This is a genomic window from Stenotrophomonas sp. PvP093 (assembly GCF_017876915.1).
Lineage (GTDB): Bacteria > Pseudomonadota > Gammaproteobacteria > Xanthomonadales > Xanthomonadaceae > Stenotrophomonas > Stenotrophomonas muris.
The window spans coordinates 1985438-2041094 of sequence record NZ_JAGIOX010000004.1; the positions used below are offsets into that span (position 1 = coordinate 1985438).

Sequence of the window (55657 nt, forward strand, 5' to 3'; positions counted from 1 at the left end):
GATCCGCCACTGGCCGATCGCGATGCGGTCGTCGATGTAGAACGCATGGGCATCGGTCGCGTTGTCGAAACGGGTGGTGGCACTGGCCACGCCGGTGCGGCGGCTGACGGTGTAGCTGCGGTCGTTGCCCCGTTCGCGCAGGAAGCGGTAGCCGGCGGTGATGTCGTGCACCGTGCTGCCCCAATGCAGGCGCTGGGTATAGCGCGGCTCGATGCCAAGCACGCGGTAATCGCGCGGCTGCACGGTCAACTGGGTATTGGCCGCGTTGATCAGCGAGCTGGCGCGGCTGCTTTCGTTGTAATAGGCCAGCACCTCGAATTCGCTGTTGGCCGACAGCGTGTTGGTGTAGCCCAGGTCGATGCCGGTGCGGTGGCCCTTCCAGAAATCGGTGGAGCGGGTGTTCTGGAACGGGTCGGCCTCGTACTGGGCGCGGGTCAGGCCGCCCGGCGTCAGCGAGCGCACATCGTAGTACGACAGCTTGGCACGCAGTTCCTGCTGCGCGTCGATGGCATAGGCGAACTTCAGCGCCAGGTCGTTGAAGCGGTCATCGCTGCCCTGGCGCCAGCCACGCCCGTCCTGGCCGGAGTACAGCAGGGCCGCGCCCAGGCCGTTGTCGCCGGTGCCGCCGAGGAAAGCGTTGTACTGGGCACTGTCGCCGCCGCCATGGTCATGGGCGGTGTAGCGCACGCCGGCCTCACCGTGCAGGCCTGCCTCGGTGGGAATGGCGCGGGTGCTGAAGTTGATGATGCCGCCCACGTTCTGCGGGCCGTAGCGCACCGCGCCGCCGCCGCGCACCACGTCGATCGATTCGATGTTGGACAGGCTGGTCGGTGCGAACGACAGCTGCGGCTGGCCATACGGCGCTACCGCCAGCGGCACGCCGTCCAGCAGTACGGTCGAGCGTGGCGAGTAGCGCCCGGTCAGGCCGCGCACGCCGATGTTCAGCGAGACCGAGCTGCCGGCCGTACCGGAGTTGTCGGTGACCTGCACGCCGGGGATGCGGCGCATGGCATCGCCGATGCTGGCCGCGCCGCTGGCCTCGATGCGCTGGCGGTCGACCACCGTGCGCGCGCCGGCGAAGCGCTTCACGCTGTCATGCAGGCCGGTACCCAGCCAGCTGCCAGAGACCTGGATGCTGTCGAGCGTGGTAGCGCCGTCCTGGGCGAAGACGCTGGCGGCCGGAAGCAGGCACAGGGTGAGGGCGGCGGCCAGGGGCAGGCGGGCCGGTTGCAGGGCGTGGATGGGCATCGGTGCAGGCTGTGGAAGGTCGTAAATGAGAATTATTGCTGATTCCATTCGCCAATGGAATGCGCGTCGGGTTCATGCCGTTGCCCCGGTGGTAGAGTGGGCGATTGCTTCCTGACTCGCCGAGATCCGCCATGTCCCAAGCCGCCTTCTACCCCGTCGGAACCCCTGGCCAGCCGTGGGGAGCGGCGGAACGGGAGCTGTGGCGTGGTCGCCAGCAGCGCCTGCGTCGCTATGACCAGGAGGTGCTGCCGCGCATCGAAGCGCTGGCCTCGCGTTTCGACAAGGTGGCCTATGGCCAGCTCGACTACGCTGGCGAGACCTATACGTTGTTCGCCCTGCGCAGCCGCGACTGGAACCCGGCGCTGCCCGCCGCGCTGGTTACCGGTGGCGTGCACGGCTATGAGACCAGTGGCGTGATGGGCGCGCTGGAGTTCCTCGAAAAGCACGCCGCCGACTATGCCGGCAAGGCCAACCTGCTGGTGGCGCCGTGCGTGAATCCGTGGGGCTTCGAGCGCATCAACCGCTGGAACTTCGATGCGATCGACCCGAACCGCAACTTCCGCGCCGATGGCCCGGCCCGCGAGTCGACCGCGCTGATCGAGCTGGTTGCACCGATCAAGGGCCAGTTCGTGCTGCACATCGACCTGCACGAGACCACCGACAGTGATGAAAGCGAGTTCCGCCCGGCGCTGGCCGCGCGTGACGGCAAGCCGTTCGAGCCGGGCCTGATTCCGGATGGCTTCTACCTGGTGGATGACAGCGAGGCCCCGCAGCCGGCCTTCCAGCAGGCGGTCATTGCCGCCGTGGAGAAGGTCACCCATATCGCCCCCGCCGACGACAAAGGCGAGATCATCGGTTCGCCGGTGATCGCCCACGGCGTGATCGAGTATCCGCTGGTGAAGCTGGGCCTGTGCGCCGGCATTACCGGCGCGAAGTACACCACCACCACCGAGGTCTACCCGGACAGCCCGCGGGCCACCCCGCAGCAGTGCAACGACGCACAGGTGGCAGCGGTGTGCGCGGCACTGGATTACGCGCTCGCCCATCGCTGACAGATAAAAAGGGGACGGAGGGGATTAAGTCGTTTGTGCCCCGGCGGTACTGGGGCACAAACGACTTAATCCCCTCCGTCCCCTTTTTCACCCCAACGCGTCGGCCCACCAGAGTGCGGCTGGGCCTGGCGGCGTGTCGCGTCGCCACAGCAGGTCGCTGTGGATGCGCCGCGGCCAGCCCGGCAGCACCAGTTCCACCAGCCGCCCACGGTCATAGCGCTGCACCAGCGCCCGCGGCAGTTCGGCCCAGCCGATGCCGTCCTCGGCCATCTCCATCACCATCAGGTAATCGGTGGCGGTCCACGCGAGGCCGGTGACCAAGCGGGTCTGATCGACTTCCGCGCTCAGGCGCACCTGCCGATGCCGTGCCAGTTGTGCGGCGGCGCGACGCCCGGCGCTGGCCAGCGGGTGTCCGCGCGCCACGTACACCGACAGTTCGCTGTGGTGCGCCAGCGGCCGCGCCACCAGCCCATCGGGATAACGCTCCTGCCTGGGCAGCAGGCCCAGCCCGGCGCGACCACTGCCGACCAGCTCCAGCACGTCCTCGCCTTCGGCATCCAGCCACTCCAGCTCGATCTCCGGGAACGCTTCGGCGAAGCGCTGCAGGATCCGCTGCTCCGGATCCAGCTGGTAGACATCGGAAAACACCACGGTCAGGCGCGGCTCGACCGGCGCGGACAGGCGCACGCTCAACTGCTGCAGGCGCGCATCGGCGGCCAGGATCTCCTCTGCGTGGCCCAGCACCTGGCGCCCGGCCTCGGTCAGCCGCGGGTAGCGCCCGCTGCGGTCGAACAGGCTCACGCCGAGGTCGGCTTCCAGGTGGGCAATGGCGGTGCTGACCGTCGACTGGGTCTTGCCCAGCCGCCGTGCCGCGGCCGAGAACGAGCCCAGCGCGGCGGCTTCCACGAAGGCCTGTAGGGATTCAGGGGAATAGGGCATTGATCCATCGCTCCTGTCGATGGAATCCATTTTGATACCGCCGTAAAAGGCGATGATACTAACCCCCGTCGCCCCTGTCTGCGAGGGGCGTTCCGGACCCTCCACGCGCGGCGTGGATCCATTGATGAGGCGGCGCGGTCCCCGTCCTGCAAGGAGTTTCACATGTCCCGTACTGTTCCCGCCCGTGGCGCGCTGGTCGCCTGGGCCTGCCTGACCGTGGCGATCGTCGCCGAAGTGGTCGGCACCTCGTTCATGGCCCACGCCGCCCGCGATGGCGGCTGGACCGGTTATCTGATCATGGCCGGTGCGCTGGCGCTGTCCTACTTCTTCCTGGCGCAGTCGGTGCGTCGCATCGCGGTGGGCGTGGCCTACGCGGTGTGGGAAGGCCTGGGCCTGACCCTGCTGACCGTGGTCGGCCTCACCGTGTTCGGCGAGAGCCTGTCACTGCAGCAGCTGGCCGGCCTGGTGCTGGCGGTGGTGGGCATCGTCTGCGTCACCCTCGGGGAGGCACACTGATGAATACCCTGGCTCTGTTTTTCGTGATCTGTTCGGCGCTGATCGATGTCGCCGCGAACATGATGGTGGCCAAGTCGGAAGGCTTCCGCCGCTGGCGCTGGGGTGTCGCCGCGATCGTCATGGTCTGGATCGCCTTCGCCCTGCTGGGCCAGGCGGTGCGTTACATGGACCTGGCCACCGCCTATGCGATGTGGGGTGCGATCGGCGTGATCGGAACTGCCACCTGCGGACGCCTGTTGTTCGGCAACCGCCTGCGTCCGATCGGTTGGATCGGCATCGGTCTGGTCACTGCGGCGGTGCTGCTGCTCAGCACCGCCAAGTAGCAACGGGTCTTTTCGCGGGCGTGGCGGCACCGGTGCGGGCGATTTGCGAAGTCGCCCGCGCTCGCCGACACTGCGGCTTTCCACAAGGAGTGCCCGCATGTTCAGCCACATCACCGTTGGAACGAACGACATGGACGTCGCGCATCGCTTCTACGATGCCCTGTTCGCCGCGATGGGGGCACGTCCGGGTGTGTTCGACGAAAAGGGTCGGCTGCTGTACTTCAAGGATGGGCGGATGTTCGGCGTGACCGCGCCGATCGATGGGCAGCCAGCGTGCCATGCCAACGGCGGCACCATCGGTTTCAGTCTGGGCAGTGCAGAGGCCGTGCGTGCCTGGCAGGAAGCTGGCGTGGCTCACGGTGGTACCGCAATCGAAGATCCGCCCGGCGTCCGCAACATGTCCGGTCGGCAGGTGTTTCTGGCCTATCTGCGTGACCCGGATGGCAACAAGCTGTGTGCGGTGCATGTAATGTCGTGATCGGACAGGATGCGCGTGGCCGCGCCGCGGCCCGCGCGGGCAAGGTTGCGCTCCGGCGCGCGCGTGATAACACGGAATGGTGGGCGGGGCCTGTGACCACAGGCCGCAACTTCATGCTCTGTCCACTGCGGTTCAGCCAGAATCGGTCGGCTAACCCTTTGATCTACCGGAGAACGCCGCCCCATGGATGTACTGGAGCCGCAACAATCCCCGGTGCGCACCCTTCGGCCTGTGTTCGCCTTCGCGGCGATCGTTGTCGTGGCGTTCGCGCTGTTCGTCAGCCTGTTTCCGCTCGGTGCGGGCCGCCTGCTGGTCAAGGCGCAGGACTGGGCCGCACTCAATGTCGGCTGGTACTACCTGCTGGCGATGACCCTGTACCTGGTGTTCGTGGTCGGTGTGGCGCTGTCCAAGTATGGTGGCATCAAGCTCGGCGCCGACCATGATGAGCCGGAGTTCAGCTATCTTTCCTGGGCCGGCATGCTGTTCGCCGCCGGCATCAGCATCACCCTGTTCTTCTTCTGCGTCTCCGAACCGCTGACCCACTACCTGCAGCCGCCGCAGGGCGATCCGGCCGCAGGCGAGGCCGGGGCGCGCCAGGCCATGCAGCTGCTCTTCCTGCACTGGGGCCTGCATGGCTGGGGCGTGTTCGCACTCGCAGCGATGGCGATGGCCTACTTCGCCTATCGCCACAATCTGCCGCTGGCGCTGCGCTCGGCGCTGTATCCGCTGATCGGCAAGCGCATCAACGGGCCGATCGGCTACACCGTGGACGCGCTGGGCATTGTCGCCACCGTATTCGGCATCGGCGCCGACATGGGCTTCGGCGTGCTGCACCTCAACGCGGGCCTGTCGCACCTGTTCAACATCCCGCACTCCAACCTGGTGCAGATCATCCTGGTGGTCAGCATGATGGGCGCGGCGGTGGCCGTCGCGGTTTCAGGCGTGGAGAAGGGCGTGCGCTGGATGGCCAACATCAACATGCTGCTGGCGATCGCGCTGGTGCTGTTCATGCTGTGCGCCGGCCCCACCCAGTACCTGCTGAGTACGCTGATGCAGAACCTGGGCGACTACCTGGGCAGCGTGGTCGGCAAGAGTTTCGATGTGTACGCCTATGGCGGCCGGCCGGAATGGCTGGGCGGTTGGACGGTGTTCTACTGGGCCTGGTGGATCGGCTGGGCGCCGTTCGTCGGCCTGTTCATCGCGCGCATCTCGCGTGGCCGCACCATCCGCGAATTCGTGTTCGGCGTGCTGCTGATCCCGCTGGGCTTCACCCTGGCCTGGCTGTCGATCTTCGGCAACAGCGCGCTGGACCAGGTGCTGCACCACGGCCAGCAGCAGCTGGCGCAGCTGGCGGTGGATGACCCACCGACCGTGCTGTATGCACTGCTGGATGGCTACCCGTGGAGCCGCACGGTGATCGCGGTGACCGTGCTGGTCAGCTTCATCTTCTTCGTGACGTCGGCTGATTCGGGGGCGGTGGTGTTGTCCACGCTGTCCTCGCACGGCGGCGCGCCGGAGGATGATGGTCCGCGCTGGCTGCGCGTGTTCTGGGGCACGGTGATCGCGGTGCTGACCGCCGGGCTGCTGCTGGCCGGCAGCATCGATGCACTGAAATCGGCGGTGGTATTGGCCTCGCTGCCGTTCTCGGCGGTGCTGCTGCTGATGATGTGGGGCCTGACCCGCGCCTTCAGTGACGAATCGCACCGCAAGCGCGCGCTGCAGTACCGGCCCTCGCCGCTGATCGGTGACGATCGCCACCATCAGGGCTGGCGCCAGCGCCTGAGCCAGGCCATGCACTTCCCGGTGCGCGACCAGGTCTACCGCTTCATGGATGACACGGTGAAGCCGGCGATGGAAGCGGTGGCCGAACAGCTGCGCGGGCAGGGCTGGGACGTGGCCACGCGCTTCGAGGCCGGCGACATGGAGCTGACGGTGAACCATGGCGAGCAGCAGGATTTCCTGTACCGGGTGATCCTGAGTGGCTACCTGACCCCGTCGTTCGCCGCGCAGCAGCTGCGCAACCAGCGCTACTACCGCGCGGAAGTGCATCTGTTCGAAGGCAGCCAGGACTACGACCTGGTCGGCTACAGCCGCAAGCAGATCATCAACGACATCATCAGCCAGTACGAACGGCACCTGCAGTTCCTGCACCTGAGCCGGTGATGCGGTGGGTGCGGACCGTTGGTCCGCACACCCCTGCAGAGCCGAGCCCATGCTCGGCTTCCTGTTGCCGAAGAGCAGCCGAGCACGGGCTCGGCTCTACAGGTGGCGCATCAGAACCGGTAGCGCGCGCCCAGCGAAACGAACTGCCCGCGCAGGTTGTACTGGCTGATGTCGAAACCGTTGGAGCCGCCGGCCGGGTCGAACGGCGGGTCCTTGTCGGTCAGGTTCAGCACCGACAGCGACAGCGTGGTGTTGGGAATGCCTTCGTACGCCACGTACAGGTCCAGCTGGTGATACGGCTTGACGCGGTCGCGCAGGCCCGGATTGCTGGTGGCCGTCGCCACGCGCTGGTCGTAGCCGCTCACGTACTGCAGGCTCAGCGTGCTGCTCCAGTCGCCCACCGCCCAGTTCAGCGAGGTGGTGCCGCGCGTACGCGGCAACGCGCCGTGGCGATTGTTGCCAGCCCCCTCATACGGCGCCTGACCGGCTACCAGCGGTTGCTTGAAGCTCAGCAGGTGGGTCCAGCTGCCGGCCACGGTGAAGTTGCCCCAGCCCTCGGTGCGGAAGGTGTGGTTGGCGTCCAGGTCCAGCCCGGAGGTGGTCAGTTCGCCCTGGTTGGCGTACTGGTTGGTGATGAACTGGATGCGCCCCTGCGCATCACGCTGTACACGCCCGGGGAACAGCGTCGGGTTGTCGACGATGAACTGCGCGCTGTCCGGCTTGACCAGGTTGTCCTGCTGGATGCGGTACCAGTCCAGGCCGATGCTGGTATCGCCATCCGGCGACCACACCGCGCCCACGTTGAAGTTGCGCGAGCGTTCGGCCTTCAGGTCCGGGTTGCCGGTGCGGATGTTGGTCACGCCACGGCTGCCACCGGGCTGCAGCGGATCCAGCGGATCGATCACCGAGCCGTAGCTGACGGTCTGGCCTGGCGCGATTTCCGGCAGCGAGGGGGCGCGGAAGCCGCGCGAGAACGAACCGCGCAGCAGCAGGCTGTCCAACGGCTGCCAGCGCAGCGCCAGCTTCGGCGAGAACGCCTTGCCGAAATCATCGTAGTGGTCGCCGCGACCAGCCACCTGCAGCTCAAGCGTGCGGTGCAGCGGCACGCTCAATTCGGCGTAGGCGGCGCTGACCTGGCGCTCGCCGTTGACCACGTTGATGGCCGGGCGCAGTTCGGTGCCCGACAGCACCTGTGCACTGGTGCGCGCATCCAGTGACTCCTTGCGGAACTCGGCACCCCAGGCGAAGCCGACCGCACCGGCCGGGAGGTCCCACAGCGAGGTCGAGGCCTTGACGTTCAACGCGTGCAGCTTGTACCAGCCTGGCCGCTTGGTCTGCAGGCGCAGTGCATCCAACGCGCCCGGCGTGGCGGACGGATTGAGGAAGTTGTAGCTGCCATCGCGCAGGATCTGTTCGAACGCGTAGCGGTTGACGAAATTGTCGACGTACTCGCGCTGCGCGCTCTGCGAGGTCAGCGCCGCCGCTTCCCAGTCCCAGCGCTCGCCACTGCCACGCACGCCGGCCAGGGCACGGTAGAACACCTGGGTGTTGTCCTTCAGGCGCGGGCCGAGGTCGAAGAAGGTGTACTCGAACGGAAGCGGCGTGCTGCCCGGGTTGTTCGGGTGGCCCACCGGCAGCACCGCCGGCACGTCGATAAGCGTGCCGGTGGCCGGGTTGTAGGCACGAAGGCCAGGGCCAACGGTGAGCGGCGCGCTGAAGATCTGGTCGGCCTTGTTGTGGCTGTACAGCACATCGGCGAAGGCTTCGACGCTGTCGTTGAAGCGGTAGGTCGCGCTCAACGACGCCTGCAGGCGCTCGGCGCCGGGCTGCAGGGTCTTGAACGGCTGCGCGTTGAAGGCGCAGGCCTGGCCGGGCAGGGTGCTGCCGAAATCGCTGTAGGGGCGCAGCTGGCTGCCCTCGGGGCAACTGGCGAACGGTTGCGGCGCGCGCGGGTTGGACAGCCAGTTGCCACCGGCAGTGGACCAGCCGGCCAGGCGACCGCCGGGCTTGTCGCGGAAATCGCCGCTGCGGGTGTAGGCACGCTGGTCGGCGTCGAGGCGATCACGCTTGAGCAGGTCCAGCCCGAACAGCACGTTCCAGCCCTGCTGTTCGAGGTCACCGAAGCCGGCCAGCAGGATGGCCTTGCGTTCGTCCAGGCCGCCCTGGGTGGCGGTACCGAAGCCGCCGCCGACTTCCACGCCCTGGAAGTTCTTTCGCAGGATGATGTTGATGACGCCGGCGATGGCATCGGAACCGTACACCGCCGAGGCACCGTCCTTCAGCACTTCGATGCGTTCCACTGCGCTGATCGGCAGCGCGTTGAGGTCAACGAAGGTGTCCTGCGTGTTGAGCGCGAAGCCGAAGTTGGACACGCGATAGCCGTTGACCAGCACCAGCGTGTTCTTCGGCGACAGGCCGCGCAGGCCGATCGATGCAGAACCGGCGGCGAAGCTGCCGGTGTACTGCTCGTCGAAACTGTTGCCGGCATTGGCCGACAGGTTGCGCAGCACGTCGGTGAGGGTGGAGCGACCGGTCTGCTCGATCTGTTCGCGGCTGACGATCTGCACCGGGTTCGGCCCGGCGGTGTCGCTGCGCTTGATGTTGGAGCCGGTCACCAGCACGGTGCCCAGGGTGGTGCTGTCCTTGCCGGCATCGGCGGTTTCAGCGGCGCCGGCAGCGCCGGCGGTGAGGCCCAGCGCGATCGCGCCGGCAAGCAGGTTCAGGGTGGTGCGGTACATGGAAGCGACAACGCCGAACGGGGGAGGAGCCGTCAGTACCGCATGCAGGCAAGTACGCCTTCCAATGACGAAAGCGCATTCAGTTATACATCACAGGTTCTTAACGAACTGACTCGGTGGGTGCGGACCGTTGGTCCGCACTCCTCCTGGGGGTCAGATCCCTTTCCAGCGGAAAGGGATCTGACCCCGGTTGTCCTACCCTCAAGGCCGCAGCAGCACCTTGCCATTGCGGCCAGAACCGGCGCCCGCCTTCGCCGCCTGGGCGATGTCGTCCAGTGCGAAGATCTTCTCCACCGGCAGGGTCAGTTCGCCGCTGGCCGCACGCTTCAGCAGCTCGCCGACCAGCCGGCGCTTGTCCTCCACCGCCATCGCCTGGCTGACTTTGCTGCCCCAGAAGCCCTTCACCGTGGCCTCCTTGTAGATCAGGCCACCGGCGGGAATGCGCATCGGCTCGCCGCTCATCACCCCGAACGACACCAGGGTGCCGTGGTGGCCAAGCAGGTCGACCAGGTCACCGCTGGCGTCGCCGCCGATGGAATCCACCGCGGCCGCGGCCTGTGCTTCGCCGGTCGCTTCACGTACGCGATCCTTCCAACCCTCCACCGAGGTGTCGAACACATGATCGATGCCCAGCGCCTGCAACTGCGCGACCGCATCGGCATTGCGCACCAGGTTGGCCACATGCACGCCACGCGCCCGCGCCAGCATCGCCAGCGACTTGCCCACCGCGCCGTTGGCGGTGTTCTGCACGATCCACTGGCCTGCTTCGACGTGCAGGAATTCCAGCAGCATCAGCGCGCTCAGCGGCATGGCGATCAGCTGCGCGGCCATTTCGTCGGGGATCGCCTCGGGCATCGGAATCACCATGCGTGCCGGTGCAATGAACGCTTCGGCCCAGGTGCCATGCACCGAGGCGGCGGCCACCCGCTGGCCGATCTGCAGGCCGTCGACGCCTTCGCCGAGTGCATCGACCACGCCCAATGCTTCACTGCCACCGATCGCCGGCAGTGTCGGCTTGTAGCCGTAGAGGCCGCGCACGGTCAGCAGGTCGTGATTGTGGATCGAGGCCAGCACGGTGCGGATGCGCACCTCGCCGGGGCCGGGCTCGGGGAGGGTGGCATCGGCAATGGCGAGGACGTCGGCCGGGTTGCCGAAGGAAGGGTACTGGGCAGCGCGCATGGGCGGTGTTCCGCGGAAAGTTGATGTTGTACCGAACTGGGGACGCAGGCGCTGTCGACAAGGCGCCGCAGGTGCAACACGGCATCCTGCGACTGATCGTCGCGGCATGTCGTGATTGCCGCATCTTGTGTTGACGGTTCCGATTATCCCCACTATGTTGTGGTCGTCACTCCCGGTCAGCCGCCGCCGCCGGACACGCAGCAAACGTCCCGCGGCCCGCCCCTGAAGGCTTGCCGTGTCGACGCGGCCGCCATCGTGCGGACCCAGATCGCCCCCACGGCCCGGATACCGGCCGCAGGCGCAGGCTGTTGCCGACGATCTGGTGTTCCCGCGCTTTGGCATCCCACCCCGACCGCCCCGTGCGCCGGTATCGCGTGCAGGGCCGCCATGGCATCGACCGCCAACGCGCGTGCGAGCCTGGAGCTTCACCACCATGACCGACAGTACCTTCCGCGTGGCCGATCTGGCCGGCGCTGGCGACGCCTTACGCGCCGGTGGCGAGCGCGTGCCGACCTGGATCACCAAGGAGGCCGGCAACCGCCGCCTGCCATTCGACGCCGAGCGCCTGCAGCGCAGCATCGATGCGGTGCACGCCGAGTTCCCGCAGCTGGATGTGAGCGACTACCGCCGCGTGGTGCAGGCAATGGTCGAGCGCAAGCCCAGCATCAGCGCCGATGACCTTGTCGATCTGCTGATCCGCGAGGCCGAATCGCGCGTGGACCTGGTCGCGCCGGAGTGGGAGCAGTTTGCCGCGCGCATCTACCTGCGCCGCCTGTACAAGCGTGCCAGCCGCAACCGCTTCTACGATGTCGGCCTGAAGTACGGATCCTACGTGGGCCTGCAGGAAAGCCTGGCTGACCGCGGCATCTACAGCAACGACATCCTGCGCTGCTACTCGAAGGAAGAACTGCAGCAGGCCGGCGGTATGATCGACCCGGAACGCGACCGCCTGTTCGCCTACAACGGCCTGTACCTGCTGGCCACGCGCTATCTGGCCAGCGACCGCAGCCGCGAGGTCTATGAGCTGCCGCAGGAGCGTTGGCTGACCATCGCGCTGTACCTCATGCAGGAAGAAAAGCCGCGCGAGCGGCGCATGCAGCTGGTCGGCGAGGCGTACTGGGCGCTGTCCAACCTGTACATGACGGTGGCCACGCCGACCCTGGCCAACGCCGGCAAGGTCGGGGGGCAACTGTCCAGCTGCTTCATCGACACGGTGGACGACAGCCTGCAGGGCATCTATGACTCCAATACCGACATCGCCCGCGTGTCCAAGCACGGCGGCGGCGTGGGTGCCTATCTGGGCTATGTGCGCAGCAGCGGCGCGCCGATACGGGGCGTGCCCAATTCCTCCGGCGGCGTGGTGCCGTGGATCAAGCAGCTCAACAACACCGCAGTTTCGGTCGACCAGCTTGGCCAGCGCAAGGGCGCGGTGGCGGTGTACCTGGACATCTGGCACCGCGACATCGAAGCCTTCATGGACCTGCGCCTCAACAACGGCGACCAGCGCCTGCGCGCGCATGATGTGTTCACCTCGGTGTGCGTGCCGGACCTGTTCATGGAAGCAGTCGAACGCCGTGCCGACTGGTACCTGTTCGACCCGCACGAGGTGAAGCAGGCCAAGGGCTGGTACCTGCAGGACTTCTACGACGAGAAGCGCGGCGCGGGCAGCTTCCGCGACCGCTACGCCGAACTGGTGGCCGACGAGCGCATCAGCCGGCGCACGGTGAAGGCGATCGATCTGTTCAAGCGGATCATGCTCAGCCAGCTGGAGACCGGCAACCCGTTCCTGTTCTACCGCGACGAGGTCAACCGCCGTAACCCGAACAAGCACGCCGGCATGATCTATTCCAGCAACCTGTGCACCGAGATCCTGCAGAACATGAGCCCGACGCGGATGATCCAGGAGATCGTCAGCGGCGACCAGATCGTCACCACACGCCGCGCCGGCGACTTCGTGGTCTGCAACCTGTCTTCGATCAACCTCGGCCGCGCGATCCATGCGCCGGATGACCTGCTGGCCACCGATGTGCTGGAGCGCCTGATCCCGATCCAGGTGCGCATGCTGGACAACGTGATCGACCTCAACGCACTGCCGGTGCCGCAGGCCACGATCACCAACCGCAAGTACCGCGCCATCGGACTGGGCACGTTCGGTTGGCACCACCTGCTGGCGCAGCAGGCGATCCAGTGGGATTCACCGGATGCCGAACAGCTGGCCGACCGCCTGTATGAGCGCATCAATTTCCTGACCATCCAGGCCAGCGCGCAACTGGCGAAGGAAAAGGGCAGCTATCCGATGTTCACCGGCAGCGATTGGCACAACGGGCGTTACTTCCGTGATCGCGACTACACTGGCGCCGCATGGGACAGCCTGGCGCGCGAGGTCGCCACGCACGGCCTGCGCAACGGCTGGCTGCTGGCGGTGGCGCCGAACATGAGCACCGCGCAGATTGCCGGCTCCACCGCGTCGATCGACCCGATCTACAGCGCGTTCTACTACGAGGAAAAAAAGGACTTCCGGCGGCCGGTGGCAGCGCCGGGCCTGTCGCTGGAAACCTGGCCGTACTACGAGAAGGGGGCCTACAAGGTCGACCAGTTCGCCAGCGTGCGCCAGAACGCGCGTCGCCAGCGCCATGTTGATCAGTCGATCAGCTTCAACCTGTACGTGCCCAGCACGATCCGCGCCAGCACCCTGCTGGAGCTGCACCTGAGCGCCTGGCGCGAGGGCCTGAAGACCACCTACTACGTGCGCTCCAACGACATCGACATCAGCGAATGCGAGTGGTGCGCCAGCTGACCGCTGCGGCCCCTGTAGCGCCGAGCCCACGCTCGGCTCCGACGCGAAGAGCAGCCGAGCATGGGCTCGGCTCTACATCTGCAACGCACGTAATACGAAGGTAGACGACCATGGCAACCCCCCTCGACCGCATCAAGATCCTCGAACCGCGCCATTCCAACCGCAGCACCGGCATCATCAACGGCCGCACCAGCGGGATACTGAACTGGAATGACATCCCGTACCCGTCGTTCTATCGGGCCTACAAGGAGCTGTCGACCAACTTCTGGATCCCCGACGAGGTCGACATGAAGGCCGATGCGCGCCAGTACGGCGAGCTGTCCGGGCGCGAAAAGAACGCCTACGACTCGATCATCGGCCTGCTGGCCACGCTCGACTCACCGCAGACGCGCTTCATCTACAACGTGGCCGAGTACATCACCGACCCGGCCGCGCATGCCAATGCCGCGATCATCGGCCAGCAGGAAGTGATCCACAACGAGAGTTACAGCTATGTGCTGGCCTCGATCACCGACCTGCCGAACCAGAACCGCGTATTTGAACTGGCGCGCACCCATCCGACCATCATCAAGCGCAACGCGCCGATCATGGGCGCGTATGACGACTTCATGCGCGAGAAGACCGCCGAGACCCTGTTGAAGTCGTTGATCCAGTCCTCGATCCTGGAGGGCATCAACTTCTATTCCGGATTTGCGTACTTCTACAACATGGTGCGGCAGAACCGCATGACCGGCACCGGCAAGATCATCAGTTTCATCAACCGCGACGAACTGGCCCATACCAAGTTCATCAGCGAGCTGATCCGCGCCATCATCGGCGAGAACCCGGAGCTGCAGACCAACGAGCTGACCGCCTATGTGCACCAGGCGTTCGAGCACGCCATCGAACTGGAAACCCAGTGGTCATCGGAAGTACTGGACGGCATCGATGGCATCGATGTGGAGGAAATGACGCGCTACGTGAAGTACCGCGCCAACAAGATGGCCGGCATGCTCGGCATCGAGCGCCTGTACAGCGACACCACCGACAACGTGATGCCGTGGATCAAGGCCTACGCTGACAACTTCACCGAGACCAAGACCGACTTCTTCGAGATGCGCAATGCAAGTTACAAGAAGACCAACGTCGACAACGGCTTCGACGACCTCTGAGTCCGGCACGGCGCTGAGCATCCTGCTGGTGGTGGCCTCACTGAGCGGCAACACCCGCGAGCTTGGCCGGCAGATTGCCGAGCGTTGCCGCGCTGCAGGCCATGCCGTGCACTGGCAGGAGGCCGACGACCTGCAGCAGGCGCCGTCCCTGGCGGCCGACGAGGCCGACCTGGTGCTGCTGGGCTGCTGGACCGACAACGCCGGCCGCACGCCTTCGGAGATGAAGGCATGGGTGGCTGGCATCGCCGAGCGCGGCGAGCGGCCGCGGCAGCTGGCGGTGTTCGGTACCGGCGAGACACAGTGGGGGCAGGAGTACTACTGCGGTGCTGTGCACCGGCTGATCCGCTACTTCCACAGCGACTATCCGCCGCTGGAGATCGAACAGATGCCGCATGGCGAGCGCCATGCCGCGGCCATCGAGGCTTGGACCGATGCGGTCCTGGCCCATTACTGGAGCAACAGCGATGCAGATCATCGACGCCACCACGCCTGAGCAGTTCCAGCAGCTGCTGGCCGAACACCCGCGCGTACTGGTGGACTTCCACAAGGACCAGTGCCCGGGGTGCCGGATGCTGGAGATGTCGCTGCACCGGGTGGCCAACAGCGTCGCGGGGCAGGGCACCACGCTGCTGCGCGTGCAGCTGGAGGTGCTGGGCGAGGCGTTCTTCAGGGAACTGGGGCTGCGGCAGACGCCGACGCTCTCGCTGTTCCGTGACGGGGACGAACGTACCCGCCTGGCAGGGTTCCAGTCGCCGCAGCAGATCGAGACCGCGATTGCGTTGCATCTGTAGCATGGAGATGGCGGGGTCGGAGCCCTTGCCTGCGGCAAGGGGTCCGACCCCAGGGATGCGGTTTACGCCCCGGCGAAGGTGTCCACCAGCAGCTTCACGTTCAACACCACGATCACCAGCGCGATCACCCAGGCGATCGCGCCCAGCCAGCGCGGTGCGACCAGCGCGCCCATCGTCACCTTGTCGGTCACGATCCGTACCAGCGGGATGATCGCGAACGGCAACTGCATCGACAGCACCACCTGGCTCAGCACCAGCAGCTTCACCGCGCCCTGGTCGCCGAACAGCAGGATCACCACCACCACCGGGATGATGGCCAGCGCACGCGTGATCAGCCGACGCAGCCACGGCGGCATTCGCAGGTGCAGGAAGCCTTCCATCACGATCTGGCCGGCCAGCGTGGCGGTCACCGTCGAATTCAGGCCCGAGGCCAGCAGGGCCACCGCGAACAACGTCGCCGCCGCGCCCACACCCAGCATCGGTGCCAGCAGCTGGTGCGCCTGCTCGATGTCTTCCACATCAAATCGGCCATTGGCATGGAACACCGCCGCCGCCAGGATCAGGATGCTGGCGTTGATGAACAGCGCCAGGGTCAGCGCAAGGGTGCTGTCGGTCACCGCCCAGCGCAGCGCACTGCGGCGGCCTTCATCGGTACGTGGGTAGGCGCGGGTCTGCACGATGGACGAATGCAGGTACAGGTTGTGCGGCATCACGGTGGCACCAATGATGCCGATCGCGATGTACAGCGCGTGCGGATCGGTCACCACCTGCGCGCGCGGAATGAAGCCGCCCAGCACCGCCATCACCGGCGGCGCCGCCATCGCGATCTGCACCACGAAGCAGCCGAAGATCACCATCAGCAGCGCGATCACGAACGCTTCCAGCGCACGGAAGCCGCGGTTCATCAGCAGCAGCACCAGCAGCGTGTCCAGCGCGGTGATCACCGCACCCCACAGCAGTGGCAGATCGAACAGCAGTTTCAGTGCGATGGCGGTGCCGATCACCTCGGCCAGGTCGCAGGCGATGATCGCCGCCTCGCACAGCGCCCACAACGCCAGGTTCACCGGCTTGGGGTAACGCGCGCGGCAGGCCTGCGCCAGGTCCATGCCGGTGGCGATGCCGAGCCGCGCCGACAGCGCCTGCAGGATCACCGCCATCAGGTTGGAGATGAGGATGACCGACAGCAGCAGGTAGCCGAAGCGCGAACCGCCGGCGAGGTCAGTGGCCCAGTTGCCAGGGTCCATGTAGCCGACCGAGATCATGTAGCCCGGGCCGAGGAAGGCCAGCAGGCGGAACCACCAATGGCCCTTGTCGGGCACCGCGACCGAGGCGTTGAGCGCACCCAGGCTGGCCGGAGTGGAGGCCGAAGGGTCGCGGGGCGCCAGGGTGTTCATGGGTCCGAATATAGCTCCTGCTATAGTCATTAGCAATGTGAAACAATCGTCTTTATCGTGTGACTGGTCCAGAATTCAGGTTCAAGACCGGATTGCACCGGAAGGACAGGCGCAGGCGTGGGCAAGACCGACGATTCGACATCGCTGAAAAGCACCCCCTTGATCGAGGCCGAGCGCCAGGTCGAGAGTTTCCGGCAAGTGCGCGAGGCGCACCGGATGGAGCTGGTGGAGGACTATGTCGAGCTGATTTCGGACCTGCTGGCCGACGGCGGCGAGGCCCGCCAGGTCGACATCGCCACCCGACTGGGCGTGGCCCAGCCCACCGTGGCGAAGATGCTGCGGCGCCTGGCCCGTGATGGCTGGGTGGTACAGCGGCCGTACCGTGGCGTGTTCCTGACCCCGGAAGGCGAGGCGCTGGCCCACGCCAGCCGCCAGCGCCACCAGACCGTGGAGCGTTTCCTGCTGGCGCTGGGCGTGGACGCAGATACCGCGCGGCGCGATGCCGAGGGCATCGAGCACCATGTGAGCGAGCAGACGCTGGCATTGTTCGAAGCCTTCGTGCGCAAGGCCGAGGGCGAGGCGCCGTAACGGTAGCGCCGGGCCATGGCCTCCGGCCGTTCGTGCGATCCCGGTTTTTGTAGAGCCGAGCCATGCTCGGCTGCCGTTCGCACGGTGATCGAATGCGTCGAGCGTGGCTCGACTCTACAGATCGGGCGGGCAGCGCGCCTGCTGCTGCGCACACGCCCGTTTCATCCATTCCTTCAACACCGGCTGCAGGCCTTCATAGCGCCGGCCTTGCCAGCCGTTGGCCAGCACCGTGCCGTCGGCATCGATCAGTACCAGGTTCGGCGGTGCCAGCCCGGCCAATGCCTGCAGCGCCGGCATGCGCGCGGCGCGGCGCGGGTCCAGCACCGGCCACGGCATGTCCTGCGCGTGCGTGTAGCGGCGCAGCGCGCTCTCGCTCTCATCCAGGCTGACGTACACCACTTCGGTATCGGCGCCGGCCTCGCGCAATGCGTCGCGCACGCTGCGCAGCGTGGGGACGAACGCATGGCACGGTGCGCACCAGTCGGCACCGAAGTACAGCGCGACCAGCTTCGGCGGCGGCGACCACTGCATCGGCCGCAGCGAGCGCTGCTCCGGCCGCATCAACGAGGCCGAGACCTGCGCGTGCAGGTCCGCAGCCACCGTCGGTGCGGCCGGCAGCACGGCACAGGCCAGCACCAACGCTCGCAGCGCTTCAGAACGCATAGCGCAGGTTGACGTACCACGAGCGCGCGAAGCGCGGCCCGTAGACATAGTCGCTGTCACGCAGCGCGCCCACTTCCAGATCCTTCTGGCGCTGATCGAACACGTTCTTGACGCCCGCGGCTACCGACACTTCCTGCTGCGCCTGTGCGCCCAGATGGCGGTGCCAGCGCGCCCCGAGATCGGTGACCAGGAACGAACGCGTGCGGTGCAGTTCGCCCAACCGGTTGTTCAGCACCGACATCGGCCCGGTATGGCGCAGCGCGACGAAGGTCTCCCACGGTTCGGCCGGCATCCAGCTGAGCTGGGCCAGGCCGGTCCAGCGCGGAGTCTTCAGGTAGTCGCGGCTTTCGATCACGGTGTCGCCACCGTCGCCGCTGTCGTCGAAGATGCGCTGCGGCTCGCGGAAGCGCGAGCGGTACCACGAGGCACCGGCGGTCAGGCGCCACTGCGGCGACGGCTGCCAGCCGAGGTTGGTTTCCGCACCCAGCACGTTCGAGCCGGAGGCGTTGTAACGCAGCTGGCTCAGCTGGCCGTCATCGCCGCGCTGGATCTCGCCCAGCGCGAAGGTATCGCGGATGCGTGCATAGGAGGCGGTAGCATCCCAGCTCCACACCGGATTGGCCGGGTCCGAGCGCCAGTCGAAGCCGAACAGGGTGGTCAACGCGCGCTCCTCCTTCAGGCCATCGGTATTGCGCACGCGCACCTGCTCGCCGCCGAGCGTATCGACATGCACATCCTCAACGAAGATCTCCGGAGCACGGAAGCCGGTGGCAATGCCCGCCCGCCATTTCAGGTTTGGCGTGGCCTGCCAGGCCAGCGCGATGCGCGGCGAGAACACCGCGCTGTCCAGTTCCGAGCTCTTGTCCACGCGTGCACCCAGCACCAGGTCGACGTTGTCGTGCAGGCTCCATTCGTCCTGGATGAATGCGCCCAGGTTGTGGAAGGTCGCATCCTCCAGCACCGCAAGACGCTGCCCGTCACCGGTGCGGTTGTCGTCGCGCAGCGCCTCGTGCTTGTACTGCACGCCAAAGGCCAGCGCATGCGCGCCCAGCCGCCAGTTCAACTGGCTGTCGATGTAGTGCAGCGGGTTGTGGGTGCGGCCGTACTGGCGCCACGAACTCGAGGCCGCGCTGCCGGCCACGTTGCGGTCCAGCTGCGACGGGTCATAGCCGGGTGCGGACGGATCGGTGACTACGTCGCCGAGACCGCCGTAGAAGCTGTCGCGGTCGATGTCGGCGAAGGCGTAGGCCAGGCGGAAATCGACGTCGGCAGTGATCTCCTGGTCCCACGACACACTGCCGCGCCGGTATTTCGTATCCAGCGATTCGGCGATGTTGGCCAGGTATTCGGGCTGGTCCAGGCGGTTGCCGCCGCGGCGGGTTTCATCGGTTACCTGCAGGTCCAGGCGCAGCCGCGTGCCCGGCGTGGGCGCGTACCAGGCCTGCAGCCCGCCGACGTTGAGGTTCTTGCGGGTGATCTCGGTGTAGCCGTCACCGTTGTAGTCGATGCCGTTGTTCCAGTTGCGCTGGGCAATCACGGACAGGCCGGCGTCTCCTTCCTTGGCCACCAGGTCCAGCCGCACGTCGGCGTTCTTCTGCGGCGTACCTTTCAGGACATCCACGCCGGCCTGCACATGGCCACCACTGCGCGCCGGCAGCGGCGGAATCAGGTTGATCACACCGGCAACCGCACCCGGGCCGTACAGCGCCGAGCCACCGCCCTTGACCACTTCGATGCGGTCGACGAACCCGGCCGGGATCTGTTCCAGGCCGTACACGCTGCCCAGCGTGGACAGCAGCGGGATGCCATCGAACAGCAGCTGGTTGTAGGCACCGGGCAGGCCCAGCAGCTGCACTTCGCTGGTGTTGCAGTTCTGGCAGTTGCTCTCCACGCGCAGGCCGTTGATCAGCTCGGCGGCGCGCGAGAAGTCGGTGGCCGCGCGCAGCGCGATGTCTTCCTTGCGCAGCACCTCGGTGCGGATCGGCACGTCCGACAGCAGGCGTTCGCTGCGCGTGGCGGTGCTCACCTTGACCTGCACACGGTCCAGTTCGGTCGGTTTCGGAGTGGCGGCCAGTGCAGGCAGCGGCAGGGTCAGGGCAATGGCGGCGGCCAGGGGCAGCCGATCGAAGAGGGGCGTGGCAACGGGCATGAGGGCGTCGTCCTTGGGGAAAGAAAGGCGGCGAGGGCGACCTGGCTGACGCATATGAAAGCAGTGGCTTATCAATATAGCAAGTGCTATATAAGGAAGCCGCAGTCATTCCGAGCGGAACGCCGACCGAGCCAGATCATGGCCGTGTTATAACATTACATTTGGCAGCCGCAACCCTGCCTGTGGTCATGCACGGAGGTTGGTGTTGCTGTGTGGTTGGGGTCAGAGCCCTTTCCCTTGGAAAGGGATCCGACCCCGGGGGCGATCGTCAGCCGCGGCGGAACGCGGCGGGCGTGCGGGCGCCGACGATGATCATGCGGATCATCGTGGAGATCTCTTCGATCAGCTCCGGGTCCTTCTCCGGCGGCAGGTCCATGGCGGTGGCACCCATCGCGAACACCAGCCGGGTGATGGCCTTGGCCACCAGTTCCGGGGCATGCAGCACGGCGCCGTCCAGCGCGGCCAGGCGCACCAGGTCGTGCTGCAGCTCTTCCTCGAAATAGTGCAGCTCACGTTCGACCGCGTGCTTGAAGTCGTCCGAACCCACCGCGCCTTCGCGCAGCAGTACGTGCAGCAGCTTGTCGTCGGCGCGCAGCTGTTCCATGAAGGTCTCCACCGAAACCCGCACCACGCTGGTGGCGGTGGAGGTGGCACGCTGGCGGGCCTCGCCGATGATGGTCCGCAGCGAACGGCCGGCGGCGTCGATCAGCGCCACGGCCAGTTCGTCCATGTCGCGGAACTGCCGGTAGAAGCTGTTCGGCGCGATGCCGGCCTCACGTGCCACTTCGCGCAGGCTGAGCGTGGACAGGCTGCGGTGCGGCCCGATCAGTTTCAGGGCGGCGGCCAGCAGGTCCTCGCGGCTCACCGTACGGCGGGCCGGGCTGTTGGCATCTTCAGGCGTCGACAAGGCGGTGGCGGCGGCCATGGGGGTTCCGGTGGGGCGAGGCTGAATCATACCCAATCCGGTTCAATATACACATGTATACACAGGTGTATGTGCGCCCGTATAGTTCGCCCATGAGCGCTGTCGTCCGTCCGTCCCTGTTCTCTCCGTACCGCTGGGTCTCGCCGTCGCTGTTCGATTTCTGGGCGGGCCAGCTCAATCCCCTGTGGACCCTGCGCGAGCCGGTGGCCCGCCTGGTCCGGCGAGAGCCGGCCGGCGAGGGCGCGGCGACCCTGGTCCTGCGCACCAACCGGCACTGGGCCGGCATGCGCGCCGGCCAGCACGTCACCCTGGGCGTGGAGATTGAAGGGCGCCTGTGGCAGCGCAGCTACAGCCCCACCGCACTGGGACGGCGCGAGCTGGCGATCACCGTCAAGGCGATCGACGGCGGCCTCGTCAGCCAGCACCTGGTCAACCACGCGCAGCCGGGCGAACTGTTCCGCCTCGATGCCGCCTTCGGCGAGTTCCACATGCCGGCTGCGGCGCCGGTGTTGCTGCTGGCTGCCGGCAGTGGCATCACGCCGATGCGCAGCCTGTTGCGCGACGCCTGCCAGCGCCCGCTGGCAGCGCCGGTGGACCTGTTCTACTGGGAACGCAGCGCCGCCCACCTGCAGTTCCGTGATGAGCTGCAGGCGTTGGCCGCCAGCCAGCCGAACCTGCGTGTGCACCTGCTGACCACCCGCGAAGGGGATGTGCCCGCCGCACGTATCGATGCCCACGACCTGCAGGTGGTGGGCGATGACACCCCGTTGGCGCAGCGCCATGTGCTGGCCTGCGGCCCGGACGGCTTCGTTGCCGCCGCCCGCGAACGCCTGGCGCACCAGGTCACCGGTTTCCAGGCGGAAGCGTTCACTCCTCCCGCACCGCTGCGTGACGCCAGCAGTGAAGGGGAGGTCGTGCTGACGCTGGCGCGCAGTGGCCGCCAGCTGAGCGTGCCGCGTGGCAGCTCGTTGCTGGAAAGCCTGGAAGCCCATGGCATCAAGCCCAGGCATGGCTGCCGCATGGGCATCTGCAACACCTGCAGCTGTGACCGCGTCAGTGGCGCCACCCGCCACCTGCGCACCGGCGACCTGCAGTCCGAATCGGCGCAGCCGGTACGGATCTGCGTGAGCGCACCGACCACCGACCTGACCCTGGATCTCTGAGGACGCCTGCCATGACCCGCGCTACCGACCGTGCCCTGAGTACTGCCGAGATGCATGCCTTCGGTGAGGAACTCGACGCGATCCGCGACCGTGTGATCGGCAGCCTCGGCGCCTCCGATACCCGCTACATCCGCCGCGTGGCCGCCGCCGTGCGCTGGTTTGGCGTGGGGGGCCGTGGCCTGCTGTTCCTGGCGGCGTTCTCGCCACTGCTCTGGATGCCACTGCTGTGGCCGGCCGCGATCACCGGCACGCTGCTGCTGGCGCTGTCGAAGATCCTGGAGAACATGGAGCTGGGCCACAACGTCATGCACGGCCAGTTCGACTGGACCGGCGACCCCAAGCTCAACGGCAATACCTATGAGTGGGACATCGTTGCCACTGCCGACAACTGGCGCAAGACCCACAATTTCCGCCACCACACCTATACCAACGTGCGTGGCATGGACGATGACATCGGTTATGGCCTGCTGCGCATCTTCCCGGAGCAGCGCTGGAAGCCGTTCTACCTGCTGCAGCCGATCATCGCGCCGATCTTCGCGCTGCTGTTCCAGTGGGGCGTGGCCGCGCAGGACCTGCGCCTGGGCCGCTGGCTGAAGGGTCGCATCAGCGGCCGTGCGATGTGGCTGCAGACCCGCCCGGTGGCGCGGAAAATGGCCCGCCAGGTGCTGAAGGACTACGTGTTCTTCCCGCTGCTGGCCGGCCCGTTCTTCCTCACCGTGATGCTGGGCAACATGGTGGCCAACGGACTGCGCAACATTTGGACCTACGTGATCATCTTCTGCGGCCACTTCACCGCCGAATCGGAAACCTTCCCGAAGGAATGCCTGCGCAATGAATCGCGCGGCCACTGGTACCTGCGCCAGCTGCGCGGTTCATCCAACATCAGCGGCGGCTTCCTGATCAACGTGCTGTCGGGCAACCTCAGCCACCAGATCGAGCATCACTTCTATCCGGACCTGCCGGCCAACCGCTATGCGGCCATTGCCAAGGAAGTGAAGGACATCTGCCGTCGCTACGGCCAGCACTACAACAACGGCTCGCTGCCGCGCCAGTTCGGCCAGGTGGTCTGGCGCATCCTGCGCCACGCGTTCCCGAGCAAGCCGCGTCGCCTGCCGATGTCGGACATCATGTCCGCACCGGCATCGGCCAACGCGGGCTGATCAACTCAGCCCGCCTTCGCCGGCTCCGCCTGCTCGCGGTCCAGGCGGCGCAGGAACACCTGCATTTCCCTGCGTGCCTGCTGGTCGCCCTTGCTGCCGGCCACGCTCAATCCGCGCTGCCAGGCTTCGCGCGCCGCCTGCGGCTGGCCACTGGCCAGCCAGGCCTTGCCCAGCAGCTTCCACGCCGCCGAGTACTGCGGATCAAGCACCACGCAACGGCCCAGATGGGTGGCCGCGCGCACCGGGTTGCCGGCATCCAGCCAGCCCTTGCCCAGGCCGAAGCGCAGCAGCGCGCCATCCTTGCCGGCGGCGAGCATGCATTCCAGAGCTTCGATGTTCATCCGCGCACCTCCACCAGCAGTTCGGCCGGGCCGGGCTGGAAGCGGCCGCGATGGAACAGCAGCGGCGCGCCGCCGTTTTCGTGCACGTCGATGATGCGGCCGGCCAGCAGCAGGTGATCGCCCACCGGCCACTGTGCGTGGCGAGTACAGGTGAGATGGGCGACCGCACCGGCGATGCGGGGTGGGGCGTCCTCGTCGTCATCCAGCAATGCCAGGCCGTCGAAGCGATTGCGGACCTGCGGATCGGCGAAGCGCCGGGCCAGCGCTTCCTGGTCGGCCGCCAGCACGCTGATTGCAAAGCGGGTGGCGCGCTGGAAGGTGGACAGGCTCTGCGCGTGCAACGCCAGGTTCCACAGCACCAGCGGTGGCTGCAGCGAGACCGGTACGAACGAGTTGATGGTCAGGCCGACCGGCTTGCCCTGTGCATCGCGCGCGCAGACGATGGCCACGCCGGTCGGGAAATGGCCGAGCAGCCGCCGCAGGGCACGCGGCGGCATCTCGACCGACGGCACCGGCGCCGGTGCGGGGAAGACCCCCGCCCACGGCCCGGCGTACGGCACTGTCTCGCCGCTCATGAGGCCCGGGCCTGGCGGTAGCGCCGGCCGACCTCGGCCCAGTTGATGATGTTGAAGAACGCACCGATGTAGTCCGGGCGACGGTTCTGGTAGTGCAGGTAGTAGGCGTGTTCCCAGACGTCCAGCGCGAGGATCGGGGTATTGCCTGACAGGCCCACGGTTGCACCCATCAGCGGGCTGTCCTGGTTGGCGCTGCTTTCGACCTGCAGGCGGCCATCGCGGTCACTGGTCAGCCAGGCCCAGCCGCTGCCGAAACGGGTCTGCGCGGCCTTGCTGAAGGCGTCCTTGAAGGCATCGAAGCTGCCCAGGTCACGGTCGATGGCGGTGGCCAGTTCCTCATCGGGTGCACCACCGTCGGCGCTGAGCACGGTCCAGAACAGGCTGTGATTGGCGTGGCCACCGCCGTTGTTGCGGACCGCGCCACGCTGCGCCTCGGGCACTGCACCGAGGTTGGCGATCAGCGCCTCGACCGGCTGTTCGGCGATGCCGGCCTGTTCGATGGCGGCATTGAGGTTGTTGACGTAGGCCTGGTGGTGCTTGCTGTGATGGATCTCCATCGTGCGCGCATCGAAGTGCGGCTCAAGGGCGTCGTAGGCGTAGGGGAGCGGGGGAAGCGAGTACGACATCGAAGCAATCTCCGTGGGGAAGGCCAGGGGCTGGCCGTGGGGAGATTGTTATCGCACCTCAACATTGGTTGAGGTCAAGGGGCGGGATTGAAATGCGTGCGCGTTCGTCGCCTTGATTCTTCCTGGCAGGCAGGGGCTGATGGGTCAGCGCAGGACACGCCGTGAACCCATCCATGGGGGCTCGATGGCGCCATCCGTGGCGCCAACGGTCCTGCGCTGACCCATCGCCCCTGCAGGACAGCTCCCTGCGCTGGCGCGGAGACGGAGTCAAAGGCAGGAGCAGGAGCGGCATGGTAGTGCCGGCCGCTGGCCGGCAATCAGCGAAGGTCGGGTTGCCGGCCAGCGGCCGGCACTACCAGAACCCGCTTTTCGAACCTCACCGGCGCGCTGTTGCGCTGCCCGCGCTCGCAGGAAACTGTCGGGTGGCGGGGGAAGGGGCTGGCCGGGACCGTTGGCGCCATGGATGGCGCCATCGAGCCCCCAAGGATGGGTTTACGGCGTGTTCCGGCCAGCCCCTTCCCCCGTCACAGCCGATATCAACAAAAGCGCCGGCAGGCGAACCAGCCGCCAGCGCCTTCATCAACTCAACTCAACCAATCCTTGCACGCACCATCGCCCTGATCGCCGCAGGCCTGCTGCATCCGCTGCTGCAGCCGCGCCAGTGTTTCGGCGCCCTGGTGCTTGCCGCTCCACGTCTTCAACTGCCCGGCCAGGCGCTCGAAACGCTGGCGGGTACGCTGGTGGTAGCCCGACGGCTGCGCTTCCAGTTCGGCGATCAGCGAGGCGGTGGCCTGCTCGATGCGTGGTGCATCGTCCGGCGCCAGCTTCAACAGGCCCTCCACGTACAGCACGCCCCACTGCACGCGGGTGGCCGGGCCCTGCGCACCATCGTAGGCGCGCTTCAGCCACTCCAGCGCACCGGCGGTGTCGCCGCGCTGCTCGGCCAGTTCGGCCAGCTCGGGCATGTAGTAGTACGGCTGTTCGCTGCGTTTCAGCTCGGCTAGCAACAGCGCCTCGGCGCCCGCGTCGTCGCCGACCTGGCGCAGTGCGTAGACCGCGCTGCTGATCGTGGCCTGGCGTGCATGCGCATCGGTGGCGGCGGCATCGGCAGCGGCCACGCGCTGCTTGACCCGCTCAACCAGGGCCGCGGGCAGTGCGCCGTTTGGCTGCTGCTGACGGGCCAGCGACACTTCGGTCAGCGCACGCGACAGCGCGTCGTCGGCACGGTTGCCGCGCTCGGCATCTGCGCGCTCCAGTGCGACCAGCAGCTGCTGCCCCAGCGTGTTGCTGGTGGCCGGCCCCGCACTGGCCTGCTTGACCAGCGTCGCGCCCGCGTAGCCCAGCAGTTCGCGGTTACGACGGACTTCGGCAGGTTGCGCCAGCACTGCCTGCAGCAGCTCACGCACCTCGGTGGGCGAGCTGGCGGGCGTGTCGGCGGTGGCCAGGGCCAGCAGGGCGAAGCGGCGTTGCAGCGCCGCGTCGGGTGCGGCCTTGGACAGCTGGCGCAGCACATCCTGGCTCCTGCGCTCGCCGGCCAGGCGGTTGGCGTCGACTTCCCAGCCGTAGTCGCCCAGCACCTGCCAGTCTTCGGCGGCCAGCCTGTCCGGCGTGGCCAGTGCCGTCGCCAGGGTGGCGGCGATGGCGCTGCGGCGCCCGGCCGCGACGGTCAGCGCACGGGTCAGTTCGGCCGCGTCGTTGCCGCCGGCCACGCGGGTGAGCTCATTGCGTTGTGGGTCCAGCACGATCAGGGTCGGATAGCCGCGCACCCCGAAGCGTTCGCCCCAGGCCTGTGCCCCTTCCTCGTCGCCATCCAGGTAGACCGGCACGAACTTGCCGGTCAACGCGATGAACGCCGGGTCCTTGAACAGGCCGGCCTTGAGCTGGTTGCACGGCGGGCACCAGACCGCGCCCCAGTACAGCAGCACCGGCTTTCCGCTGTCGGCGGCCTCGGCGAAGGCATCGTCCACATCGCCCTGGCGCCAGGCGATGGCGGACGCCGGCGCGGGCGCCTCGGCGGAGCTGGCGGTGGACACCGGGGCCGGGGTGCAGGCGCTCAGCGCCGAAGCCAGCAGCAACACGGAAAGCGCGACGCGCATCGGCGGCATCTCGAAGGGGGGACAGTCCATTGTAGGAATGGCCGGGGAGTGTGCTGATTCAGTTTGCTTATATCGGCCGTGCAGCGGGGCATGACACCCGCTGTCCTCAGGCGGCTGCCCGCACCATCTGCTGGTACACCAGCCCGTTGAACTCGCCGACATCACCGTCCAGCACGAAGCCATAGCGCAGGTAGGTAGGCACTGCGTTGAGCGAGGCGCGCACGGTCAGCACCGGTGTGCGCAGGTGCGGCAGCACGGCTTCGAACAGGGCATGGCCGATGCCCTGGCCCTGGCAGGCGGGATCGACGAACAGCATCGCCAGGTGGCGGCCTTCCTTCAGCTCTACCACGCCGAGGATGCGGCCGTCCTGCTCGGCCACCAGGATGTGGTTGTCACCCTGCAGGCGTGCAGCGAACGCATCGGCGGCGGCGACACTGCCGAACGTAGCGATGCCGGCCGCGCTGAGCGAGGGCGCGACGGCCGCAGTGAATGCGGCCAGGCATACCGCGCTCATCGCGGGCAGGTCATCGATGTGGGCGGGGCGGATCCTCGGCATGCAGCGTTCTTCCTGTGGCGTGTGGCGTGTCATCGTCGCCGGTTGCCTGCACGCTAAGCTGGTCCCATGAGTGAATTCAATCCCGCCTACGCTTCGTTGTTTCCGCAACAGGGACTGAGCCTGGGCCTGATGACGCCCGTTGCGGCGCATGGGCTGGCCGATCCGGGCGCGGCGCGGCGCATTGCGCGGCTGGCCGACGATCTTGGTTTCGCCGCGTTGTGGGCGCGCGATGTACCGTTGATGGTGCCGCAGGGTCCGGACGCGACGGTGAGCGCGCTGGACGACCCCTTCCTGTGGCTGGGCATGCTGGCCGCCGCGACCACGCGCATCGCGGTCGGTACCGCCGCCATCGTGTTGCCGTTGCGCCAGCCGTTGCAGGTGGCGAAGTCGGCCTTGAGCCTGGACCGGATCAGTGCAGGGCGGTTCGTGCTGGGCCTGGGTTCGGGTGACCGCCCGGAAGAATTCGCCGCCTTCGGCGAGGATCTGGAGGGCAGGGCGACGACCTTCCGTGAGCGCTGGACGTTGCTGCGCGCGGCGTTGTCACCGGAGGCCGATGCGCGGACCGCCGTACTGCAGGCCACGGGTGGCTTCGACGTGCTGCCGGCGCCGGCAACCCGCATCCCGATGCTGGTGGTGGGTACCGCGCGGCAGAGCCTGCAGTGGATCGCGCGCGAGGCCGAAGGCTGGGCCACCTATCATCGTGAGGAGGCCGCGCAGGAGGGGCGCATCGGCCTGTGGCAGCAGGCGCTGGTGCAGCGCGGTGGGCCGGGCAAGCCATTCGTGCAGTCGATGCTTCTGGATCTGCAGGCAGATCCGCAGGCGCCAGCCGAGCCGCTGCCGCTGGGCCTGAAGGTCGGCCGCGATGGCCTGCGTGACTATCTGCTGCGCGTGCATGGGCAGGGCGTGGCGCACGTGATGTTCAATCTGGTCGACAACGGGCGGCCGATGGACGCGGTGTTGCGTGAGATCGGGGAGCAGGTTCTGCCGAATATGCCCCGGTAGGTGTCCACCTTGGTGGACACGCTCCAGCAGTCGAGCACGGCTCGGCTCTACATGCAGTGTGCATCTGCGTATCATTCGCATTTGATACCCCGCTGCCGGAGCCCCGTGTGACCCAACGTTCCCCCATGCACCCGAGCGGACGCCTGTTCGCCGCGGTCGCTTTCATCGAGGCCGTGACCTGGGCCGGCCTGCTCATCGGCATGTGGATGAAGTACGGCCCCATGGCCAACGTGGCGCTGGTGAAGCTGTTCGGACCCCTGCACGGCGTGGCGTTCCTGCTCTATGTGGCGGTGACGCTGTTCGCGGCGCTGCGCCTGCGCTGGCCGTGGTGGGCCAGTGCGCTGGCGCTACTGGCAGCCATCCCGCCGCTGGTGACGCTGCCATTGGAATGGTGGTTCAAGCGCCGTGGCCTGTTGGGCCTGCGCGCGGTGCGCTGAAGTCGCTGTTGCGTGCCCGTTTAAGAGAATGGGTATCAAATGCAAATACGAGCCGTTATCATTTGAGGACGGCGTCCGGTCCTGAGCAGGGCCGGCGCCGGGCGGGGCGCAGGTGCGCCCGGCGATCCCTTCCTGTTACGGCTGGTGTTCCATGCACGCACGTCCCGTCGTTCCCGGCTTGCCGGCGCTGGTAGTGGCCGCCCTGATCGGCACCATGGCGATGATGTCCTTCGTCGCCGTGATCGGTCCGGTGGTCCGCATGCTCGGGCTGTCCGAGTGGCATGCCGGACTGTCGGTCACCGCCGCGGGCATGTTGTGGATGCTGGCCGCGCGCCCCTGGGGCCAGCTCAGCGACCGCATCGGCCGCAAGCGCGTGCTGATGCTGGCGATGAGCGCCTACATCGTGGTCTACATCGCGCTGGCGGTGTTCATCGACGTTGCCCTGCAGGCGGTGCCGCCGGTACTGGTATCGGTGCTGGTGCTGGTCGGTGCGCGAGGCCTGATCGGCCTGTTCTACGCGGCGGTGCCGCCCACCGCAGCCGCGCTCATCGCCGACAAGGCACCGACCGGCCAACGTGCGAAATTCCTCGCCCGACTGGGCAGCGCCAATGCGCTGGGCATGGTGCTCGGGCCGGCCGCTGCCGGCTGGCTTGCCTATACCAACCTTTCGCTGGCGCTGTACGTGGCCGCGTTGCTGCCGCTGCTGGCACTGGCATTGCTGGCCTGGCGGCTGCCGGCTACACCGCCGGTGGTTGGCGCGTCCGCACAGCGCCGCGCGCCGATGAGCCGCCTCGACCCGCGCCTGCGCCTGCCGCAGCTGGCGGCGCTCATCGCCATGGTCTCGGTGACCATCGCGCAGGTGACGGTGGGCTTTTTCGCGATTGATCGCCTGGGCCTGGATGCTGCCGCTGGTGCACGCATGGCCGGCATCGCGCTGACCGCGGTCGGCATCGGCCTGATCCTGGCGCAGGCGCTGGTGATGAAGCTGGAGGTGCATCCGCGCCGCTGGATCATCCTCGGCGCGCTGATTTCCGGCATTGGCTTTGCTTCGGTGGCGGGCGTGCAGCAGGGCTGGCAGTTGCCGGCGGCATACGCGCTGGCCGCGTTCGGCATGGGCTTCGTATTCCCCTCGTTCCAGGCGCTGGCCGCCGACGCGGTGGAAGCGCACGAGCAGGGTGCCGCAGCGGGCACGGTCGCTGCCGCGCAGGGGCTGGGCATGGTGGCCGGGCCGATGCTCGGCACGCTGTTGTATCGCGGCGGGCCCAGCCTGCCATATCTGCTGGTCGGCGCGCTGCTGCTGTTGCTGTGCGCGCTGGCTGCAGCGCATCGGATGAAGGAGACCCCATGAACGATTCCCTGATGCAGGGCGCGTGGCCGGAGGCTGCGCCCGCGCCGCTGGAGAGCACTGACGACGCGTCGCTGTTCCTGCTGCAGCATGCCGGCCAGCATGTGCACGCACGCGGTTGCCGCCTCGCGCTGCCGGGTGGCGCGCTGGCAACCCTGGCGGAGCGCGTTGCGGCCTTCTTCGCCCAGCAGCGTGGCGGTCCGGGCCTGCTGGTCGGTGCGGTGCCATTCGAACCGCGTGCCGACGACGCGTTGTACCAGCCTGAGCGCCTGCTGCCGGCCCTGCCATTGCAACCACGGGCGGCGCCGGCGCTGCAGGGCCCGCTGCAGGCGGAGCCCGCAGCGCAGGACTATGCAGCCGCGGTTGCCGAGGCAGTGAAGGCGCTGCGCGCGCCCGACCAGGACCTGCACAAGGTGGTGCTGGCGCGCAGCCTGCTGGCGCACAGCCGCCATGCGCTGTCTCCAGAGGTGCTGCTGGCGCGGTTGGGCGCGGATCCCTCGGTGGCGACCTATGCGGTGCCGCTTCCGGTTGAACCGGGGCACGCACCGGCCTGGCTGGTCGGCGCAACACCGGAGCTGCTGCTGCGCAAGCGTGGCGCCGAGCTGTTGTCGCACCCGCTGGCCGGGTCCGCGCGCCGCAGTGCCGATGCCGCCGAGGACGAGCGCGCCGCGCAGGCGCTGCTGGCTTCGAACAAGGACCATGACGAGCACCGCCACGTGGTCGAGGCCATCATCGAGGGCCTGGCGCCGTACTGCAGCCACATCGATGCGCAGCCGCGCCCGGTGCTGCATGCCACCGCCAGCATGTGGCATCTCGGCACCCGCATCCACGCCACCCTGAAGGATCCGCAGACATCGGCGGCCGAGCTGCTGGCGCAGTTGCATCCAACGCCGGCGGTCTGCGGTACACCCCGGCTGGCGGCACTGCAGCGTATCCGCGAGCTTGAGCCGGTGCCGCGTGGCTTCTATGCCGGTGCGGTCGGCTGGCTGGATGCGCAAGGGGATGGTGACTGGTATGTGGCGATCCGCTGCGCACGCCTGCAGGGCACGCAGCTGCGCCTGTACGCCGGCGCCGGCATCGTTGCCCAGTCGCAGCCCGAGGCCGAGGTCGCCGAAACCGCGGCGAAGTTTGCCGCCCTGTTGAACGCGTTGGGCGTCCACGACGCCGCGCCCGTCATCGAGCCTGCTGCATGAACACGCCCACTGTTTCTTCCCGCCTGCCACTGCAGCAGGCTTGGCCCGATGCGCTGGTGGCGCGCTATCGCGAGGCGGGCTACTGGCGCGGCGAGACCTTCCCGGCGTTCCTGCGTGAGCGTGCGGAACGCTACGCTGATGACATCGCCGTGGTCGCTGGCGATGTGCGCCTGAGCTACGCGCAGCTGTGGCACGAGGCCGGTCGCATCGGTGCCGGACTGCTGGCACTCGGCCTGCAACCCGGTGAGCGGGTGCTGGTACAGCTGGGCAACACCGCCGGGTTCATCGCCACCGTATGCGGGCTGTTCCGCGCCGGCCTGGTGCCGGTGTACGCGCTGCCGGCGCACCGCATCACCGAGCTGGTGCACTTCGCCAACAAGGCCGAAGCCAGTGCCTACATCACTGCCGACCTGCACGATGGCTTTGATCATCGCGGGCTGGCGCGGGCGCTGCAGGCCGAGGTGCCGGCGCTGCGCCACGTGGTCATCGATGGCGATGCAGCAGAGTTCACCGCGCTCGAGGCGCTGCAGGGAGACCGCAACCAGCTGCCGGCCGACCCGGACCCGCAGTCGGTGGCGTTCCTGCAGATCTCCGGCGGCAGCACCGGGCTGTCCAAGCTGATTCCACGCACCCACGACGACTACATCTACTCGTTCCGTGCCAGCAATGACCTCTGCGGCATCGACCGCGACAGCGTGTACCTGGTCGCGCTGCCGGCCGCGCACAACTTCCCCATGAGCTCGCCCGGTTTCTTCGGCGCGCTGTATGCCGGTGCCCGCGTGGTGCTCAGCCCCGGTCCGGGGCCGGACGCGGCCTTCCCGCTGATCGCGCGCGAGCAAGTGACCTGCTGTGGGCTGGTGCCGCCGCTGGCGCTGTTGTGGGCACAGGCCGCCGCCACCAGCAAGCACGACCTGTCCAGCCTGCAGGTACTGCAGGTAGGCGGGGCCAAACTGGTGCCGGAAGCCGCACGGCGGGTGATTGACGGTCTTGGCTGCACGCTGCAGCAGGTGTTCGGCATGGCCGAAGGCCTGGTGAACTACACACGGCTGGATGATCCGGAAGAACTGATCGTAGCCTGCCAGGGCCGGCCGATCAGCCCGGACGACGAGGTGCGCGTGGTCGATGACCATGACCAGCCGGTGCCGGAAGGCGAGGTAGGGCATCTGCTGACCCGCGGCCCGTACACCATCCGTGGCTACCACAACGATGCGGTGGCCAATGCGCGTTCGTTCACCGACGACGGCTTCTACCGCACCGGCGACCGCGTGCAGCAGCTGCCCGGAGGCTACCTGGTGGTGCAGGGCCGTGCCGGTGACCACATCAACCGGGCGGGCGAGAAAATCTCCGCCGAGGAGATCGAAGATCACCTTCTGGCCCACCCCGGCGTGTTCGACGCCGCCGTGGTCTCCATTCCTGACGAGTATCTCGGGGAGCGCAGCTGCGCGTTCGTGATCCAGCAGGGTGAGCCGATCAAGGCCCCGGCACTGAAGGCCTGGATGCGCGGGCGCGGCCTGGCGGCGTTCAAGGTGCCCGACCAGGTCGTGTTCGTCGACAGTTTCGATACCACCGCGGTCGGCAAGATCAGCCGCCGCGAACTGCGCGCGCAGCTGCGTGCGCGTCATCTGCAACAGACAGGAGGAACGCGCTGATGGCGCTGCCCCGTATCACCGATTACCCCTTGCCGACTGCCGCCGAACTGCCGCAGGCGCGCGGCCCGTGGCGCCCCCAGCGCGATCGTGTCGCGCTGCTGGTGCACGACATGCAGCGCTATTTCCTGGCCGCATTCGACGCCGGCAACGCACCGCTGCGGCCGGCAGTGGACAACATCGCACGGCTGCTGGCGCATTGCCGCGCGCACGGCATTCCGGTGTTCTACACCGCCCAGCATGGCGACCAGGACCGCCGTGACCGTGGCCTGCAGGCCGACCTGTGGGGGCCGGGCATGCGCCGCAGCGCCGATCACGAACCGATCATCGAAGCACTGGCACCGCAGCCGGGCGAGCACGTGCTGGTGAAGCACCGCTACAGCGCGTTCCAGCGCAGCAACCTGGAGACGCTGATGCGGGTGCGTGGACGCGACCAGCTGCTGGTCACTGGCGTGTATGCGCATATAGGCTGCACGGCCACCGTGGTCGAAGCCTTCCAGCGCGACATCGAGGCGTTCATCGCGGCCGATGCGGTAGCGGATTTCTCGCGTGCCGACCACGATCAGGCCCTGCACTGGATTGCCCGCACCTGTGGCGTACCGATGACCACCGACCAGTTGCTGGAGGTGCTGTGATGGCCGCCACGGGTGAGGTGCTGGATCTGGAGCGGATGCGTGCCGACGTGGCGCGCGTGCTGGAATGTGCCCCGGCCGAGATCGGTGACGACGACAACCTGATCGACCTGGACCTGGACTCGATGCGCATGCTCGGCCTGGTCCTGGCCTGGGGCAACACCGGCCTGCCGCTGGAGTTCTCGCAGTTGGCCGAGCACACCACGCTGCGCCAGTGGTGGGCTGTGGTGCAGCAACTGCAGGCCGCGCAGAACGCATGAACGCCGCTGCGCTGGCCACACCGGTGGCATTGACCGAGGCCCAGGCCGGACTGTGGTTTGCACAGCGGCTGGCACCGGACAACCCGTCGTTCAACACCGCACATGCGGTGTGGATCGACGGCCCGTTGGACGTGGCCGCGTTCATTGCAGCGGCAGACCAGGCTGCAGGCGAGGCCCAGGCCTTCGCGTTGCGCTTTGCCGAAGGGGCCGATGGCCAGCCGCTGCAGTGGCATGACCCGGCACACGTGCCGCTGCTTTCGGTGCGCGATGTTTCCACCGCGGCGGATCCCGCCGCTGCGGCACGCAACCTGATGCACACCGACCGTCTGAGCCCGGTCGATCCCACCCGTGACCGGATCAGTCAGCAGGTGTTGTTTGACCTGGGCGGGCAGCGCTGGGTCTGGTACCTGCGCGTGCATCATCTGGCCGCCGATGGCTACGGCATGGCGCTGTTCACCGATCGCGTGTGCGCGTTGCATGCCGGTCGCATGGCTGAACCGCTGCCAGGGCTGGCGGGCGTGCTGGCGGATGACGCCGCCTATCGTGCCGACCCGCGTCGTGCGCAGGCCGGGCGCTGGTGGCGCGAGCAGTTGCAGGGGGCGCCGGCGGGCGTGGGCCTGGCGGGTACCGTGGCGGCCAGCGACGATGCGCTGCGCTGGGTGCAGCCGCTCGATGCGGCCTTCCGTGAGCAGCTGCTGCAGGCCTCGGCACGTTGGCTGCAGCCCTGGCCGGATGTGCTGGCCGCGCTGGCGGCCGAGTACCTGCGGCGGATGAGCGCCGCCGATGAAGTGGTGCTGGGCGTGCCCTACATGGGCCGGCTCGGCAACGCGTCGGCGCGGGTGCCGGCGATGGCGATGAACGTGTTGCCGCTGCGCGTAGCGGCCGGCGAGGGCAGCGTCGAGGCCTTCACCCGCGGCCTGGGCCGGCAGCTCAGCCAGGGTCGCAAGCACGGCCGTTACCGCAGTGAGCAGCTGCGCCGCGACCTGGGGCTGGTCGGCGCGCAGCAGCGCCTGCACGGTCCGCTGGTGAATGTGCAGCCGTTCTACAAGCCGCTGGCGCTGGCCGGCGTGCAGGCGACGCTGGAGGTGCTGTGCACCGGGCCGGTGGATGATCTGACACTGGGCTTCCGTGGCGATGGCCAGCACCTTCTCGATCTGGAGATCGAGGCCAATCCCGCGCTGTACAGTCGCGAGGATGTCGATGCGCATGCAGCGCGGTTGCTGCATTTCGTGTCGGCAGCATTGCAGGCTGACGATATTGCAGCCGTGCCTTTGGCGACGCTTGAGGAGGCGCAGCAGGTGCTGCACGGTTTCAATGCCACCGCGCACGCGCTTCCCGAGACTACCCTGGTTGAACTGCTGCAGCAGGGCATGGATCGGGATCCGCACGCGCCGGCGCTGGTGTTCGGCGACACTACGCTCGACTATGCAACGCTGGAAGTGCGCAGTTTCGCGCTTGCCGCACAACTGCGCGGGATGGGCGTCGGCCCGGGCAGCGTAGTCGCGGTGGCATTGCCGCGCTCGCTGGAACTGGTGCTCGCACTGGTCGCGGTGCTGCGCGCAGGCGCGGCCTATCTTCCGCTGGACCTTGCCCATCCTGACGAGCGGTTGGCACGTATTCTTGCGTCGGCGCAGCCGGTGTGCGTACTGGCTGCGCCAGACGTATCGGTGCGCATGGCCGGTGTGCCGGTGCTCGCGCCGGAGCAGTGGACCGCGCTGAGTTTTGCGGCGCCATGGGCGGATCCTGCGCCCAGCGATGCCGCCTATGTGATCTATACCTCCGGTTCGACCGGCGAGCCCAAGGGCGTGGTCGTCGAACACCGCGCGATCGTCAATCGCCTGCTGTGGATGCGCGAGCACTACGGCATCGGCGCCGATGACCGCGTGCTGCAGAAGACCCCGGCCACCTTCGATGTCTCGGTCTGGGAATTCTTCCTGCCGCTGCTGTGCGGGGCAACGCTGGTGGTTGCCAGGCCCGATGCGCATCGCGATCCCACTGAACTGGCGCGCTTGATCCGGGGCGATGGCATCACCACGGCGCATTTCGTGCCGTCGATGCTCGACGCCTTCCTCGCTGCGCCGGCCTCCGAAGGTTTGCAGCTGCGCCGCGTATTCACCAGCGGCGAGGCGCTGGACGCTGCGTTGCGCGACCGCTTCCATGCGCGCGTGCACGCAGAACTGCACAACCTGTATGGCCCGACCGAGGCCGCAGTGGACGTCAGCTATTGGCCGGCGTCAGCGCAGGATCGCTCGCGGCCGGTGCCGATCGGCTTCCCGGTCTGGAACACCCGCCTGTACGTGCTGGACGCCCGGATGCAACCGGTGCCGGTCGGCGTGACCGGTGACCTGTACCTGGGCGGCGTGCAGCTGGCACGCGGCTATCTCGGTCGCGACGATCTGACCGCCGAACGCTTCCTTGCCGATCCTTTCCTGGCGGGCGAGCGCATCTACCGCACCGGCGACGTGGCGCGCTGGCGCCGCGATGGTGCGGTGGAGTACCTGGGCCGCAGCGACCATCAGGTGAAACTGCGCGGCCTGCGCATCGAACTGGGCGAGATCGAGGCGGCTTTGCGCGAACTGCCGGGCATGGAACGGGTGGAAGTGCTGCTACGCCAGGATGCTCCCGGCGAAGCGCGTCTGGTGGCCTATGTGCCGACCGCGCTTGCCGATGCCGTAATGCTGCGCAGCCACCTCGCCACGCGTGTGCCTGACTACATGGTGCCCTCGGCCATCGTTGGTGTGGACCGCTGGCCGGTGACCGCCAACGGCAAGCTCGACCGCAATGCGTTGCCGAAGCCACCGCAACGTGAAGTTGCCGGCTTGGCGCCGCGCACGCCGTTGGAACAGGAGCTGGCGTTGCTGTTCGCACAGGCGCTTGGGCGTGAGGCGCCGGTGGCGGTGGATGCGGACTTCTTCAGTCTCGGCGGTGACTCGCTGTCGGCGGTGCACCTGCTGCTGGCGATCGAGCAGCGCTGGCGCTGCGATCTGGGTTTGGGCGCCTTGTTTGCCCAGCCCACCGTGGCCGCGCTGGCGGTTCGTATTGCCGCGCCACCCGCGCTGGCCGATCACGCGCTGGGGCCGGTGATCGCGCTGGCCGCAACCGACGCTGCCGGGCCCACGCCGCTGTTCGTGCTGCACCCGGCCGGTGGCATCGCCTGGAACTACCGCACCCTGGCCCGGGCACTGCAACCAGCCCGCCCGGTGTATGGCCTGCAGTCGCCGGCACTGGACGCGCGGCTGCCACTGCCGAGCAGCATCGAGGCGATGGCCAACGACTACGTACAGCGCGTGGTCGCACTGCAGCCGAAGGGGCCGGTGCATCTGCTGGGCTGGTCGGTGGGCGGCATCCTGGCCCAGGCGATGGCGGTGCGGCTGCATGAGATCGGCCGCGACGTTGGAGAGCTGGTGCTGCTGGACGCCTATCCCAGCGAGTGCTGGCGGGCCGAGCCTGAACCGGACGCCGTCGCCGCACTGCGGGCACTACTGGCGATTGCCGGCCATGATCCGGATGCGCATCCGGAACTGGACAGCCGGGAACGCATACTCGCGTTCCTGCGTCGCGGCGGGAGTGCACTGGGCAGCCTGCCGGATGTGGTGCTTGACGGCGTGGTGCGCGCGGTGACCGGTACCAATCGGCTGATCCGTGAACATATCCACCGGCCGTTCGAGGGCACGCTGGTGCACGTCCGCGCTGGCCGGGATCACCAGGCGCGGCCACAGCTGCAGTCGGCGTTGTGGCGGAGCCACGCGAGCAAGGTGCAGGCACTGGAACTGCCGTTCCTGCACGCCGAACTGACCGGCCGCGATGCGGTGGCGCAGCTGGCACCGTGGTTGTCGGCGCGGTTGCGTCACTGGGACGAGCAACAGGAGATCGCAACATGCAGTTGACCGGCATTGAAGGCCGCGTGGCGCTGGTGACCGGCGCTGCCGGCGGCATCGGCGAGGCACTGGTACGGTTGCTGGCCGCGGCCGGTTGCACCGTGGTGGCGACCGATCGTGAGGCACCCATGTTCGCGGATGCACGTGTGCAGGCGTTTGCTCTTGACGTGACCGACAGTGAGGCCGTCGACGCCTTGGTGGATCGGGTCGAGTCCAGCATCGGACCGATCATGCTGGCCGCCAGCGTGGCCGGTGTGCTGCATGTGGGCGGCGTGACCGAGACCGGCGATGACGACTGGCGCCGGGTGTTCGCGGTGAACACCGACGGCGTGTTCCATGTCGGGCGTGCTCTGGCGCGGGTGATGTCGCCGCGCGGGCAGGGCGCGATGGTTACCGTCAGCTCGAATGCGGCCGGTGTGCCGCGACACGGGATGGCCGCCTATGCGGCATCCAAGGCCGCCGCCACCATGTTCACCCGCTGCCTCGGGCTAGAGCTGGCGCCGTTGGGCATCCGCTGCAACATCGTCGCCCCGGGATCGACGTTGACCCCGATGCAGACCGGCATGTGGCAGGACGAGCACGGTGCCGAGCGGGTGATCGCCGGCAACCTGGAGACCTACAAGGCCGGCATTCCATTGCGCAAACTCGCCACCCCGGAGGACATCGCGCACTCGGTGATGTTCCTGCTCTCCGATCAGGCCGGGCACGTGGCCATGAGCGACCTGTACGTCGACGGCGGCGCCACCCTGCGCGGCTGAGCCCCGACGGCCGCCTGCCGGCTGTGGTCGTGCCGGCCGCTGGCCGGCAACCTACGGCCCCCGGTAGTGCCGGCCGCTGGCCGGCAACCTCATTCACCTTCAGACATCTCCCAACCCCCGTCGAGCCATGGCCCGACAGCCAACGCGCAATGATCGACCCACCATGGCGCATGAGCAGCCATCGCCTCCGCCTGGGCCGTCACTCGATCATCGGCCAGGTCTACGTTCTGACAACTACCACGCATCAGCGCCGCCGGCTCCTTGAAAGCAAAGCTGCAGCAGCATGTGTGATCGACCAGTTCGATTACATCGAGCAGCGCGGGCTCGTACGGTCACACGCATGGGTCGTCATGCCGGATCACGTCCACTGGATGTTCGAGCTGCGCGCAGCTGACCTTCCAGACATCGCACGCCGGATGAAATCGTCGAGCGCGCTTGCCCTGAATCGCCTGGCGGGCCGTCGAAGTACGGTGTGGCAGCCCGGCTACTTCGATCATGCCGTGAGGGCCGAGGAGTCGATGGCGCGGCAAGCGCTGTACATCCTGGGGAATCCGGTACGCGCCGGTCTTGCTGGGCAGATTGGCGAGTATCCGCATGCGTGGTCGGACTGGGTGTGATGCCGGCCAGCGGCCGGCACTACCAGTCAATGTTCAGCGCGGCCATTCGCTGTTCAGAGCCGCTTGAGTGCGCTTCGGCCGTGTTCGGTCCGGTCTGATGCCGGCCAGCGGCCGGCAGTACCACGGCAGAACCGAAGCGCAGCGCAAATCGTGTTCCGCGCACAGAGCACCCACGATGGTAGTGCCGACCGCTGGCCGGCAACCCCATGGACCTGCGGCCATCAATCAATTGCCGCCCAGCGGCCGGCGCTACTCCTTCGGCGTTTGGCGCGGCTTGCGCGTGCGCTTCGGCTTTGCGCTATCCGCACCGCTGGCGGCGCCATCCTGCAGTGCCTGCAGCCAGGACAAGGTGTCCACGTAGTCGATGAAGTGGCGCAGGTAGCCGGGGCTGGTGGCCTGCATCGTGTCCAGCATGCGCTGCACCAGCACCGCCGAGTTCAGCGGGCCGCCGTCAGCCGGGGCCTCTGTGCGCAGGGAGCGACGCACCTGCAGTTCGCTGCGCAGCTCCGACCACTCGCGCTGCACCTGCTGCAGCATCGGCACCTGCGGGTAATGCGGCAGCGAGCGCGACCCTGCATCAAGGTCGCGCACCAGTGCGCGCAGGCCTTCGAGCGCTGGCGGCTTACTTGGCATCCGGGGCCTTGGGCTTGGGAATCGGCGCGATCTCTACGCGACGGTTGCGTGCGCGGCCTTCCTCATCGGCATTGGAACTGACCGGCTGCTCGCTGCCGAACGCGGCGGCGAACACGGCGTCCGCCGGTACGCCATCGGCGATCAGGGTGCGGGTCACGGTCAGCGAGCGCTGCGCCGACAGCTCCCAGTTGTCGGCGAAACGCCGGTTGCCTTCGCGCACCGGCGCGTCATCGGTGAAGCCGCTGACCATCAGGATCTCTTCGCGGCTGCCCAGGTAGGCGGCCAGCGGTGCGGCCAGGCTGCGCAGCAGCTCCTGGCCTTCCGGCTGCAGCTGGTCGGAGTTCAGCGCGAACAGCACGCTGCCGCTGATGCCGATGCGGCCATCCACCAGCGTCACGCGGCCGGCCGCCAGCGGTCCGGCCAACGCTTGCTCCAGCGTCTGCAGGCGCTTGGCTTCGGCCTGGCGCTGTTTCACTTCCTGGTCCAGTCGCTGTGACAGCTCCAGCTGCACGGCGACCACACCGACCAGTATCAGCACGAACGCGCCCAGCAGCACCGACATCAGGTCGCCGAAGGCGGCCCAGATCGGGGCATGCGAACCGCCGTCGACCTCCAGCTCGTCGCTCATGCGCTGCCGGCCTTGCCGCGGCGCGCGGCCAGCTGCTGCAGTTCTTCCATCACCTGCTTCTGCGACAGCAGGCTGAGGTCGACCACCTCGCGCGCCTGGGCTACGTAGTAGGCCAGCTGCTCGTCGCTGCGGGCCAGCGAGGCATCCAGTGCGCCGCCGATCTGTTCCAGGCGGCCGGACAACTCGGTGGCGGCACTGCCGAACTGCGCGACCGCTTCGCCGAACGTGCCGGCCAGCTGGCCCACTTCGGCAGCGCTGCCGTTGAGCGCTGCGGCAATGCCATCCAGCTTGCCGGTCTCTGCGGCGATATGGTCGGTGAAGCGATTGCCAACGCGCTCCAGCAGCTCGGCCGAGCCACCGACCAGTGCGTCCACAGCGGTGCGCTGCTCGTGCGAAGCGTGATTGATCGCATCCAGCAGGGTCTGCACGGTGGCCAGCAGGCGGCCGCGCTCTTCCAGCATCGCGTTGTCACGCACCAGGCTCTCGGACAGCGTGCTGCGCAGCTCGTTGATGACGTCGGCAGCAGCCTTCGGCGCGGCCGCGGCGGTCTGCAGCAGGGTAGACACTTCAGCCAGCGTGGCGCTGGCCTGCGCGCGACCGTTCTCGCCGATCTGCTGTGCGGTGGCCGCCAGGGTGTCGCAGACCTGCTGCTGCTGCGCGGCCAGGTGTTCGCCGTTGGCCTGCAGGCGCTCGGTCAGGTCGCTGGAAACGTGCTGCAAGGCTTCGCTCCAGCGCTGCAGGCGCTGTTCGTCGCCGGCCTGCAGCTGCGCCTGCAGCGCGGCGTGGGCCTGCTGCAGCTCGGCGCTGATCGCGTCCCAGCGCGCTTGGCGCTGCTGCTCGCGGCTGTCCAGGCCAGCCTGCAGTTCGGCGTGCGCGGCCGCGGCAGCGGCCTGCGCGGCCTGCCACTGCTGGGAACGCTGCAGTTCGTGGTCCTGCAGCAGCGCCTGGCTGGTGCTGTGGTGCTGCTCCAGCGCCTGTAGCAGCGCTTGCGCGCGCGCGTCCAGATGCTCGCTGGAGGCCAGCAACGCCTGCTGCTGGCGTTCGACCAGCGCGCTGTTCAGTGCCTGCTGCTGTTCGGCGGCAGCACGCAAGGCCTCCGCATTGTCCTGTGCATCGGCCTGCAGGCGCTCGCCGATACGTGTGACCAGCGCTTCGGCATGCGTGGCCTGGCCATCGCTGAAGGCCTGCAGGTGCTGGCGCAGATCACTGACCAGCGCCTGTTGTGCCTGGGTCTGCTCGCTCACCACCCTGGCCCAGCTGGCCTCGGTGGCGACGCGGCTGCGCTCGAAACCCTCGCTCAGGCCGGCCAGCTGCTGCTGCACGGCCTGCTCGACGCGGGCATGCAGTGCTTCGCCGTGATGGGCCAGGCCAGCCAGGGTGGTTTCGGCCATCGGCTGCAGCGCACCACCGATGGCGGCGGCGCTGGCTTCGGCCCCTTCGCGCAGCGACTGCTGCAGCGAGACGGCCAGGCGTTCCTGCAGGGCCTGGCTCTGGGTCAGGAACTCGGCCTGGCCGGCCAGCAGGCGCTCATTGGCGGCCGCACTGTGCTGTTCAAAAGTGCTGGTCATCGCCTGCAGGCGGTCGACCAGCGCCGGCAGCGCCGCAGACTGTGCCTGCAGCAGGCGCAGCGATTCGGCGCGCTGCCAGGCCTGCGAGTACGGATGCAGGTCGCCGGCAATGGCGCGGTCCAGCTGCTGCACGGCCTGCAGGCGGTCACGACGCAGCAGTGCCGCCAGCAGGCCGAGCATGGCCGAGCTGGCCACACCGGCGATCGAGGTACCGAATGCCACCGCCAGGCCCTGCACCGGCGAGGCCAGCGAGCCGCGGATCGCGGCCATGTCGGTCGCACTCTGCAGCGCCAGGCCGGTGCCACGCAGCGTGTCCATCATTCCCAGCAGGGTGCCGAGCATGCCCAGCAGCACCAGCAGGCCAACCAGGTATGGGGTCAGTACCGGTGCGGGCAGGGCGGTGCGCTCGCCTTCCACGCGCAGGCGCACGGCGTTGCGCAGGCCCAGCGGCACGCGTTCCAGCCAGGCGGCGAGGCTTTCCTTCGCGCTGGACAGGTCGTTCAGCGCGCTGCGCAGGCCGTTGCTGGCCTGGCGGTAGCGATACAGCTCCACGCCACCGGCGATGTAGCAGGCCGCGATGATCGCCGCCACCGCTGCACCCAGCGGATGCACCGAAACGTAGCCAATGCCGATCCAGCACACGGCCAGCAGGCCGACAAGGAAAACAACGACATGGAAAGCAGTTCTGGACATGGTGTTCCGGTCAGTGGGAGCGCAGGGCGTCTTGCAGCCCTTCGATCGGGTGGAAGCGCAGCTGCAGCTCGGCGAGCAGCAGGGTGCGCATGTCATGGCGGAAGGCCGCGCGCCAGCCGGGCTGGCCGTGCACGCGTTCAAAACGGGCGCCGAGCACCGCCGGCGCCGTGGCCAGCAGGCTGTGCTCGCGCGGGGTAAGGGTCTGTTCCATCACCGCATCGACCTCGGCCAGCCGCGCCAGCTCGGGCGAAACCTGCACCAGCTGGTCGCGCAGTCGGCCGCGCAGGCGCCCGGTGGCGGTCTGGATGGCCTGCTGCAGCACCCGATAGCGCTGGCGCAGCGAGGCGAAGTTGGGTACAGCGGCGGCTTCGGCCAGGTCCAGCAGGCGCTCGGCTTCGGCATCCTCACTGATCGAGGCCAGCAGGCTGGCGTGCGCCTGCGCGCAGTCGGCCAGCACATCCTCGAGCGCTTCGGCGGCTTCACCGGGCTCGGGCAGACGTCCGCCGAGCGCCCCGGACAGGGCCACGGCGCGGCTCCAGTCCACCCACTGGCCGAGGCGATCGGTCAGGGCGGGACTGGTGGCCGGCATCGCGCCGTCGCTGAGACGGGCGAGCAGGCGGAGGAACTCCGGTCCACCCAGGACCGGCTGCGCTGCGTTCGCCATCAAGGGGTGAGGGGCCAAAAACCGTTGATTTTACAACCAGATGACCCGGCCTGGATGAAGGCGGGGCCGGGGGGAGGGGCCCGCGGGCGCGACAAGGCTTAGAATGTCCGGCTGCACCCATCCGTTCGACCCCTGGAGTTCCCCAATGACTGTTGCGCAGTTCTACCCGATCGGCACCCCCGGACAGCCCTGGGGCGACGCGGAACGCGCACAGTGGCGGGCCCGCCAGCAGCGCCAGCGCAGCTACCACGACGATGTGGTGGCCGCGCTTGAACGCCTGGACGACAGCTTCGATGTGATCCAGTACGGTCAGCTGGACTACGCGCCGGACCATTACCCGCTGTTCGCCGTGGTCAACCACGACTGGAACCCGGCGCTGCCGACCGCGCTGATCACCGGCGGCGTGCACGGCTATGAGACCAGTGGCGTGCATGGCGCCCTGCAGTTCCTGGAACAGCAGGCCGAGCGGTACCTGGGCCGGCTGAACCTGATCGTGGCGCCGTGCGTCAGCCCATGGGGCTACGAGCGCATCCAGCGCTGGAACCCGGATGCCATCGACCCGAACCGCAGCTTCCGTGACGGCGGCCAGATCGAGGAAGCCGCCGCGCTGATGCGCTGGGTGGCCGAGCGCAAGCCGAACCTGCTGGTGCACCTGGACCTGCACGAGACCACCGACAGCGACCTGCACGAGTTCGATCCGGCCCGCTGCGCCCGCGACGGCAAGCCGTTCGAGCGCGACACGATTCCGGACGGCTTCTACGTGATCGGCAACAGCGAGGATCCGCAGGCCGAGTTCCAGAAGGCCCTGATCGCCGCCGTCGCCCCGGTCACCCATATCGCCCCGGCCGACGCCGAGGGCAACCTGGTCGGCCTGCCGTTGCAGTCGCCGGGCGTGGTCTGGGGCGAATCGCGTTCGATTGGTGCCTGCGCCGGCTTCACCGATGCACGCTTTGCCACCACCACCGAGGTCTACCCGGACAGCCCGCGCACCAACCCGCAGGAATGCAACGACGCCCAGGTGGCGGCGGTATGCGCCGGCCTGGATTTCGCCCTGGCCGCACAGTAGCGTGCCACGTTCCGGGCGGTGACCGGCATCAGCCGGTGCCGCTTGGCCGGCGCGGTGGCGAGCGGCGCGCCGGTCGTCGCCCGGCAGCCGGCGAAGACATCCAGATCGCGCTGGTACACGCTGCTGCTGACACCGAACAGGCCCAGCAGGGAATGGAAGACATTGTCGTGGCTGTAGGCGCGGCGCAGCGCATTCCCACGCAGGCAGGCCATGTCCAGGCCCGCGTTGCGGCTGAACTCCGTTGAGAACCACATCACCATCGGCACCTGGGTCTGTTCGCGCGGGGCGATGAAGTAGGGCGTGCCGTGAAGGTACATGCCGCGTTCGCCGAGCGACTCACCATGGTCGGAGATATAGATCAGCGCAACGTCGCGGTGGTCCGAATAGCCCTGCAGCAGGTCGATGGTCTCCGCCAGCACCTGGTCGGTATGCACCAGGGTGTTGTCATAGGTGTTGACCAGTGCCTCGTTGCTGCAGTGCTGGATCTGGTTGCTGTCGCAGGTCGGGCTGAAGGCCCGCGACGCTGCGGGATACCGTTCAAAGTAGGTCGGCCCATGGCTGCCGAGTTGATGCAGCACGACCAGGGCATCGCCGTGGATGGCGTCGATGCGTGCGCCGAGCTGATGCAGCAGCACGTCGTCGTAGCAGGTGCCGTCGGCGTTGACGCACCGGCCGGCCACCTTGAGTGCGGGCATGTCCTCGGTCGGCACGCGCTCGCACACGCCCTTGCAGCCGCCATTGTTGTTGTTGCGCCAGAGCACGCCGACGCCGGTACGCTGCAGGATGTCGAGCACGTTCTCCTCGGTCGCCGCGCGGACGTCGTCGTATTGCTGGCGGGTCATCTGCGAGAACATGCACGGTACCGAAATCGCCGTTGCGGTTCCGCATGAGGAAACATCACTGAAGCGGATGACGCCATCCTTGCGCGAGAGCCGGGGATTGGTCGCGCGTGGGTAGCCGTTGAGCTGGACGTTCTGTGAACGCGCGGTCTCGCCGACGACCATGACCACCAGCTTCGGGCGCGGGCCCGGAACGCGCCGCGCGTCCGTGCCGATTGGGCGCAACGGTTGCTGGCGGGTGCTGTAGAGGCTCTTCAGGTAGCCGTGGGTATGGAGCACCACGTTCAACGGCAGTACCTGGTCGCGGATGTAGCGGTTGTTGCGCAGCAGCGAGGAGTAGTCCTTGTAGAACGCAAAGCCGATCACCAGCAGCACCACAAGCGACGCCAGGACGTTGGCCGGCCACACCAGCAGGGAACATATCGAACCGGCCCCGCTGGTGGTGCGCACCAGGGCGAGCCCGGCAGCGGGCAGCACGCCCAGCGCCAGCAGCGTGAGCAGCAGCGGCAGCGACAGATAGGCGTTCAGTTCGGCCTGATTGGTCTCGAACACGTTCTGCACCATGCTGCGATCGATCAGCACGTTGTAGTGCAGCATGAAGTAGCTGCACGCGGCGCTGACGACAACGAGCAGCACCAGCAGCGGCCTGCGCAGGAATGGCAGTGCCAGCAGTGGCGTCAGCAGCAGGTTGAACAGGCAGAACAGCAGCGGCGGCAGGCTGGCCAGGAACAGCATGCTGCGCAGGCTGTTGAGATCGATCAGCCCCCACAGCGTCTTCCAGAGGGCGAGGTTTCCAATCGTGGCGAAGAACAGTGCGGCGGCCCAGACCAGAACGATTGGATGGGACCGCGGGAAACGGAGGCATTGACGCACGAGCAGGTTCCGCGGAACAGGAGTGCGCGCAGTATCGAAACGGCCTTATCAGGAAGTTGTCAGGATTGCCGGGCTAGCCCAGCAGGATCACGCCCCACACCGCACCCACCATCAACAACGCGGTGGTCTGCGCGGCGCTGCCCATGTCCTTGGCGTTCTTGGACAGCGGATGCTTCTCCAGCGAGATGCGATCAACCACGGCTTCAATCGCCGAGTTGAGCAGTTCCACCAGCAGGCTGATGAAGCAGACCGCCAGCACCAGTGCCCGCTCGACCGTGCTGATGTCCAGCACGAACGCAGCCGCCATCAGCAGCGCGTGCAGCAGCAACAACTGGCGGAACGCCGCCTCGCCGCGAAAGGTGGCGATGAAGCCATCGCGCGAATGGATGAGGGTGTGGAAGATGCGGCTCAATCCGGTCTTGCCGTGCGGGTACTTGCCGCTGTCCTTGGGGTGCTGCATGCCGTCTCCAGAGCGGGGGAGCAGCCCGGAGCATGTGCAGCCCGATGTCAGGAATCCGTCAGATGCGGGGGGCGGGGCCAGCGCAGGGTGAACCGGCACCCCTGCCCGGAGGATTGCACGGTCATCGTCCAGCCCAGGTGCTCGACGATGCGCTGCACGATCGACAACCCCAGCCCCTCGCCGCTGTGCGCGCCACCGGCCACGAAGCGCTGGAACTGCCGTGGGTCGATGCTGGACGGCAGGCCGGGTCCGGTGTCAGCGACGATGAGTGCGGTGTCGTGGAGGGTGATCCGCACTTCGCCGCTTTCGGTGTACTGGCAGGCATTGCGCAGCAGATTCCAGATGATGCTGTGCGCCAGATCCGCGTTGGTGACCAGCACGGCGTCATGCCGGGCATCAAACGCAACGGTCACCGGCTTGCCGGAAAGCCAGGGCTGGCAGCGTTCCATGCAGGATTCGAGCAGCGGACGCAGGGCCACCGCGTTGCGCGGCACGGCGCCGGGGGCGCGCGAGAGCAGCAGCAGGCAGGTCAGCTGGCGCTGCATCTCCTGGGTGGTACGCAGGATGCGTGCCGCGCTGGGAACCAGGTGGCTGTCGGCCGGAAGCTGGCAGGCCAGCGTTTCGGCAGCACCGCCGATGATGGCCAAGGGCGTGCGCAGCTCGTGGCTGGCATCGCCGCTGAAGCACTGCTCGCGATGCAGGAACCGTTCGAGCTCGTCACTATGGCGGGCAAAGGCGCGCGCGAGCACGCCGATCTCGTCGCGTGCGTCCTGGTAGGGAAAGGGCTTGTGGCCGTCCTGCACCGCGTCGGCCAATCGTGTGATGGGCGCGATGACGTGGGTAGCGACCTTGCGGCCGATGAGGAAGGCGCCGAGCACGCAGACCGAAATGACCAGTGCCGCAAAGGCATTGATCAGGTGTTCCAGATAGCCATAGGGTGCAGCGTCCTGCAGCAGGTAGTAACGTTGGCCACGACTGTCGAACACACGCAGGTGCCACTCGTTGGGCGCCTCTTCGCCGTGGTAGCCCGGGCCGTACTGGCGCAGTACGAATGGCACGTCCTGGGCATCGAACAGCTGGGTCCCTGGTGGCAGGGCGGGGTGTTGGCCACGATCCAGCGCGGCCTGCAGCCTTTGCACTTCGCCGTGCTGGGTCCGTGCGACGACAGCAGCCCGGACCTGGTCGTAGTCGACCTGTTCGGCCAGTACGATGAAGCCCATGGCACCGGCCATCAACAGCACGAACGAGATCGTGATGCGGGTGCGCAGGCTCAGGCGGCGGTAGAGGGAGGCAGGGCTCACGCCTGCATGCGCCAGCCGACGCTGTGCACCGTGGTGATCAGCGCGGTGTCGAAGCTGCGGTCCACCTGCAGGCGCAGCTCATGGATGTGGGTTCGCAGCGCGCCGCTGTCCGGTGGCTCGTCGCCCCAGACCAGATATTCCATCTCCTGCTTGCGCACCACGGCGGGAGCTGCACGCACCAGGCACATCAGCAGCTTGTGCGACGTGGGCGTCAGCGCAATGCAGCGGCCTTGCCGCCAGGCCTGTGGCGAGCGCGTGTCCACCTGCAGGTCCTTCCACGCCAGCACGCTCTGGACCTGGCGCCCCTGTGCCCTTCGTACGAGGGCCTTGATCCGTGCATCCAGTTCCGTCAGCGAGAACGGTTTGACCAGGTAGTCATCCGCGCCCAGGGCCAAGCCCTGCACGCGGTCTTCGACCGGATCGCGTGCGGTCAGCATCACGATCGGCACCGGGTTCTGGAACTCCTGGCGCAGCTTCTGGCACAGCGTCATGCCGTCCAGGCGCGGCAGCATCAGGTCCAGCAGGATGGCGTCGTAGTCGTGCTGCGTGGCCCGGCGCAGGCCACTGGCGCCGTCGCGCGCGTCGTCCAGCACGTAGCCGAGCGGTTCAAAGAAGGCATACAGGTTGGCAACCAGCTCGGGGTTGTCTTCGATGATCAGCAGGCGGGTCATGGCATGCGTCCTTGCGCGTGGCCGAACTCTGCCCGATCGATGGCCGAATGCCAATGCCCTTGCTGAATGGATCGCGGCCTGGCTTCGGCCCGGTCAAGCGACGTTCAATCGCCCGGGCTGCGTGAATCGCGGATCGAGTAGATCACCGAGAAGATCTTCCAGCCCTGCTCCGTGCGGACCAGCTGCCACATTTCCTTGCCCCAGTTGGTCTTCACCCCATCGTCGTGGAAGCTGTAGTCAAACGAGACCGAGGCCACATCGCCGTCCGTTTCGATCTTCGTGTTGGAGAACTTCTCCTCCTTCGGCTTCGGCGAGGCGACCGCCCCGTCGATCAGCGCGATGAAGTTGTTGGCGGGAATCTGCCGTGCCTTGATCGCATCGGGCTTGGCCTTGCGGATGTCCTGCAGGCGCACATCCTCGGAAACGAACTGCCAGCCGATGTCTTCCGGTTTATCAGAGAAGAACAGGCCCATGTAGGTCGGCTTGTCCTTGTTGATCAGCGAGGTGCGGAACGCTTCGACCACCTGTTCGATCGCCTTGACGTCGGCGGGGGCATTCTGCGTGGCGTAGGCCGGCAGCCACGCCGGGAGCAACAGGGCGAGGGCGACGAAGCGTGCACGTGCGTTGGGCATCATGGGGTCCTGGGGAGGAATAGGGTGGCGCGGGCGCATCACCGCGCGTAGGTTCGCCAGAAGAGCACGTGGTCTTCGGTCCTGTTGATGGCGACGAAGACTGATTTTCCGGATTCGTGCGCGCAGCGAAAGACGCGATACGACGACTTGAGCGTCCCGTCGCCCGGCCACCAGTATCGATCGAACGCAACAGGATCGCTGTGACTGAATGTCGTTGCCTGGCAATCCGCAGGCAGCCGCAGTGGTATCGCAGGAGGCTTGGTGAAGGCCAGCGCGCTGGTGTTCGAGTCGAGGTCGTGCACCTCGCGCAGGTCGGTCGCCTCGTGGGGCACCCAGCCGGGAATCCATCCCTTGTTCACCATGTCGGAGTCAAGCGCCTCGCGCAGAGTGTCGAACGAACTGTCCATAACCAGGCCGCAGGCGCACAGCACACTGCAGAGCGTCACGACGATGGCGCGCCGGATCATTGCTCCAGGGCTGATCATCGTTGTCGTCCCCGCCGGGAAGCAGCCTGACCAGATCTTCCGGCGCCAGGCGCTTGAGCCGCTCTCGCAGTTCCAGTCCGTAGGGCCGGTCATTGGATTCGGCATGGCGCTGCCCTTGGGCCCGCACCGAACAGACCGAGCTCCTGCGTGATCCTGCACTTCCGGCGCTTGTCTGCCATCGACGGGTGTCCCTGCGTTCGTCCTGAAACATCGGTCGGCGCACGCTAGCACGGTTGCCGGGAGCCGCAACAGGTCCGCTTGTCGTTGGGGTTTGACGTCGAAGAGAGTCTGCGCGGATGATGCGCGGGCGTGCGCAGGAGGGGATCTGTCAATGAGGACACTGATGTGGGGGCTGGTCGGGCTGTTCGTGGCGTACGTGGCCGGTTGCTCGGCGATCTCGGCGTGGCATTCCCACGCGCTTGCCTCGGTCTCGGTCGGGGCGAGCAGGGCCGAGGTACTGCGGGCGCTGGGGCACCCTGACGTGGTGGAGCACGCCGGTGCTCCCTTTACCCGCTATGCCAGCCGTGGATGCAGTGGTCGCTGTGCGCAGCGATGGTGGTATGAGAACCGGCTGCGCCTGGATACCCAAGCCTGGTCGGTAGAGCTGGATGCTTCCGATCGCGTGCTCGCAACGTCGCGCTGGACATCACCGTAGAAGACCGCGACGAGCGCATGCGTATCCATCGACCTTTCATCTTCATCGCAAGCCTGGCCCTGATGGCGTGGTGCGGGCTGATGGGCGTACTGGTGCTCATCCATGGCTTCAACGAGCACGGCCTGCGCTGCGGCAGGCTGTGCTCACTGGAGACCTCCATCCGCCTGCTCTTTGGTGATCGGGGATTCGAAATACTGGTGGCGATGGGGCTATTTGCCACAGCGCTGATGTGCGGGTATATCGCGCTGCGGGAGGGCCTGCATGGCGGGCCGCGGAGGCGGGCGGGGCGCCGTGGGCGCAGACACCGCCGACCGGGGCGGCCCCGGTCGTAAGGTGTCTGCACCGATGTAAATCGCTGCGTGTGGGGACGCTGCAGGTCGCTTCAGCGATGCAGGGCGTCGATGATCAGCCCGGTGGCGATCTCCACCAGCAGGTACTCGTTGTCGGACTGGCGCACCCAACGCCGGTCGCGGCCCGGTTCGCGCAGGTCATAGCGCGCGTAATCGTCTACCCAGTAGCGGCGGTCCACTTCGGCCCACGGCAGGCGCTCGCCACGTCGCCAGGCCTTCTTCTGCCAGCCCGGCGGCGGCGCATCGCGGTTATGCGGGCCGCCCGCATGCGGCGGCGGGCCGTTGCCGCGGGCGTGGTGCGGCGGATCGGCAAAGGCGGGCGCTACGGCGAGTGCTGCGGCCGAGCCCACGGCAATGGCAAGAAGACGTATGGATGTCATCGGGATGCCTCCGTCATGGCCGCGATATGCGGCGCTGTGAGCGCGAATATAGGGCAGGCTGTGTGAATGAATACGGGTGTGGACAGGGCTTTCATGAACAGATCGGGGAGCGGCTGCGGCTGCGAAGACGACGTCAGCGGGCCGCACCAACGGCGATGGCCCCTGCAGCCCAACCGCCCCCCAGTGACAGGAACACATCCATCTGACGGTCGACCCGCTCCGCGCGCGAGGCGGCCAGCGCTGACTCCGCATCTGCCAGCGCGGCCTGGGCCGAAAGCACATCGAGGAAATCGATCCTGCCGTAACGGTACAGTTGCTGTGCCTGCCCGGCGGCCCGCTCTGCATCCCCACGCGCCTGCGCCAGGCTGCGCTCGCGTTCAAGCTCCTGCGTGCAGGCAGAAAGCGCGGTCTCGGTCTGGCGCAGGGCCTGCAGCACCACGCCGTCGAAAGAAGCAAGAGTGGCCTCTGCATTGGCGCCGGCCGCCGCGATGCGGGCCTTGGCCACGCGGCGGTTGGGCCAGTGCCATGAGAGCAGTGGCCCGACGCTCACCCCGAAACCGTCGGCCGAAAGCAGCTGACGCCGCGTGCCCGCTGTACCCAGAGAACCGCCCAAGGTGACCCGCGGATAAAGGTCTGCGGTCTCTACGCCGATCATCGCCGTGGCTGCGGCAAGGCTGCGCTCGGCGGCACGTATGTCAGGGCGTCGTTGGAGCAGCTGCCAACCATCACCGACCGACAGCGCCTGCTCCAGCTCCGGGGGCTGGGGGCAGGCTTCGGCCTCCCTGGGATAGTCTGCCGGGACCCTGCCCATCAGTGCGGCCAGCTCGAACAGTGCGGCCTGGCGTTCCGCCAGCAGGTGCGGTACCGCCGCCGCGCTGCGATTGATGGCGGCACCGGCACGGCTGACATCGAAGTCCGTTCCGCGCCCGCCTGCAGCCAGGCGTCGGGTTGCGTCCAGGGTGGCGCGCTGCACCGCCAGCACCTGCCGGGTTGCAGCGAGCGTGTGATTTCGGGTGCACACCTGGAGATAGGCACGGGTGACGGCCGCAGCGACGACCACGCGGACCTGGTCCCGCGCCGCAGCGACGGCCGCCGCGTCCGCGTTGGCGGCTTCGATGCCGCGGCGGATGCCGCCTGCAAGATCCAGTGGATAGGAGAGGTGAAGGCCGAGCGCATACGACTGTGGCGCGGCCGATGCCTGGGTGTAGCCACCGGCATGGGTGAGCGTGCCCGATGCATCCACGTCGGCTTGCGCGGCACCGCGCGCGCGGTACTCCAGCACGGTGGCGCTGGCGCGCCGAAGGTTGGCATCGGCGGCGCGCAGGTCGGTATTGGCCGCTAGTGCTTCGCGTACGTAGGCGTCAAGCTGGGGGTCGCCATACAGGTGCCACCACCGATCCGGTGGCACGTCGTGACTGAGCGACGGGTCCTGGCCCGAGACGAACGCCCGCGCAGCCCGTTGTGAAGCTGCGACGGCGTTCGCAGGCAGGTGATAGTCGGGGCCGGATACGCAGGCCGTCAGGGGCAGCAACAGGGCAAGCAGCCCACCACGTACTGTCCGCACGCTCACTTGCAGGCTCCCGGTGCCGAGGGCGTGATGGTCACACTCGCAGTGCGACCCACGATCAGGCGCGTATCCGGCGGCGCATCATCGATACGGATGCGTACCGGGATGCGCTGTGCCAGCCTCACCCAGGTATAGGTCGGCGCTACGGCAGGCAGCAGGTTGTGCGTGCTGGAGCGCTGATCGTCGGCAATGCCGGCGGCGATGGTCTCCACGTGTCCGCGGACATCGCGGGTGTCGCCCATCAGCCGCGCCACGGCGGCATCGCCCTCGGTGATGCAGCCCAGTTTGGTTTCCTCGAAGTAGCCCTCGATACGCAGGCTGCCGGTGTCGATCAGCGCCAGCGCCTGCGCGCCCGGTTGCAGGTAATCGCCCGCATGCAGGTCCAGGTTGGTGACGATGCCGTCGGTGCTCGCGCGCACCTCGGTGCGTTGCACGTTGAGCTGGGCAACGCGCTGTTCGGCCCGTGCCTGCGCCAGGGCGGCCAGCTCGGTGTCGACCTTGGCCGCATTGCGTTCGCGTGTCTCCGAGGCGACCAGGTTGCCCAGTGCGTTGTCCCGCGTCGATTCGCGGCGGGCCAGCGCCAGCGTCGCGCGTGCGCTGCTGACCGCTGCGTCGGCCTTCTCAAGCGCGGCAGCCAGGCGTGGCTGATCCAGCACCAGCAGCAGTTGTCCGGCGCTGACCCGCTGGTTGTCGTGCACCAGCACCTGGGTGACCAGCCCCCCCATGTCCGACGCAACGCGCACCACATCGGCGCGGACCCGTCCATCCCGCGTCCACGGGCGTGTTTCGTAACGCTTCCAGATGGACAGCGCGGCGACGACAGCAATCGCGAATACAACCAGCGTAGCGCTCCAGCGCCCGATGACAGCAAGCAGGTGTTTCATTTCATTTCTCGAGCAGGGGCGAGAGCCGGATCATCAGCTCCGCCAGGATCACGAACAGGGACAGGCCCACCAGTGGTCGCGCGGCGAACAAGCGGTACAGACCGAGACTGGCGAGCAGGCGCGAGGTCAGCATCGACAGCGCCAGCGCGGCGGCGGCCACGGCGAGCAGGCCGGGGATCAGCACGCCATCAATGGAGAGATCAGAAAACATGAGGTCAGTGCCGAAGGGTGAGAGCAGGCGCCAGCAGGTCGCGGCGCAATCCGCAGAGCAGGTGCGACAGATGCTCACGATCATCCCCGCTGCTGGGCACTGCTGCCTCGTGCATGCGGTCCAGCAGTTCCAGAAGATGGATGTCGACACTGCGTGCCGAGTGGGCGCGTACCCTGAAATGTGCAGCGATGCGTTCGATCAGCGCCGCATGAAGCGCCCGGACCTGCGGGTTGTCCTGGCACTTGTCCAGTGCGCGGAGTTGGTTGGATGCACGTACCGCGCGCACGTCCGCAAACAATGCCCGCAGGTCGTCTGCGGCACTGGAACCGCCCCGCAACCGGGGAGCGAGCTGCCCGATTCGATCCAGCGTGCGGCTGAGCCAGGCCCGGGCCACGCCGCCTTGACCGGCGGCGTGTCGTGCGATGTCCCGACGGATCGAACGCTCCAGCCGTGCGCGGTTGCGGCCCGCATCGGCGGTCTGGAACAGCTGCATGCTGCACAGTGCCACTGTCGTACCCACGAACAACGCTACGCTGTTGTTGAGTGCGCCGACGATGTTGACCGTATTGGTCGCGCCCAGTCCCGCGATGAGCGGAAACGTCAGCACCACGCCCAGGGCAGCCATGATGAAGGGAGGCCGGGCCAGGAACGATCCGCACAGCAGCAGCGCAGGCGCCAGCGCGGCAATCAGGCCGACGACATCGGACAGCGCGGGGAAGATCAGCAGACCGTAGAGCAGGCCGACGCCAACGCCGATCAACGATCCCACCAGATAGCGCATGACATGCGGCGCAGGCGCTTCGATCGTGCCGAACAGCACGCACGCCGTGCCGATGATGGACACCGCCGTGGCGCCGTCCGACCAGCCGGTAACGATCCACAACACGCAGCTCAGCAGGATGCCGACGAACGCGCCCAGCGCGCTGCGCAGGGCAAGCCGATGATCCCGGTGAAGTACCGCACCCTGCGCATGTCGCGCAAGGCGGGCAGGTACATGCCGGCGCCAGTCGGGCCGGGCAGTGTGCAGCTCCGCCTGCAGTACGCGGCAATCGGCGTGGGCAAGGTCGATCTCGGCCTGTTGCGCGACCAGGCTGGCCTGCAGCAGATCGCGCCAGTCTGTTGCATCCATCGCGCTGGCCTGTGGTGATCGCAGCCGGGCGATGGAATCTTCCACCGCGCTGGACAGCATCAGTACGTCCAGCATCCGGTCATGCAGGGCACGCAGGATCTGCACCTGGGCCACGCCGTGGGCGCTGTCGAAGGGCAGGTGGATCGACAGCACATGCAGCTCGAGCAGGTCGGCCGCCACTTTCGAGCGGTCCGTCGCCAGCACCGTGTCCGATGCGCCGGCGCGCATGTCCCGTGTCCATCGTTCCGCGTCATCCAGCACGGCAGCGACCCGTGCGTGCACGCGCATCGAGACCCGGCGCGGCAGCACCAGCGCGTGTACCAGCGTTGCGGCCAGGATGCCGATGGCGATTTCCTGCACCCGCGTGATGGCAATGGTGAACACGTCTCCCGGCACCATCACCGCAGGAAAGCCGATCAGGCTGGTGGTATAGCCGGCCAGCAGGAACGCATAGGCACGTGGCGTGCGGTCGAGCATCGCCAGATACAGGCACAGCGCCATCCAGGTCGCGAGCGCGGCGCTCAGCACAAGGGGTGCATTGGCGAAACGTGGCACCAGCACGACGGTGGCGACGGCTCCGCCCACGGTA

The 55657-nt window shown here is 67.6% G+C and carries 53 protein-coding genes (2 of these 53 cut by a window edge); 25 read left to right on the forward strand and 28 right to left on the reverse strand.

Annotated elements, in window-relative coordinates; genetic code table 11:
- Positions 1-1248: the 5' portion of a TonB-dependent siderophore receptor gene (locus tag J3A72_RS11685; protein WP_075077105.1), read on the reverse strand. The gene continues 834 nt to the left of window position 1, outside the view; only the first 1248 of its 2082 coding nucleotides appear in the window; its start codon is at positions 1246-1248; its stop codon lies beyond the left edge, outside the window.
- Positions 1249-1379: 131 nt separating this feature from the next.
- Between J3A72_RS11685 and J3A72_RS11690 the strand changes: the two genes are divergently transcribed.
- The gene (locus J3A72_RS11690; RefSeq protein ID WP_046431082.1) at positions 1380-2300 is read left to right on the forward strand and encodes a M14 family metallocarboxypeptidase; all 921 of its coding nucleotides are present in this window, start codon (positions 1380-1382) and stop codon (positions 2298-2300) included.
- 87 nt (positions 2301-2387) lie between these two features.
- Here the strand turns inward: J3A72_RS11690 and J3A72_RS11695 are convergent, their stop codons facing one another.
- Complete coding sequence (locus tag J3A72_RS11695) at positions 2388-3239, reverse strand: LysR family transcriptional regulator (RefSeq protein WP_075077106.1); 852 nt, start codon at positions 3237-3239, stop codon at positions 2388-2390.
- 162 nt (positions 3240-3401) lie between these two features.
- On the opposite strand from J3A72_RS11695, the gene J3A72_RS11700 reads away from it, so the two are divergent.
- The 4 genes from J3A72_RS11700 (at position 3402) to betT (ending at position 6719) form a co-directional block, all read left to right on the forward strand.
- Positions 3402-3755, forward strand: coding sequence for an SMR family transporter (locus tag J3A72_RS11700; protein ID WP_010485170.1), 354 nt, complete (start codon positions 3402-3404; stop codon positions 3753-3755).
- The gene (locus J3A72_RS11705) at positions 3755-4078 is read left to right on the forward strand and encodes an SMR family transporter (RefSeq protein ID WP_014647443.1); all 324 of its coding nucleotides are present in this window, start codon (positions 3755-3757) and stop codon (positions 4076-4078) included. Before J3A72_RS11700 ends, J3A72_RS11705 begins: the two co-directional genes overlap by 1 nt.
- Positions 4079-4175: 97 nt before the next feature.
- A complete protein-coding gene (locus tag J3A72_RS11710) occupies positions 4176-4556 on the forward strand; it encodes a VOC family protein (protein ID WP_046431075.1) in 381 nt (126 codons plus the stop codon).
- 183 nt (positions 4557-4739) lie between these two features.
- Complete coding sequence (betT, locus tag J3A72_RS11715) at positions 4740-6719, forward strand: choline BCCT transporter BetT (RefSeq protein WP_014647441.1); 1980 nt, start codon at positions 4740-4742, stop codon at positions 6717-6719.
- 110 nt (positions 6720-6829) lie between these two features.
- Here betT and J3A72_RS11720 read toward each other — a convergent pair whose 3' ends face one another.
- Together J3A72_RS11720 and J3A72_RS11725 are read right to left on the reverse strand one after the other, a co-directional pair.
- Entirely contained in the window at positions 6830-9457 is a 2628-nt protein-coding gene (locus tag J3A72_RS11720) for a TonB-dependent receptor (protein ID WP_075077107.1), read from the reverse strand.
- A 201-nt stretch (positions 9458-9658) separates the two neighbouring features.
- Entirely contained in the window at positions 9659-10636 is a 978-nt protein-coding gene (locus J3A72_RS11725; protein ID WP_075077108.1) for a zinc-binding dehydrogenase, read from the reverse strand.
- A gap of 433 nt (positions 10637-11069) precedes the next feature.
- Between J3A72_RS11725 and J3A72_RS11730 the strand changes: the two genes are divergently transcribed.
- The 4 genes from J3A72_RS11730 (at position 11070) to J3A72_RS11745 (ending at position 15375) form a co-directional block, all read left to right on the forward strand.
- Entirely contained in the window at positions 11070-13433 is a 2364-nt protein-coding gene (locus J3A72_RS11730) for a ribonucleoside-diphosphate reductase subunit alpha (protein ID WP_069116481.1), read from the forward strand.
- Between the two features lie 110 nt (positions 13434-13543).
- Positions 13544-14584 carry a ribonucleotide-diphosphate reductase subunit beta gene (locus J3A72_RS11735; RefSeq protein ID WP_075077109.1) on the forward strand — a complete coding sequence of 347 codons (1041 nt, stop codon included), beginning with the start codon at positions 13544-13546 and terminating at the stop codon, positions 14582-14584.
- A gap of 13 nt (positions 14585-14597) precedes the next feature.
- Positions 14598-15077, forward strand: a complete 480-nt coding sequence (locus J3A72_RS11740; RefSeq protein WP_041864216.1) for a flavodoxin — start codon at positions 14598-14600, stop codon at positions 15075-15077.
- Positions 15049-15375, forward strand: a complete 327-nt coding sequence (locus J3A72_RS11745) for a thioredoxin family protein (RefSeq protein ID WP_075077110.1) — start codon at positions 15049-15051, stop codon at positions 15373-15375. Before J3A72_RS11740 ends, J3A72_RS11745 begins: the two co-directional genes overlap by 29 nt.
- Positions 15376-15437: 62 nt before the next feature.
- Here the strand turns inward: J3A72_RS11745 and J3A72_RS11750 are convergent, their stop codons facing one another.
- Positions 15438-16769, reverse strand: a complete 1332-nt coding sequence (locus J3A72_RS11750; protein WP_075077111.1) for an Nramp family divalent metal transporter — start codon at positions 16767-16769, stop codon at positions 15438-15440.
- A gap of 117 nt (positions 16770-16886) precedes the next feature.
- Here J3A72_RS11750 and mntR point away from each other — a divergent pair, with 117 nt between their 5' ends.
- Positions 16887-17357, forward strand: coding sequence for a manganese-binding transcriptional regulator MntR (gene mntR / locus J3A72_RS11755; protein WP_014647435.1), 471 nt, complete (start codon positions 16887-16889; stop codon positions 17355-17357).
- Positions 17358-17471: 114 nt separating this feature from the next.
- Here mntR and J3A72_RS11760 read toward each other — a convergent pair whose 3' ends face one another.
- The 3 genes from J3A72_RS11760 to fabR all read right to left on the reverse strand — a co-directional run bounded on the left by J3A72_RS11760 (position 17472) and on the right by fabR (position 21094).
- Positions 17472-18020 (reverse strand): thioredoxin-like domain-containing protein, encoded by a 549-nt coding sequence (locus tag J3A72_RS11760; protein ID WP_075077112.1) that lies wholly within the window; start codon positions 18018-18020, stop codon positions 17472-17474.
- Entirely contained in the window at positions 18010-20169 is a 2160-nt protein-coding gene (locus tag J3A72_RS11765) for a TonB-dependent receptor (protein WP_075077113.1), read from the reverse strand. Before J3A72_RS11765 ends, J3A72_RS11760 begins: the two co-directional genes overlap by 11 nt.
- A 268-nt stretch (positions 20170-20437) precedes the next feature.
- Positions 20438-21094 (reverse strand): HTH-type transcriptional repressor FabR, encoded by a 657-nt coding sequence (fabR, locus tag J3A72_RS11770; RefSeq protein WP_014647432.1) that lies wholly within the window; start codon positions 21092-21094, stop codon positions 20438-20440.
- A gap of 92 nt (positions 21095-21186) precedes the next feature.
- Here fabR and J3A72_RS11775 point away from each other — a divergent pair, with 92 nt between their 5' ends.
- Together J3A72_RS11775 and J3A72_RS11780 are read left to right on the forward strand one after the other, a co-directional pair.
- Positions 21187-22257 (forward strand): ferredoxin reductase, encoded by a 1071-nt coding sequence (locus tag J3A72_RS11775; RefSeq protein WP_075077114.1) that lies wholly within the window; start codon positions 21187-21189, stop codon positions 22255-22257.
- 11 nt (positions 22258-22268) lie between these two features.
- On the forward strand, positions 22269-23417 hold the full coding sequence (locus tag J3A72_RS11780) for an acyl-CoA desaturase (RefSeq protein WP_069116489.1): 1149 nt from the start codon (positions 22269-22271) through the stop codon (positions 23415-23417).
- Between the two features lie 5 nt (positions 23418-23422).
- Here J3A72_RS11780 and J3A72_RS11785 read toward each other — a convergent pair whose 3' ends face one another.
- The 5 genes from J3A72_RS11785 to J3A72_RS11805 form a co-directional block, all read right to left on the reverse strand.
- Entirely contained in the window at positions 23423-23758 is a 336-nt protein-coding gene (locus tag J3A72_RS11785; RefSeq protein ID WP_075077115.1) for a tetratricopeptide repeat protein, read from the reverse strand.
- Positions 23755-24333: a flavin reductase family protein gene (locus J3A72_RS11790; protein ID WP_032962524.1), complete on the reverse strand. Its 579-nt coding sequence runs from the start codon at positions 24331-24333 to the stop codon at positions 23755-23757. Before J3A72_RS11790 ends, J3A72_RS11785 begins: the two co-directional genes overlap by 4 nt.
- On the reverse strand, positions 24330-24959 hold the full coding sequence (locus J3A72_RS11795) for a superoxide dismutase (protein ID WP_046431053.1): 630 nt from the start codon (positions 24957-24959) through the stop codon (positions 24330-24332). The genes J3A72_RS11790 and J3A72_RS11795 overlap by 4 nt, the downstream gene beginning before the upstream one ends.
- A gap of 584 nt (positions 24960-25543) precedes the next feature.
- Positions 25544-27064: a thioredoxin family protein gene (locus tag J3A72_RS11800; protein WP_069116491.1), complete on the reverse strand. Its 1521-nt coding sequence runs from the start codon at positions 27062-27064 to the stop codon at positions 25544-25546.
- 97 nt (positions 27065-27161) lie between these two features.
- The gene (locus tag J3A72_RS11805) at positions 27162-27611 is read right to left on the reverse strand and encodes a GNAT family N-acetyltransferase (RefSeq protein WP_032962518.1); all 450 of its coding nucleotides are present in this window, start codon (positions 27609-27611) and stop codon (positions 27162-27164) included.
- Between the two features lie 66 nt (positions 27612-27677).
- Between J3A72_RS11805 and J3A72_RS11810 the strand changes: the two genes are divergently transcribed.
- From J3A72_RS11810 to J3A72_RS11855, 10 genes are all read left to right on the forward strand, one after another.
- On the forward strand, positions 27678-28613 hold the full coding sequence (locus J3A72_RS11810; RefSeq protein WP_075077145.1) for a TIGR03571 family LLM class oxidoreductase: 936 nt from the start codon (positions 27678-27680) through the stop codon (positions 28611-28613).
- Between the two features lie 125 nt (positions 28614-28738).
- Positions 28739-29050, forward strand: a complete 312-nt coding sequence (locus tag J3A72_RS11815) for a DUF3817 domain-containing protein (RefSeq protein ID WP_041863547.1) — start codon at positions 28739-28741, stop codon at positions 29048-29050.
- Between the two features lie 151 nt (positions 29051-29201).
- Positions 29202-30398 (forward strand): MFS transporter, encoded by a 1197-nt coding sequence (locus J3A72_RS11820; protein ID WP_075077146.1) that lies wholly within the window; start codon positions 29202-29204, stop codon positions 30396-30398.
- Positions 30395-31588, forward strand: a complete 1194-nt coding sequence (locus J3A72_RS11825) for an isochorismate synthase (protein ID WP_014647421.1) — start codon at positions 30395-30397, stop codon at positions 31586-31588. Before J3A72_RS11820 ends, J3A72_RS11825 begins: the two co-directional genes overlap by 4 nt.
- Entirely contained in the window at positions 31585-33237 is a 1653-nt protein-coding gene (locus J3A72_RS11830; RefSeq protein ID WP_014647420.1) for an AMP-binding protein, read from the forward strand. Before J3A72_RS11825 ends, J3A72_RS11830 begins: the two co-directional genes overlap by 4 nt.
- Positions 33237-33869 carry an isochorismatase family protein gene (locus J3A72_RS11835; RefSeq protein WP_032962508.1) on the forward strand — a complete coding sequence of 211 codons (633 nt, stop codon included), beginning with the start codon at positions 33237-33239 and terminating at the stop codon, positions 33867-33869. Before J3A72_RS11830 ends, J3A72_RS11835 begins: the two co-directional genes overlap by 1 nt.
- Positions 33869-34126: a phosphopantetheine-binding protein gene (locus J3A72_RS11840; protein ID WP_075077147.1), complete on the forward strand. Its 258-nt coding sequence runs from the start codon at positions 33869-33871 to the stop codon at positions 34124-34126. Before J3A72_RS11835 ends, J3A72_RS11840 begins: the two co-directional genes overlap by 1 nt.
- Positions 34123-38013: an enterobactin synthase subunit F gene (locus tag J3A72_RS11845; RefSeq protein ID WP_075077148.1), complete on the forward strand. Its 3891-nt coding sequence runs from the start codon at positions 34123-34125 to the stop codon at positions 38011-38013. Before J3A72_RS11840 ends, J3A72_RS11845 begins: the two co-directional genes overlap by 4 nt.
- Positions 38004-38762: a 2,3-dihydro-2,3-dihydroxybenzoate dehydrogenase gene (locus J3A72_RS11850; RefSeq protein ID WP_075077149.1), complete on the forward strand. Its 759-nt coding sequence runs from the start codon at positions 38004-38006 to the stop codon at positions 38760-38762. The genes J3A72_RS11845 and J3A72_RS11850 overlap by 10 nt, the downstream gene beginning before the upstream one ends.
- Before the next feature lie 170 nt (positions 38763-38932).
- Positions 38933-39379, forward strand: coding sequence for a transposase (locus tag J3A72_RS11855; RefSeq protein WP_041863544.1), 447 nt, complete (start codon positions 38933-38935; stop codon positions 39377-39379).
- A gap of 249 nt (positions 39380-39628) precedes the next feature.
- Here the strand turns inward: J3A72_RS11855 and J3A72_RS11860 are convergent, their stop codons facing one another.
- Genes J3A72_RS11860 through J3A72_RS11875 form a run of 4 tightly spaced genes read right to left on the reverse strand, consistent with a single transcriptional unit; the run spans position 39629 to position 43565 of the window.
- Positions 39629-40012, reverse strand: a complete 384-nt coding sequence (locus J3A72_RS11860) for a DUF2894 domain-containing protein (protein WP_049407312.1) — start codon at positions 40010-40012, stop codon at positions 39629-39631.
- Positions 40002-40640, reverse strand: coding sequence for an OmpA family protein (locus J3A72_RS11865; RefSeq protein WP_014647413.1), 639 nt, complete (start codon positions 40638-40640; stop codon positions 40002-40004). The genes J3A72_RS11860 and J3A72_RS11865 overlap by 11 nt, the downstream gene beginning before the upstream one ends.
- Entirely contained in the window at positions 40637-42901 is a 2265-nt protein-coding gene (locus J3A72_RS11870; RefSeq protein ID WP_075077150.1) for a DUF802 domain-containing protein, read from the reverse strand. Before J3A72_RS11870 ends, J3A72_RS11865 begins: the two co-directional genes overlap by 4 nt.
- Before the next feature lie 10 nt (positions 42902-42911).
- Positions 42912-43565: a DUF3348 family protein gene (locus tag J3A72_RS11875; RefSeq protein WP_014647411.1), complete on the reverse strand. Its 654-nt coding sequence runs from the start codon at positions 43563-43565 to the stop codon at positions 42912-42914.
- A gap of 145 nt (positions 43566-43710) precedes the next feature.
- On the opposite strand from J3A72_RS11875, the gene J3A72_RS11880 reads away from it, so the two are divergent.
- On the forward strand, positions 43711-44631 hold the full coding sequence (locus J3A72_RS11880; protein WP_032962492.1) for a M14 family metallocarboxypeptidase: 921 nt from the start codon (positions 43711-43713) through the stop codon (positions 44629-44631).
- Here the strand turns inward: J3A72_RS11880 and J3A72_RS11885 are convergent.
- The 6 genes from J3A72_RS11885 to J3A72_RS11910 form a co-directional block, all read right to left on the reverse strand.
- A complete protein-coding gene (locus J3A72_RS11885) occupies positions 44535-46343 on the reverse strand; it encodes a phosphoethanolamine--lipid A transferase (RefSeq protein WP_075075741.1) in 1809 nt (602 codons plus the stop codon). The genes J3A72_RS11880 and J3A72_RS11885 overlap by 97 nt on opposite strands.
- A gap of 73 nt (positions 46344-46416) precedes the next feature.
- The gene (locus J3A72_RS11890; RefSeq protein ID WP_014647409.1) at positions 46417-46803 is read right to left on the reverse strand and encodes a diacylglycerol kinase; all 387 of its coding nucleotides are present in this window, start codon (positions 46801-46803) and stop codon (positions 46417-46419) included.
- Positions 46804-46850: 47 nt separating this feature from the next.
- Positions 46851-48104 (reverse strand): HAMP domain-containing sensor histidine kinase, encoded by a 1254-nt coding sequence (locus J3A72_RS11895; protein ID WP_075075742.1) that lies wholly within the window; start codon positions 48102-48104, stop codon positions 46851-46853.
- Positions 48101-48775 carry a response regulator transcription factor gene (locus J3A72_RS11900; RefSeq protein ID WP_209572022.1) on the reverse strand — a complete coding sequence of 225 codons (675 nt, stop codon included), beginning with the start codon at positions 48773-48775 and terminating at the stop codon, positions 48101-48103. Before J3A72_RS11900 ends, J3A72_RS11895 begins: the two co-directional genes overlap by 4 nt.
- Before the next feature lie 104 nt (positions 48776-48879).
- Positions 48880-49410 (reverse strand): nuclear transport factor 2 family protein, encoded by a 531-nt coding sequence (locus tag J3A72_RS11905; RefSeq protein WP_014647406.1) that lies wholly within the window; start codon positions 49408-49410, stop codon positions 48880-48882.
- 35 nt (positions 49411-49445) lie between these two features.
- Positions 49446-49892, reverse strand: coding sequence for a hypothetical protein (locus J3A72_RS11910; protein WP_075075781.1), 447 nt, complete (start codon positions 49890-49892; stop codon positions 49446-49448).
- A gap of 331 nt (positions 49893-50223) precedes the next feature.
- Here J3A72_RS11910 and J3A72_RS11915 point away from each other — a divergent pair, with 331 nt between their 5' ends.
- The gene (locus J3A72_RS11915; protein ID WP_026347011.1) at positions 50224-50547 is read left to right on the forward strand and encodes a hypothetical protein; all 324 of its coding nucleotides are present in this window, start codon (positions 50224-50226) and stop codon (positions 50545-50547) included.
- Between the two features lie 17 nt (positions 50548-50564).
- On the forward strand, positions 50565-50879 hold the full coding sequence (locus tag J3A72_RS11920; protein ID WP_049439423.1) for a hypothetical protein: 315 nt from the start codon (positions 50565-50567) through the stop codon (positions 50877-50879).
- 50 nt (positions 50880-50929) lie between these two features.
- Here the strand turns inward: J3A72_RS11920 and J3A72_RS11925 are convergent, their stop codons facing one another.
- From J3A72_RS11925 to J3A72_RS11945, 5 genes are all read right to left on the reverse strand, one after another.
- Complete coding sequence (locus J3A72_RS11925; RefSeq protein ID WP_019337825.1) at positions 50930-51277, reverse strand: RcnB family protein; 348 nt, start codon at positions 51275-51277, stop codon at positions 50930-50932.
- Between the two features lie 133 nt (positions 51278-51410).
- Entirely contained in the window at positions 51411-52847 is a 1437-nt protein-coding gene (locus tag J3A72_RS11930; RefSeq protein WP_075075743.1) for an efflux transporter outer membrane subunit, read from the reverse strand.
- Positions 52844-53728: a biotin/lipoyl-binding protein gene (locus J3A72_RS11935; protein ID WP_014647402.1), complete on the reverse strand. Its 885-nt coding sequence runs from the start codon at positions 53726-53728 to the stop codon at positions 52844-52846. Before J3A72_RS11935 ends, J3A72_RS11930 begins: the two co-directional genes overlap by 4 nt.
- A gap of 1 nt (position 53729) precedes the next feature.
- On the reverse strand, positions 53730-53939 hold the full coding sequence (locus J3A72_RS11940; protein WP_014647401.1) for a DUF1656 domain-containing protein: 210 nt from the start codon (positions 53937-53939) through the stop codon (positions 53730-53732).
- Positions 53940-53943: 4 nt separating this feature from the next.
- On the reverse strand, positions 53944-55657 hold the 3' portion of the coding sequence (locus J3A72_RS11945; RefSeq protein ID WP_230374537.1) for an FUSC family protein. The gene runs 248 nt beyond the window's last position; 1714 of the gene's 1962 nt are visible here — the last part of the coding sequence; its start codon lies beyond the right edge, outside the window; the stop codon is at positions 53944-53946.

Coding starts and splice junctions, on each gene's coding strand:
- J3A72_RS11690 (WP_046431082.1), top strand. CDS start 1,380: ATGTCCCAAGCCGCCTTCTACCCCGTCGGAACCCCTGGCCAGCCGTGG.
- J3A72_RS11695 (WP_075077106.1), bottom strand. CDS start 3,239: ATGCCCTATTCCCCTGAATCCCTACAGGCCTTCGTGGAAGCCGCCGCG.
- J3A72_RS11700 (WP_010485170.1), top strand. CDS start 3,402: ATGTCCCGTACTGTTCCCGCCCGTGGCGCGCTGGTCGCCTGGGCCTGC.
- J3A72_RS11705 (WP_014647443.1), top strand. CDS start 3,755: ATGAATACCCTGGCTCTGTTTTTCGTGATCTGTTCGGCGCTGATCGAT.
- J3A72_RS11710 (WP_046431075.1), top strand. CDS start 4,176: ATGTTCAGCCACATCACCGTTGGAACGAACGACATGGACGTCGCGCAT.
- betT (WP_014647441.1), top strand. CDS start 4,740: ATGGATGTACTGGAGCCGCAACAATCCCCGGTGCGCACCCTTCGGCCT.
- J3A72_RS11720 (WP_075077107.1), bottom strand. CDS start 9,457: ATGTACCGCACCACCCTGAACCTGCTTGCCGGCGCGATCGCGCTGGGC.
- J3A72_RS11725 (WP_075077108.1), bottom strand. CDS start 10,636: ATGCGCGCTGCCCAGTACCCTTCCTTCGGCAACCCGGCCGACGTCCTC.
- J3A72_RS11730 (WP_069116481.1), top strand. CDS start 11,070: ATGACCGACAGTACCTTCCGCGTGGCCGATCTGGCCGGCGCTGGCGAC.
- J3A72_RS11735 (WP_075077109.1), top strand. CDS start 13,544: ATGGCAACCCCCCTCGACCGCATCAAGATCCTCGAACCGCGCCATTCC.
- J3A72_RS11745 (WP_075077110.1), top strand. CDS start 15,049: ATGCAGATCATCGACGCCACCACGCCTGAGCAGTTCCAGCAGCTGCTG.
- J3A72_RS11750 (WP_075077111.1), bottom strand. CDS start 16,769: ATGAACACCCTGGCGCCCCGCGACCCTTCGGCCTCCACTCCGGCCAGC.
- J3A72_RS11760 (WP_075077112.1), bottom strand. CDS start 18,020: ATGCGTTCTGAAGCGCTGCGAGCGTTGGTGCTGGCCTGTGCCGTGCTG.
- J3A72_RS11765 (WP_075077113.1), bottom strand. CDS start 20,169: ATGCCCGTTGCCACGCCCCTCTTCGATCGGCTGCCCCTGGCCGCCGCC.
- fabR (WP_014647432.1), bottom strand. CDS start 21,094: ATGGCCGCCGCCACCGCCTTGTCGACGCCTGAAGATGCCAACAGCCCG.
- J3A72_RS11775 (WP_075077114.1), top strand. CDS start 21,187: ATGAGCGCTGTCGTCCGTCCGTCCCTGTTCTCTCCGTACCGCTGGGTC.
- J3A72_RS11780 (WP_069116489.1), top strand. CDS start 22,269: ATGACCCGCGCTACCGACCGTGCCCTGAGTACTGCCGAGATGCATGCC.
- J3A72_RS11785 (WP_075077115.1), bottom strand. CDS start 23,758: ATGAACATCGAAGCTCTGGAATGCATGCTCGCCGCCGGCAAGGATGGC.
- J3A72_RS11790 (WP_032962524.1), bottom strand. CDS start 24,333: ATGAGCGGCGAGACAGTGCCGTACGCCGGGCCGTGGGCGGGGGTCTTC.
- J3A72_RS11795 (WP_046431053.1), bottom strand. CDS start 24,959: ATGTCGTACTCGCTTCCCCCGCTCCCCTACGCCTACGACGCCCTTGAG.
- J3A72_RS11800 (WP_069116491.1), bottom strand. CDS start 27,064: ATGCCGCCGATGCGCGTCGCGCTTTCCGTGTTGCTGCTGGCTTCGGCG.
- J3A72_RS11805 (WP_032962518.1), bottom strand. CDS start 27,611: ATGCCGAGGATCCGCCCCGCCCACATCGATGACCTGCCCGCGATGAGC.
- J3A72_RS11810 (WP_075077145.1), top strand. CDS start 27,678: ATGAGTGAATTCAATCCCGCCTACGCTTCGTTGTTTCCGCAACAGGGA.
- J3A72_RS11815 (WP_041863547.1), top strand. CDS start 28,739: ATGCACCCGAGCGGACGCCTGTTCGCCGCGGTCGCTTTCATCGAGGCC.
- J3A72_RS11820 (WP_075077146.1), top strand. CDS start 29,202: ATGCACGCACGTCCCGTCGTTCCCGGCTTGCCGGCGCTGGTAGTGGCC.
- J3A72_RS11825 (WP_014647421.1), top strand. CDS start 30,395: ATGAACGATTCCCTGATGCAGGGCGCGTGGCCGGAGGCTGCGCCCGCG.
- J3A72_RS11830 (WP_014647420.1), top strand. CDS start 31,585: ATGAACACGCCCACTGTTTCTTCCCGCCTGCCACTGCAGCAGGCTTGG.
- J3A72_RS11835 (WP_032962508.1), top strand. CDS start 33,237: ATGGCGCTGCCCCGTATCACCGATTACCCCTTGCCGACTGCCGCCGAA.
- J3A72_RS11840 (WP_075077147.1), top strand. CDS start 33,869: ATGGCCGCCACGGGTGAGGTGCTGGATCTGGAGCGGATGCGTGCCGAC.
- J3A72_RS11845 (WP_075077148.1), top strand. CDS start 34,123: ATGAACGCCGCTGCGCTGGCCACACCGGTGGCATTGACCGAGGCCCAG.
- J3A72_RS11850 (WP_075077149.1), top strand. CDS start 38,004: ATGCAGTTGACCGGCATTGAAGGCCGCGTGGCGCTGGTGACCGGCGCT.
- J3A72_RS11855 (WP_041863544.1), top strand. CDS start 38,933: ATGAGCAGCCATCGCCTCCGCCTGGGCCGTCACTCGATCATCGGCCAG.
- J3A72_RS11860 (WP_049407312.1), bottom strand. CDS start 40,012: ATGCCAAGTAAGCCGCCAGCGCTCGAAGGCCTGCGCGCACTGGTGCGC.
- J3A72_RS11865 (WP_014647413.1), bottom strand. CDS start 40,640: ATGAGCGACGAGCTGGAGGTCGACGGCGGTTCGCATGCCCCGATCTGG.
- J3A72_RS11870 (WP_075077150.1), bottom strand. CDS start 42,901: ATGTCCAGAACTGCTTTCCATGTCGTTGTTTTCCTTGTCGGCCTGCTG.
- J3A72_RS11875 (WP_014647411.1), bottom strand. CDS start 43,565: ATGGCGAACGCAGCGCAGCCGGTCCTGGGTGGACCGGAGTTCCTCCGC.
- J3A72_RS11880 (WP_032962492.1), top strand. CDS start 43,711: ATGACTGTTGCGCAGTTCTACCCGATCGGCACCCCCGGACAGCCCTGG.
- J3A72_RS11890 (WP_014647409.1), bottom strand. CDS start 46,803: ATGCAGCACCCCAAGGACAGCGGCAAGTACCCGCACGGCAAGACCGGA.
- J3A72_RS11900 (WP_209572022.1), bottom strand. CDS start 48,775: ATGACCCGCCTGCTGATCATCGAAGACAACCCCGAGCTGGTTGCCAAC.
- J3A72_RS11905 (WP_014647406.1), bottom strand. CDS start 49,410: ATGATGCCCAACGCACGTGCACGCTTCGTCGCCCTCGCCCTGTTGCTC.
- J3A72_RS11910 (WP_075075781.1), bottom strand. CDS start 49,892: ATGATCAGCCCTGGAGCAATGATCCGGCGCGCCATCGTCGTGACGCTC.
- J3A72_RS11915 (WP_026347011.1), top strand. CDS start 50,224: ATGAGGACACTGATGTGGGGGCTGGTCGGGCTGTTCGTGGCGTACGTG.
- J3A72_RS11920 (WP_049439423.1), top strand. CDS start 50,565: ATGCGTATCCATCGACCTTTCATCTTCATCGCAAGCCTGGCCCTGATG.
- J3A72_RS11925 (WP_019337825.1), bottom strand. CDS start 51,277: ATGACATCCATACGTCTTCTTGCCATTGCCGTGGGCTCGGCCGCAGCA.
- J3A72_RS11935 (WP_014647402.1), bottom strand. CDS start 53,728: ATGAAACACCTGCTTGCTGTCATCGGGCGCTGGAGCGCTACGCTGGTT.
- J3A72_RS11940 (WP_014647401.1), bottom strand. CDS start 53,939: ATGTTTTCTGATCTCTCCATTGATGGCGTGCTGATCCCCGGCCTGCTC.